This window comes from Bacillus sp. ATD, assembly GCF_050585765.1.
GTDB lineage: Bacteria > Bacillota > Bacilli > Bacillales > Bacillaceae > Bacillus > Bacillus stercoris.
In genome coordinates this window covers 57,672-115,017 of record NZ_JBOBQH010000011.1, presented here as the reverse complement: position 1 = coordinate 115,017, position 57,346 = coordinate 57,672, and the positions used below count along the sequence as shown (strand labels likewise).

The following is a 57,346-nucleotide window of genomic DNA, read 5'->3' as shown; positions in this document are numbered from 1 at the left end:
ATGGATCACAGGTTAAGTTCACCGCATCCTGCGGCGACACCTGTGTGACCTGCGTCATGCAGGCCCTAGTTTGACTGACTACGCACATCGCTGTGCGATTTATAAAAATGAATTAACAGGTACGTTTTGTCTTGTTTAGTTTTCAAAGATCATTTTCACTTCTTGTCGAAGCGACTTTATTAATATAACATTTTGACTTTCTTTTGTCAAATGTTTTTTGATTTATTTCCCCGCCGCTGTGAGCTTATTTTTCAGAAGCGCATCAGCGACGTTTAATAATATAACACGGTCAAGAAATAGAGTCAACACCTTTTTTAAAAGAATATCCTCGGTGATAGACAGCCTGTCCTTTCGTTTCTATTTGGCTGACGTTGATAAGTCCCTTTTCTGTCAAGTAATCAAGCATAACGCCAAGATCCTGTGTAAAGTGCTTTAGGTCATGATGTTGAAGAAGCTCACCGAATTGCCAAATGTCTTTTTCTTTCATTACTTCGAAAAGATGCGCCGAACCGATCTCTGCTTTAGAATGGATTAGAAAATCATTTGCTAAGAATAATAATTCTAGTCTTTTTTCCAAGCTCTCGTGACTTTCAATCAGCTCGGAATATAATTTGTACACTTGGGGCTCCATCTGGCGCACTTGGCTCCACACCGTGGTTTCGGGATGAAATCCTCTGTCGATTACTTCAATACGTGCTAAATGATGCAACGCATGAACAACGGCGTTGTAGGCATCTAAAAATTGATTGGCTTCAAAAAAAGCTTTTCCTTCAACATACCTTCTGATTAATTTGCCGTATTCGAGTCCGATCTTCAGTTTACGTTCGGCAAACGGAAATGTATTCAGCCTGTCAATCAGTTCAGCAACGTATTCATTACGGTCAAACAAGATTCTGCCATTTACAATCCAATCTATGATTCTTCTATTTGTTCCAAGCAAAATCCATTCTTGAATCTGAGAATCTGTTACCACATGCAAAGAAGCTGTTTGATGATCGAATTCATAGTGCTTTATAAAAACTGGCTCATCAGCATCCTTTACAATCACCAGCAAAGCTGCGTCAAAGTTGTCTGTTAAGGAAGATGTTTTGTTTCTTCTCTCAATCATAATGACAGCTAATGTATTGGGGTGACTTGCTCTTTCTTGGTAAATTGGGCGGAGAAGATTTTCCATCACTATTCCTCCAATGCAATTGTTCAAATTTTTTTATTCTCTATTTGATTCAATTCTATGGTTAAAACGAAATTCCTTTTTTCTAAACACATTGAACTATTATAAACAATTTCACAGCAAGTCTCCATAAGTAAATTCCAGTTCAACCGAAAACATGAAGAAAATCCCATCGGGTTTGTGCTATAGTTAAATCAGAGGGGGATGGACATGGCGAAATACTCCAGCAAAATTAATAAAATCAGAACATTCGCGTTAAGTTTGGTTTTCGTTGGGTTTATCATTATGTACATCGGGATTTTTTTCAAAGAGTCAGTTTTGCTTTCTAGTTTGTTTATGATACTTGGGCTCTTATCGATCGGTCTCAGCACGGTTGTTTACTTTTGGATTGGAATGCTTTCGACTAAAGCGGTTCGCGTCATTTGTCCAGGCTGTAATAAAGAGACAAAGGTTTTAGGAAGAGTCGATATGTGCATGCATTGCCGAGAGCCGCTGACTTTAGATAAGGGATTAGAAGGAAAAGAATTTGATGAGTCTTATAATAAAAAGAAAATGTCGAAATAAAATAAGCTGACCGTTTCGTGCGGTCAGCTTATTTTTAATGATTTTCTTTTTTCGAACACTCTTGGCAGACGCCGTAAATTTCTAAACGGTGGTGGCTTACCTTGAAACCAGTGACGTGGGCAGCAAGCTGCTCAACTTCGTCAAGGCCCGGGTAATGGAAGTCCACAATTTTCCCGCAGTTTTCACAAATCGCGTGATAGTGATCGGATGTGACAAAATCGAATCTGCTGGAAGCATCACCGTATGTGAGCTCTTTTACCAAACCCGATTCTCGGAACACACGCAAATTGTTATATACCGTCGCTACGCTCATGTTAGGAAATTTCCCTTCCAGAGCTTTATATATATCGTCCGCTGTTGGATGAGCCATAGAGTTAACGAGATATTCCAGAATCGCATGACGTTGAGGAGTAATGCGAACTCCGGTTTCCTTCAACGTTTCTAAGGCTTCTTTTAGTTCATGTGCAGCCATCCGTCATGCACCTCTCTTCTAAAAAAAATTCTTACATTGTAATGTTTATAATTAGTGTAACTCTTTCTACGATAATTTGTCAATTGATATCAGGGTAAAAGTAAGCATATCATTTGAGGCTGAAAGACGAATTTACTTTTCCGACATATCCTTGAGGGTTTGAAGCGCTTCGGCTACATGGTCTTTCACTTTTACCTTTCTCCATTCTTTAACGAGACGGCCTTCTTTATCAATTAAAAAAGTGGAGCGCTCGATTCCCATATATTCTTTTCCGAAGTTTTTCTTCAGCTTCCACACATCAAACGCTTCCGCCAGCTTATGCTCATCATCAACAAGAAGCAGAAATGGAAGGTCATGCTTCTCTTTAAATTTTCCGTGTTTTTCCTGACTGTCCGGGCTGACACCGATAATGACGGCATCCAGTTCACTGAAGCTTTCGTGATTGTCCCGAAAATCGCAGGCTTCCGTTGTACACCCCGGTGTCATGTCCTTTGGATAAAAATAAAGCACAATATACTTTCCTTTATAATCCGATAATTTTACTGTTTCCCCATGATCGCCTTTTAACTCAAGATCAGGCGCTTTTTGTCCGATTTCTATAGTCATTACGTTACCTCCGGATGTTTTTTTATTAAGCGTATCCAATTCTTGTCCAGATTACAACCATCTCAGCTGCATCTGAAGCCCAAAGCCATTGTTCTTGTTCGGAAGCATGCTACAATAGAAAGGACGCATGGAGATATAGGAGGTTTTTATTCTTGCATACAAAATCAATTGAACTTCACAATGAGGCATTAGAGCACATTGTCGGCGGTGTAAACAGCCCGTCTAGATCATATAAAGCAGTCGGCGGCGGTTCTCCCGTTGCAATGGAGAAAGCAAGCGGCGCTTATTTTTGGGATGTGGACGGCAACAAATACATCGATTATTTAGCAGCGTATGGTCCGATTATTACAGGACATGCCCACCCGCATATTACAGAAGCGATTAAAAAAGCGGCAGAGAACGGTGTATTGTATGGAACACCGACGAAACATGAGGTTACATTTGCAAAGATGCTCAAAGAAGCTATTCCCGCTATGGACAAAGTAAGATTCGTCAATTCGGGAACAGAAGCCGTTATGACGACCATCCGCGTGGCCCGCGCATATACAGGCCGGACAAAAATCATTAAATTTGCAGGCTGCTATCACGGGCATTCGGACCTTGTGCTTGTCGCTGCAGGCTCCGGCCCGTCCACTCTCGGCACTCCGGACTCAGCCGGTGTACCAAAAAGCATTGCAAACGAAGTGATCACTGTTCCATTTAATGATATCGAAAGCTATAAAGAGGCTCTTGATAAATGGGGCAGTGAAATCGCGGCAGTTCTCGTTGAACCGATTGTCGGCAACTTCGGTATCGTTGAGCCAAAAGAAGGTTTCTTAGAAAAAGTAAATGAATTGACGCACAATGCAGGCGCTCTCGTTATTTACGATGAAGTCATTACGGCTTTTCGCTTTATGTATGGCGGCGCGCAGGATCTCTTACAGGTGAAACCGGATTTAACAGCGCTCGGAAAAATTATCGGCGGCGGACTTCCGATTGGCGCCTATGGCGGCAAAAAAGAAATCATGGAGCAGGTAGCTCCGCTAGGGCCTGCTTATCAGGCTGGAACAATGGCAGGGAACCCCGCTTCCATCCTATCAGGCATCGCTTGTCTGGAAGTGCTCAAAGAGGAAGGCGTGTATGAAAAGCTTGATCACCTTGGCGCAATGCTGGAAGAAGGCATTTTGCAGCACGCAAAAACACACGGCATCACAATTTCAGTCAACCGGTTAAAAGGCGCACTCACGGTTTATTTCTCTGATGAGAAAGTCGAAAATTATGAGCAGGCTGAACGGAGTGACGGTGAAACATTCGCTAAGTTTTTCAAACTGATGCTGGAACGCGGAGTTAATTTAGCACCTTCTAAGTATGAAGCCTGGTTTATCACGACAGCACATACAGAGCAGGATATTAAAGACACGCTTGAGGCGGTCGAGGATGCTTTTAAACATCTTAAAAACTAGAATTTGACACCTTGGACAGGAGCATTGAGCTCCTGTTTTTTTATGGATTCAAATAACGTGTAAGATTTTGGTCTTTTTCTAGAAAAATAGCTTGAATATTTGTATCGATCCCTGTATATTACTTAATTGTTTAGCAAATAAACTAACCGGGAATTTTAAGGATTAGCCCATTTGCTATGTCACACAATTTACTATAGAAAGGAATGCACGCACAAACCAATGAAACTTGGTGCCCGCATTTTCAAAACCGGGATTGCGATTACACTTGCCCTTTATTTGGCTTCGTGGATCGGGCTTCCCGCGCCGATTTTCGCTGGAATTGCAGCGATATTTGCGATTCAGCCGTCGATTTACCGCTCTTTTCTCATTATTATTGACCAGGTTCAGGCAAATATCATCGGAGCTGTGATTGCCACAGTGTTCGGCCTTATTTTCGGACCCAGCCCGATTATGATCGGGTTAACAGCAGTTATTGTCATTACAATCATGCTGAAACTTAAAATTGAACATACAATTTCAATTGCTCTTGTAACAGTCATTGCGATATTAGAATCTGCCGGTGACGACTTTTTAATGTTCGCGCTGATCAGAACAAGCACAGTCATCTTAGGGGTGCTTTCTTCCTTTATCGTCAACCTTGTGTTTTTGCCTCCTAAGTACGAAACAAAGCTGATTCATAATACCGTCGAAAACACCGAAGAAATTATGAAGTGGATCAGATTGTCCATGCGGCAGTCGACAGAGCATTCGATTTTGAAAGAGGATATTGAAAAACTGAAAGAAAAAATGATCAAGCTTGATCAGACATATCTTCTATATAAAGAAGAAAGAAGTTACTTTAAGAAAACGACTTATGTGAAATCAAGAAAGCTTGTCCTGTTCAGACAGGCAATTATTACTGCAAACCGGGCGCTTGATACATTGAAGAAGCTGCATCGTCTGGAAAACGAGATCTATCATATGCCGGAAGAGTTTCAGGAAACACTGACTGAAGAGCTTGATTACCTGCTTTACTGGCATGAACGGATTTTAATGAGGTTTGTCGGCAAAATCAAGCCGCATGATGACGCGGATGAAGAAGGCATTCGATATAAGCAGCTTTTAACAAAGTCCTTTTTAAAAAATCAGCAAAATACGGATGAGGAGCTTATTGATTACAACATGCTCAATATTATGGCAAGCGCCGTAGAGTACCGCGAGCAGCTCGAACATTTAGAAACACTCATCACAAGTTTTCAAACGTATCATCCGAAAGACTGCGAAATAGAAACGGAAGAGTAACCCGGTTAAACAGCCGGGTTTTTTTATACAAAAAAATCTTATATCCTTCGTTAAAAGGATATAAGATTGATGTTTTAGTTCAAATTTTGAATGGTAAATAAGTGCTTGTACTGGCTGTCATTGTCCATGAGTTCATCATGGGTTCCGGTTTCAATGATTGTGCCGTTTTCCATGACGACAATCTTATCCGCATGTGTGATCGTCGATAAACGGTGGGCGACAACAAAAGTTGTTCTGTCCTTCGCCAGTTTGTCCATCGCTTCTTGAATATAATGCTCACTTTCCAGATCAAGAGCGGATGTCGCTTCATCTAAAATGAGGAGCGGCGGATTTTTCAGGAATACCCGCGCAATTGAGATCCGCTGCTTTTGTCCGCCTGAAAGCTTAACGCCTCGTTCTCCCACCCGGGTCTCATATCCTTCTGGAAAACCCATGATAAATTCATGGGCATTTGCAGCTTTGGCGGCTTCAATAATTTCTTCAAGAGTGGCATCAGGTTTGCCGATTGCGATATTCTCCCGAATCGTTTCACTGAATAAAAAGGTATCCTGCAGCACCATGCCAACCTGGTTGCGAAGGCTTCGCGCTTCATAATCGCGTATATCCTTCCCGTCAATCAGCAGTCTGCCGCTTGAAACATCATAAAATCTCGGGATCAGGCTGACGAGCGTTGATTTTCCTCCTCCGCTCATGCCGACGAGAGCTACAGTTTCCCCTCTATTTACTTTTAAAGAGACATCATGGAGAATGTTTTCTTTTTCCTTTTCATATTGAAATGAAACGTTTTGAAACTCCACTCCTCCGCGAATCTGATCTGCCTTAATCGCATTTGGTTTGTCAGTGAGTTCATAGGGCTCGTCGATAAATTCAAACACCCTGTCCATTGATGCGATTGACTGTGTCAAGGTTGTAGAGGAATTGATCAGCCTTCTCACAGGGTTGTACATTCTGTCAATATATCCGACAAACGCGACCATTGTTCCGACTGTCAGCGGTCCATTAATGACAAAATAGCCGGCGCACGCAATGACGATGAGCGGCGCCAAATCTGTAATGGTATTAACGACCGCAAAGGTTTTGGCATTCCAATTCGTGTGGCTGATGGCCTTATCTAAGAAATGACCATTTTTCTCATTAAATTGAGCCTGTTCATGGTCTTCTATTGCAAAGCTCCTGATGACCGGCATGCCTTGAATGCGCTCGTGCAAATGCCCCTGTACTTGAGCAAGCGCCTGTGAGCGCTCCCTTGTCAGCTTTCGTAAACGGCCGTAAAAATACTTCACTGATATACCGTATAATGGGAATAAAACGATAGAGATCAGTGTTAATTTTATGTCCAGCGTCAGCATGATAGAGATCACGATCAAAATCGTCAGCATATCTAGCCATATATTCATCAGGCCTGTGATGACGAAATCCTTTGTTTGTTCTACATCATTAATCACTCGGGAAATGACTTCCCCTGTTCTTGTATTCGCATAAAAACGAAGGCTGAGCTTCTGTATATGGTCAAACAGCTTAGCTCTTATGTCATAAAGCACCTTGCTGGCCGTCCACTGGGCAAAATATTGCCGATAATATTCAACAGGCGGGCGCAAAATTAAAAATAAGGCGAACATGATCGCCATAATCGTGAACAATGACGTTGTTTTGTCACTAGCCGTGCCGCCTCCTTGAATAATGTCGTCAACTACGTACTTCAGAAGCAATGGGAGAGCAAGCGGAATGGAGAATTTTACGATCCCGATTAACACTGTAACGAAAATTTGCTTCTTATAAGGTTTGACGAATTGCATGTAGCGTTTCATAACCCCCACGTTGATTCCCCCTCTCTCTTGATCATGATGTGTGTGAGCCCATGTGAAAAACCTGTTGTACCCCGCAACAGGTTTTTACGTAACCATTATTTTGTATAGCGCAAATACCGTTCATACCACATATCAACAAACTCGGGCGCAAACGGTCCCTGACGCTGGTGAATCCAATGGAGCAGCGTGTTTAAGTAGTCTCTTAATATACTGTCGATTTCTTTTGGATAATTCATGGCTTTCCGGTGATCATCATATTCGTCTTCATCAAGAATATTGTAGGTCATGTCAGGGAAAACCTTAACATCTAAGTCATAATCGATATATTTAATTGCTTCGCCATCATAGGCAAACGGAGAACTGATGTTGCAATAATAATGAACCCCGTCTTCCCTCAGCATCCCGATGACATTAAACCATTGTCTTGCGTGAAAATAACAGATTGCGGGCTCTCTGGTTATCCATGTCCGGCCGTCTGATTCGGTTACCATCGTCCGGTCATTGGCCCCGATGACACACATTTCTGTACTTTTTAAGATTGTTGTCTCATTCCAAATTCTATGAATCAGCCCGTTGTGCTTATAGCTGTGAATTTGAATGGTTTCTCCTTCCTTGGGATAGCCCATATTTCTCCCCTACTTTCTATAAAGCCCTACAGTTAGTATGTCCAAATTTGCTTACCGACAACGTCTTTTACCTATTATAACGTTACAATTTGAAAAATGAAAATAAAAGAGCCATTCCGGCCGGGGAATGGCACATTCCTGCACTACACAAAGGAAGACGGCTTTTCTGAGCTGCGATAAGAACGAATGACCTGCTCTGTCTGTTTTTGAAACATATCTTGTATATCGGCAAGGTGTTTCCGTTTCACCGCAATTTCAGCCTGAATCCCCCGCAGCCTTGCATCCCTATCCAAATGCCTGAGTTCCGCTTCAATTTGTTTGCAGCGGTCGAGCTCTGATTGGAGATCGAGAAGCTTATCCATCGTTTTCATCTGTTCACTTACCAGCTTTTCAAATTCCGTCATCGGTTCCTCCTTCAGCCTGGTGAAAGTATAAACGTTTCCTCCTTTAATCATTTCGATCTCCATAAAGCAAACCCTTTGACTCATTCTGTAGACCTTCCACAAGTTTTGTCGTTTTTCAAACAGAAAAAAGCACTTCCACCCGAAGATGAAGTGCTTTTTTCTGTTTCAGTGATTAGCTGTTTTGTTGTTTGTTTTGTTCAGCAGATTGGTTTTGTTGTCTTACCTGCTGTGTGTCAGTTTCACTAGCGAATTCAGTGCCGAATTGACCTTGTTGGCCAGCTGATTGCTGGTTTTGTTTTCTAACTTGCTGAGCGTTTGTTTCGCTAGCAAATTCAGTGCCGAATTGACCTTGACCAGCAGCTGATTGTTGGTTTTGTTTTCTAACTTGTTGAGCGTTTGTTTTGCTGAAATTATTTGAGTTAGCCATTGTTATCACCTCCACGGTCATTAGAATGTGCAGGTGATCGTATAGCTATTCCTCTTTTTTAAAAATTTTTAAACGAGCAGTGAGCGTCCGCCGTCAACGATAATAGTCTGTCCGCGGATCATGTCAGCCTTGGAAGACACTAGAAACTCAACGGCATCAACCATGTCTTTAATTTCGACCATGCGGCCCGCCGGTGTGTTTTGGCGCGCATCCTCAAGCAAATCTTCTCTATTCGGGAAGTGTTTCAGCGCATCTGTGTCGATCGCTCCGCCTGAAACAGCATTGACAATAATTTGTTTTGGTGAAAGCTCAACCGCAAGATAACGTGTTAGAGCCTCTAACGCTGCTTTTGATACACCAACCGTAGTGTAGTTTTCAAGATAGCGGATAGAGCCTAATGAACTGATGCTGACAATATGCCCGCCTCCGTTCTTCTCCATTAGCTTGGCAGCTTCCTGAGCGCAGAAAAGCAATGCTTTCGCATTAATGTTCATCGTCCAGTCCCAGTGTGTTTCTTCTAGTTCCATGACAGGTCTCAGAACGCCTGAAGCGGCATTATTGACAAAAACATCAAGTCTGCCGAACGTTTCATCAATTTGCTGAAACATTTCTTTGATTTTTGCAGGCTGTCCTACGTTTGCTTTTACGACAAGCACTTTAACACCAAGCTTTTCGATTTCTTCTGCTGTTTCTAGTGCTGCTTTTTTGCTGCGGGCATAGTTAATGACGATGTTATAGCCGTTCTCAGCAAGTCTGATCGCGGCCGCTTTTCCGACACCGCGGCTGCTTCCTGTTACGAGTGCACATTTATTTTGTTCCATTTTTCCTCATCTCCTTGTAGCGTATAGTTCTTTTATTTCCACAAACAATAATGGCAAGAACTTTAAAGGGGGTCTTCTGTTATGTATGTCGGACGTGATATGAGCGAATTGAACATGCTTTCCAAAAAAGATTGGAAGAACAGTGAACTCGCTTATTTTCATCATGCCTTTCAGCAAATTATGCCTTACTTGAACGAAGAAGGCCAATCAAAATACCGGGAATTAACGCAAGAAATTGAAGCGCGCGGCGGAATGAAGCGCAATGAAGCTGACTACAGCCACGGCACGCGCGTTTCTTACGATTAAGAATGGTTTACGGAGCAGCCGAGTATGAGGCTGCTTCCACTGCCATCTTCCAGATTTTTTGATGTGACACCGGGAACGCAAATTGTTCGAGCTCTTCTTTCGTTACTTTTTTCAGCTCGGCAGTATCCGACACTTGTTTTACTTTACCGAAAAACACAGAAATATTCCATACCAGGTGGGTGAAAACGTGCTCGACTACACCTTGCAGATCACTGATATCAGCTTGTATCCCATATTCGTTTTCTAGAAATGCTATGAGCTGTTCACGCTCAGTTTTGATCCCTTTTTGGGTTTCAAGATTAGGGAATTCCCATAGGTTGGCGAGCAAACCTTTAGACGGCCGTTTGTGGATATACACTTGTCCGTCTTCATCGGTCAGTACGATTGCAGCCATTGTTTTGATCCCGGGCTTTTTCTTTTTGCTTTTGACCGGAAGCTCCCGTTCAGTGCCTTCTTCAAATGCTGAGCAATGCTGCTGAACCGGGCATAGCAGGCATGAAGGTGATTTTGGCGTACAGATCAAGGCTCCAAGCTCCATCAAGCCCTGATTAAATTCAGAAGGTTTTTCTTTGGAAATAAAAGCTCGTATAGCATCTTCAAAGATCGTTCTTGTTTTTGGTTTGGCGATATCATCCCAAATAGAAAGAATTCTGGACATGACACGCATCACATTTCCGTCAACCGCGGGAATGGGTTTATTGTAGGCTATACTGAGCACCGCTCCCTTTGTATAAGGGCCGACGCCTTTTAACCCGCCAAATTCTTTCTCGTTTGGAGGGACAATGCCGCCGTATTCCTGTTTTACTTCTTTTACTGCGCTTTGCAGGTTTCTGACTCGGGAATAATAGCCGAGTCCTTCCCATGCTTTCAGCACCTTTTCTTCATCTGCATCAGCGAGCGCTTCCACTGTCGGGAATTGTTCCACAAATCGCAGAAAGTAAGGAATCACTGTCTCTACTCTCGTTTGCTGCAGCATGACTTCAGATACCCACACTTTATACGGATCTTGGTCCTCTCTCCACGGAAGAACGCGCTGCTCCCGTTCAAACCATGAGATTAAATCATCGCGAAATTGCTGTATGTCTTTTTGTTTTAATTTGTCTTCAAGTACGTTCATATGTGTTTCTCCCCAGTCTTTCGCGCCCCGCTTTTCTTTAGACTGTTTTTTGTTGTACACTAAGGGCACAGTACGATAATATGTTACATTAAATAATAGTAAAGAAAAAGCGGAAACATATGAGAACGATTGAATCAGTTTAAAAATTGGGTATATGAAAATGGGGAGTTTCTTACAAAGTGAATGTGCAGGATCATCCTGCAAGGAGGTCACCTATGGATACGGGCACACATGTCGTTATGGGCATCGCACTGGGCGGTATTGCGACGCTTGATCCTGTTGTCGCATCAGATCCGGCAATGGCTCACGCTGTTATGATCGCAACGCTTGCGGGCTCTCAGGCTCCGGATATTGATACTGTGTTAAAGCTTAAAAACAATGCTGTTTATATAAGGAATCACAGAGGATTTACCCATTCAATTCCCGCCGTTTTGTTTTGGTCTGTCATCATCCCGGCGATTCTGTATTTATTTTATCCTCAGGCCAATTTTCTGCACCTGTGGCTGTGGACGCTGCTGGCCGTTGTTCTGCATGTCTTCGTCGATATATTCAACGCCTATGGGACACAAGCCATTCGTCCGTTTTCGAAAAAATGGGTTGCGCTTGGGCTGATTAATACGTTTGATCCGTTTATTTTTATCAGCCATCTGGCAGCTATTGCGATTTGGTATGCAGGCGGCAGTCCCGGCATCACGTTTCTCAGCTTATATATCATATTGGCAGGCTATTATTTGGTGCGCCTGATCATGCAGCTGAGAATTAAACGAAAGCTTCATGAGATGATTCATGATGAGATCGAAAGCATTATTATTTCTCCAACGATGAAATTCAGGCAATGGCGAATCGCAGTGACGACAGCACATGCTTTCTATGTAGGAAGAAGCATGGAAGGGCACGTCGTGATTCTGGATACATTTAATCGAGTGCCTGTTCCTGAAACCGATGTAATGCATGCGGCAAAGCAGGATGATAACATCGCGGCGTTTCTGTCCTTTTCTCCGGTTTACCGGTGGGAAGTGGATACGTTTAAAGATCATTATGAGGTGAGATTTATCGACCTGCGTTATCGGAGCAAAGGGCATTATCCTTTTGTGGCAATTGTTCATATCGGCCATGATCTTACGATTCGTTCGTCCTATACGGGATGGATATTCAGCGAAGAAAAACTTCAGAAAAAATTAAAGCTCGGCTCTATATAGAGCCGGGCTTTTTACGTCTTATATATAAAACAGCAAGCAGCAGACTGACGAGAGATATGATCGCCGATATGTTGAAGTATGGCGGATAGTAGGTCAGCTCAATGTGATTGTCTCCCTTTTGCGCCTTGAAGCCTATAAAAGAATAATCCGCTTTTTCAATCTTCTGTGTGTGTCCGTTGATTTTCAGCTCCCAGCCTTTTTCATATGGGATCGGAAGCATGATGTACTGGTCTTTTGACAGATGATATGCAAAGGTCAATTGATTTTTGTTCCAATTCAGTTTCTCTGCTTTCTCTGTTTTATGTTGCAATACAGCGTTTTTCAGCGTTTCATAATTCTCTTCATAGAGCGCTATATTTCTCAGCTCATAGGTTCCTTTCGGAAGATGGATTGAGATATGGCCTGATTTAGGCACTCTGACCGTAATATCATTTACACCGGTTTTATAGATCGATTTGTTCGATTTCCTTGTTGTGACATAATCATTTACCTTTAATGTAAATCCTTTGTCTTTTGCTTTGCTTTTCAAATAAAAGCTGACATAGTAGTCTCCCGGAGCGGATGATGGCTGTTTAGGAGTGATGGTCAGCTCTCCTCCGTTTTCTCCAGTTACGGTGAGCAGTCCGTTTTGATAATGGGCTTGTTTTGCGGTGATGTCCGACTTGGTGATCAAATTGGCCGGTTTTGGTGTCTGCTCGGTTTTTTCAGATGGATCTTTTAATATGATTCCTTTCAGCATCGCCTGTTCTTTCGCAAGAGCGGGCAATTGGTCCAGCTCACTTTCACTGTATATGGCATCCGCTGTTTTGACGAATGGAAGCATGTACTCATTCTCATAAACCGCATAATGCTCTGTTTCTAAATGCTTTTTGAAGCCGTACGGGACGCTGGCTGCGTTTGTTTTTTCCGTCATATAATATTTGCCATAAAGCAGGCTGTATAAATTCGTCCTGTCTCCCAATGACGCATAACGGCTGACGCTTTCCCTGCCCATATCGATGCTTAAATCATTCCAATAGAAGGCCAGCAGATCTTTATTTAAAATGCTGGAATAGGCGCTGAAGCCATTAAATCCGTAAATGATTGGCGTATTATTGCGGACACCGTTCATCCAGTCGATTCTCATGAGCGGGTCATTGTCTTCCTTTTGTAAACGTCTGATGAGCTCAGATGATTCTTGCCCTCTGTATTCCTCACTTGTAAGATATTCTCTTGTCACACTATCCAGATCGCCGCCTTCTGAGAGTGCGTATTTTTGATAGGAGTTGGCGACAAACAGCGAAGAAAGAATGATGATACCGTACACAGCCACTTTTGCCTGTTTTTTCGCAAAAGCTGCAGCAAACAAGGCTGCGATTGTCATGAGTAAGAGCAAGAGAATGCTTTCATTCGCAGGCTGCCATATATCGAGCTTATACCTTTGGATATGATACAAGTAAAGAAGCAGGACGATAGCTATGGCCGGGAGCAGTTCTTTCCGTTTCAGTTCAGACAGCTGTGACAAACCAGCCGCCGCTGCTCCCGCAATGGTAAAGGCCAGAACATATTCAAAGCGGTTTTGCGGGGCGGAAAAGCCGTTAAAAACGCTTGCCGCATACGGACTGAAATGAAAAAGAATAAACAGCAGGCTCAATCCGGCAAAAAGACGAAACACACGGTTTTTGTAAAAAGACATCATAAACAAAAACAGCAGAAAAGCGGCCGGCACAATGATGATCCGGCTCGAAAATAAGATATTATCATCGAAATTGAGCCACTCTATTTTCTGGCTGTATGGAGGGCGCAGGTTGTTTAAATAACCGTATACCACCGGCACAAACACCGCCGCACTGATGCCAAAAGAAATGAGGCCTGAAACCAGAAATAATCTGCATTGAACCCATCTTTTCACTTCATCTTGTTCCAGTCTGATCAGCCATCTGAACAGCACATAGATTCCGATGAATATAAGGTTTATGTATGCAAAGTAAAAATTGTTGATGAACGTCAGCGAACACGCAACAATAAACCACGCCGGACGCCGCTCTCTAATAATTTTTTCTGCGCCAAGCACAAGCAGCGGAAGCCAAACCATTGTATCGGTAAAAAATTCCCAATACGCTTCATGACGGAAATAAATAATCGAGACGCCGTATAACACGCCCCCCGTAAACGATGCCGCTCTATGCTTGAGAAGATAGTGAAAAACAGAAGCGGACGTAAAGATGATCAAGCTCAATTTGAAAATACTGATAAAAACAGCTGACTCTGCCCAAAAAAGCGTATCCGCTTCTCCGATAAACTGGAGGGCTTGAAGCAGCCAGACAACGGCGGACACAGCAAGAAATAGAAAAGAAGCAGAAAAATAATAGCCGAGCTGACTGAATGTGCCGCCGCCAAGTCCGAATGAATAATTGTAGAAAAAATTCCCGTGTGTATATTGGTCAAATAATAATTTTTTAAATACGATCATTTGCGCAAGTCCGTCACCCGGACCTGTCATATACCTGCCTTCCGCCCATTCTTTCACAAAAAAGGCGTGTGCCAGAACGGACACCAGCAGACTGGCCGCATAGATCATAACATGTTTTCTTTTCATATACATTCTCCAGTCTTGCTTTTAAGATGATAGACACGCAAAAAAAGCACTGCCAATGACGCTTGGTGATTTCAGTGCATTTTTGTCAGACGCCGCACGCTTTTTAATTCGTTCGTTTCAGGCAGGTCTTTGTTTGGGATGTTCGCTTCTTTGATCAAATAATGCGGGCGTTTTTTTGTTTCATAATAAATTCGGCCGATATATTCGCCTATGATCCCGAGGCTTAACAGCTGTACTCCGCCGAGAAATAATACTGCCGAGATAATAGTGAAATATCCGGGGACAGAAATACCGTTAGTCAGAATTTTAACGAATGTGGCAATGATATAAATGATGGAAAGCAGCAAGATGAAAATGCCGGTGTAAAAACATAATCTCAGCGGCTTATGATTAAATGAAACGACGCCGTCCATGCCGTAATTAAACAGACTGCTGAACGACCATTTGGATGTGCCGTTTTTCCGTTCGACATTTTCATAAAACACAATTTTCTGATCAAAGCCGATCCAGCAAAAAAGGCCTTTTGAGAAGCGGTTTCCTTCGCTCAGCTTCAAAAGAGCATTTACAGCTTGGCGGCTTAACAATCTAAAGTCACCCACACCATCACGCAAATCGACTTCCACCGCTTTATTAATGAACTTGTAATACATTGATGATAAGAGTGAGCGGACAAACCCGTCCCCTTTTCTGTTCCTTTGGGCAATGACCTGGTCGTACCCTTCTTCGTAGCCTTTGATAAATTCCTTCAGCAAATATGTCGGATGCTGCAGATCGGCATCCATTACAATTACCGCCTCGCCCTGAACATGCTCAAAGCCTGCCAAAATCGCGGCTTCTTTTCCAAAATTCCGAGAAAAAGATATATATTTCACCCGGCTGCACGTCACTGCCAAGTCTTTGATCTGCTGAAGCGTGTCATCAACGCTTCCGTCATTTATGAAGAATATTTCATAGTCATAATGAATGTTTTTAAATTCCTTTTTTAAAGATTCATGAATGAGTTTGACATTATACCCTTCATTGTAAGACGGGATAATAATCGAGATTAATCCTTGCTTCATTAAGGCACCTTCTTTTTATTATTCTTTTTAAGTATTGCCTTAGGGGAGTTTTACACAAATCTTCAGTAAGGCTATTCCTTTTTTTAAAGTCGTTTAAACCTGTTTTTTGTTACAATTTTATGGTGACATTCATGATTTTTAATGTTATTTTGTCATGTTTAAAACAGACTATGAAAAAATCGCACAGAAAAAGTCTGCCATTATGACAGACGGATGGAGAGAAAATTTTCTTATTGGTTCTTAAGATATTCCAAAATCAGCTGATTAACGATGGCTGGTTTTTCGTGGTTAATCCAATGGGATGCTTCATCTACAAAGATGAGATGTCCATTCGGGCATTGCTTTTCCGTCTCTTTCGCAAGCTTTCTGCTCAAAAAGCGGTCTTCCATTCCCCAGATCATCCGGTAAGGTGCTGTTTCGTAAGGCGGTTTCTCTGCAAGGCTTCCTTTTCTGAGGGCTCTGTACCAGTTCAGCATAGCTGTCAGTGCACCCGGCTGTTTCCACGCTTCTTTGTACCTGCTGACATCATCGGACGAAAAAATCTCCGGACGGGTCGATAATCCAATCGCTTTGTCTAATGTTTCATAATCATTTTCCCTTAGTGATGCCTCCGGTATGTCTGGCAGCTGAAAGAATGCGATATACGAGCTTTTCAGCCACTGCGGCGGATAAAGCGGCGTTACGGTTTTCATGACGTGCGGGTGCGGGATGTTGATCGCGATCAGTTTTTCAAGATATTCCGAGCGTGTGGAAGCCAAATGCCATGCGACAGCCCCTCCCCAGTCATGCCCGATGACAATTGCTTTTTCATCAGTGAATTGCGTAATAAGTCCGATGATATCATCTCTTAATGTATCAATTCGGTACGAATCAACTCCTTCCGGTTTGTCACTGAGATTGTAGCCCCGCTGATCAGGAGCAATGACCCGGTAACCCGCATCAGCAAGCGGTTTGATTTGATTTTTCCAGCCGTACCAAAACTCAGGAAATCCATGAAGCAGGACAAGTAACGGGCCGTCTTCCGGTCCTGCGCTTGCCACATGGAGCGTGATTCCGTTTGTATTGACAAACTGGCATTTAACTCCGTCCACTTCTATCTCCTCCTTGACTGTGCATCATGGTTTTCAGTCTTTTTTCCGTTAGCATAAATATGATGACACAAGCGGCAACCAGCAGGATTAGCTGAAGAATGATCAAGCTTGATCCCAGCAAAAATCCCATTCCCGCAATCACCAAGCCTGACAGGATCATTAATGATGCACTGTAACGGTTCGCTTCATTCCATAATCTTTGATCTGACATTGAGCGTCTTGTTCTGTATCCGTACACACTGTTGATGGATTTGGGAGGAAACTGTTTGATCAGTATGCCCGCAATGATCATAAGCCCTCCGCCGACTAAACCAGCCATATTATCATCTCCTTTATCATTGTTACGTGCAGAAAGAAGAAATGTTTCACACATAGACAAAAAGACAAGCCTCGGCCTGCCTTTTATCGCATTTGTAAATCCTTTGTGTGAATATAGCCTATAACACCGCCATAATCCACGAACGCCCAAGTGAAGTCAAATCCTCCGTTTTCACTAAATCCCCACCCGAGTATTGTCACCTTTGTTCCAGATGAGAGCTGCTTAGCTTTTCCGTTTTCGGGCGTCGGTGTATAGAAGGCTGTCTGTTTCGTTGTTTTCGCTTGGCTTGCGGTTTTCATTAAAAAGTGAGTTGAAATATATGCTTTTTTTCCTTTGAAATGAATTTGAGCCCAATCGGCATTTACGAACCCATCGACTGTTACCTTTTGTTCTGATGATACAGTGCCGAGAATATCACCTTTATGATTTGGCTCAGTCCGGACATTCAGTTTTCCTGCTTTTATGATGTAAGTATCGGATGATGGCATGCTGACAGATATGTCGTGAAGGGGCGCAGCTTTTGCTGCGGGAGCGGAGTAAAATGCTGTCAAGCCCATTCCTATGGCAGCTGTTAAAGCGAGCATTACTTGTTTCTTTTTCATTTAAAGCTCCTCCTCGCATTTGACAAGATATAAGTGGTATTCCCTGATTGACAGGCTGGCGAAACATGTTTCATGTGAAAAAAATGAAAAAACCTGCCGGTCGTTAATGGCAGGTTTTTAATGCAAAAGGCCTCTGCTTTGATGTAAGTAATCATTCACATCGTTACGGGAGCTTTGAAAAAGGTGGAGCTGGCCTCCATAGTTTTCGATCCATTGTGTGACGATTTTTTCAGTCATTTTTTCACCCTGATAGGCGTGTCCGGCTTTTGCATAGGTTGCTTCGAAATCGCTCCATAGCAATTCCACCCATGTTTTCGCCTGTATATAGCTGATCATATCGTTCTTTTCCAGAAGCAGATTCGTCAGTTTCTCAATGTACATATTCATGTGTGCAGTCTCCTTTCTTCAGGAAAAAAATAACGCTTTATTACGTGGTGTTCTCCATATACTAACCTTACGTCTTCATCTGGAAAGACGCAACTTTTTGATCTCGAACCTAGGGGGATATGACATGGTCCGGAATAAAGAAAAAGGATTTCCTTACGAAAACGAAAACAAATTTCAGGGTGAACCGAGAGCAAAGGACGACTATGCTTCAAAGCGTGCTGATGGATCGATTAATCAGCATCCTCAAGAAAGAATGAGAGCCTCTGGCAAACGGTAAAGAAGAACAGCTGCATACACTGCAGCTGTTTTTACCCTTTATTGACTTGATATTCGTAGACGCTCTTCTTTTCTGATAAGTGTGCGAAGGTAGAAAGCACAAGTCCGCATGCGGTCATAAGCGCGCCGCCTGCAAACAGCCAGGAATAAGAGCCAGTTCCGCTTAAAATCATTCCGCCGATCCATGCACCAAGGGCATTGGCAAGGTTAAATGCTGATACGCTGACAGCTGCGGCAATGGTTGTGCCGCCCTCAGATGATGAAATGACCTTTGTTTGCAGCAGAGGCGGCGTGCCGAATGCGCATGCCCCGAATAGGAACGTGGCCACAATGGCTGCAGCCGGGTAAATGGCGATGTACGGAAATACAGCCAGAACACCGATTAAACCGATCATTACGCCGATCATCGTCCGAGTCAGCAGAGGCAGCGGCACTTTTCCCGCAAAGAAATTCCCTGCAACGCCTCCCAAACCATACGCAAAGAGAGCGCCTGTAATGCCAACCGTGCTGAATCCGGCTGAATGTCTCAAGATCGGTTCTATAAAGGTGTAGGCGATAAAGACACCTGAATAGCCTAAAATGGTAATCGCGAAGGAAAACAGCACTTGTTTGTGCTTAAAAACCCCCCACTCATTCATAAGCATGGGGATCACTTTTGGTTTTCTGTTTGGCACGGCAGCCATAAGGCCTAAAAATCCGATGACTCCAAGTGCCGTAATGATGGAAAACACCGCTCTCCAATTCAGGACATCTCCGAGATAGGAACCGAATGGAACACCAAGCATTAGAGCTACTGTCAGTCCGCCGTTCATTGAAGCAGCGGCTGCAGCGCGCTTTTCCGGCGGAACCATTTCACTGGCGAAGACCATGGCAATCGCGAAGAATGCGCCGTGAATGGACGCAGATAAAATTCTTGAGACGGCCAGTACCGCAAAATTCGGTGCCAGTGCGCTCATCAGGTTTGAAAGGATAAAAATCGCCATCAGCCCAAGAAGCACAGGCTTTCTCGGGAGCTTGACAGAAATGATGGTGACGAGCGGTCCTGTCAAACAGACGCTAGCCGCGTAAGCCGTGACAAGAAGCCCTGCAGATGAAACCTGTATATGAAAGTCATTGGCAATCGACGTCAAAATACCCATCACCGCGTATTCTGTATAGCCGATTGAAAATGTACAAATCATAAGAACAAATATAATAAATTTTACAGATGGGTTTTTGATACTCAACGTCATCGCCTCCTTTGATATTAAAAAACAACGAGTTCCATACTAAAAGATTTTTAAAGTGAATTCAATGATTTTTTCTTTAAGACCTCGTGTAAATGTGCTGCACAAAAAAAAGAGGCTGATGATCAGCCTCCCTGTTACGCTTTATTCTTTTTCTTTCAAAACTGAGATTGGCAGCGCGTCCTCTTGCTGAGGAGAAGAGGTTCTGTATCCCCATGCGAAAACGCCATTTAAATAACTGATGGTAAACTCGTCCTCAGTGTCTTCAACACGGTACGTTTCTCCCGGTGAGTAATCTTCCGGGTTCAGCAAATATGCTTTTGCCATCGTAATTTTCCGTTCGAGCACTGCCAGTTCGTTTATAATTCCATGCTGTTCGGCTTTTCTTGCTTTTTCAGAAAGTAATGCGATTTCGGTATTGAGTTCGTGCGGTGTCATTTGACTGTATCGTTTCTCCATTTTTTCAGCTACTCCTCTTCGTGCAGAAATTGTTCGATTAAATCGAGTGAGAATCCTTTGCGGAATAAAAATTGTTTGACCTTCATGGCGCTTTCATAGGAGCCGTCATAGCGGTATTTTCTAAGCGCTTTTTCTGCTTGAATGCGCAGCGCTTCTTTCTCTGTGTCTTCATCATTTTCATATTCAATCTGCTCTAGCGCCGCATTGATGACATCAAATGAGAAGCCTTTGCGCTGAAGCTGCATCTGGGCGCGCTGTTTGAGTTCTTTTGTCGAAAGCTTTTTATCTTTTTTGAGAAGCTTTTCAACATGCTTGACCGCTTCTCTTGTCTGATCTTCAAAGGAAAAAGAACTTAGCGCCTCCTTAATTGTATCGTCATCAATTCCCTTCGCTCTCAGCTCTCTGAACAAAACATCAGGTCCTTTTCCGTTTGTTTTTTTGTGGGTGCTGACATAGGCTGCGGCAAATTCCTGGTCGTTTAAGTATTTGTAATCGTTGAGCTTATGGATGACCTCCGCAATGACGGGTGGCGAGGTTTCTTTTTTCTTCAAGTGGTCCTCGACCTCTTTCGTTGACCGCATTCGATAGGATAAAAATTCAAGCGCGCGGTTGAAGCCTTTCTTCACTTCATCGCCGTATTGAATCTCAATGATGTCAAGATCATCAAGTTCTTTTCCCTTCTTGAGCTCATATTTCACGAGCACATCCGCGTCCACGCTGAAGGCGTATTTATCATCCAGAAAAATATTGAAGCGTTCCGTATTCTTTTTTTGCGCTGATATTTTTGTAATAAACGGCATCTTAATCTCCCTTCTCAGGCCTGAAACGTGTTTCCTTTTATTAAAATGAGGTAAAGTATATTTATTAGAACGATGAGGAGAGATGTTGATGAATATCGCAATGACGGGCGGAACCGGTTTTCTCGGCCGGCATCTGACAGGCGTTCTTACCCGCCAGGGGCACCATGTTTATATTTTATCAAGAAACGCACGGGAAACTGAACAAAAAAATATGACATATGTCCAATGGCTGACGGAAGGAGCCGCCCCGGAGCAGGAACTTCCTCATATTGATGTCTGGATAAACCTTGCGGGAAAATCGATTTTTGGCCGCTGGACAGAAAAAACGAAGCAGGACATTCTCTCCAGCCGTATCAATGCGACGCGTGAAGTGCAGCGGCTTATTCGTAAACAGAAGGAGAAGCCGAAGACATTGATCCAAGCCAGTGCTGTGGGTATTTACGGCACAAGCCTTGAGAAAACCTTTACAGAGGATTCTGCAACGTCAGATGAGGATTTTCTCAGCCATACTGCGCACCTGTGGGAAAAGGAAGGACAGAATATTGAGGCGATGGGCATCAGGACGGTTTATGCGAGATTTGGCGTGATGCTTGGAGAAAAAGGCGCTCTACCGCTTATCGTTCTCCCCTATAAGTTTCTGGCCGGCGGAACGATCGGAACCGGCAGACAATGGCTGTCATGGATACATGTCGAAGACGCGGCCCAGATGATCCGATATGCGGTGGAAAACGCCGGCATCTCTGGCCCAATGAATGTCACCGCGCCCAATCCTGTGGAAATGAAACAATTCGGCAAAACGATTGCACGGGTGAAGCACCGCCCGCACTGGCTCCCCGTCCCGGAATTCTTTTTATCAAAAGCGTTGGGTGAGATGAGCCTTTTGATTGTGAAAGGTCAGCGCGCTCTTCCTAAAAAAGCGATCACCTCTGGATTTCGTTTTACATATTCGGATCTTGCCTTCGCACTCTTACAGCTGATAACGGACCGAAAGACTGTATAAAAACAGCAGGAAGCGTCAACCTTAAGAATAACATGGTTGAAGGAGGTCCTTTTTATGGAAAAAAAGAGGGAGAAGCACCAGCAAGGCGCCAACCTGAAGAAAATGCAGGAAGTTCTTTATTCAGGCGAATTTAAAAAAGCGGAAAAAGCTGCTAAGCGGAAGTAGGAATACATAGCCCCTTAAAACCAAATACTATCTTTGTTTGATATCACTTTTTAGGGGGAATTTGATATGGGCAGAAATCATATCCACAAAAACCGTGATAAAAACAAACAAAAGCTTCCACAAGTTCCCGATGCATTAAAAAGGGAAACTGACGGCGTTTACGAAGAATATTCAACAGAGCTTGCTGATGCAAATGACCGCGAAGCGCAAGAGCGTGCGAAAGCAGCCGACAACAGAGCGAAAAAGAAATCTCGTTAATAAAAAACCCTTGTCTCCGGGGACTGACCCCCGTTTGAGACAAGGGGTTTTTTACATTTCAGTGAACCGGTCGCGGATCGGTGTGCGTTTTTTCACTTCCGGCGACTCATCAGGATAACCCGTTTGTATGATGGCGGCGAATCGTTCATTATCCTGTAAACCAAAGGCCTGATGGACTTCTTTGTCGTATAGGATTTTTCCGCTTTTCCAAACCATGCCGATTCCTTTTTCCCAAGCAAGAAGCTGAAGGTTTTGAATCAATGAGCTTGTTGCCGCAAAATCGTCGTCTCGCGCTCTTTCGTTTTCATCTTCCTGAAATACGACGAGCAGAAAACCCGGAACGCGCCCAAGTGTATTTTTGAAATTTTGAAGCTTTTCCTCTGTCATATCCGGCTTGGATTTCTTAGAGAACGCTGCAAATGTATTGATGAGGTTCGCTTTACCTGTCTCACTGGAAACGTAAATAAATCTCCATGGCTCTGTTACTCTGTGATTTGGCGCATATTTTGCCGTTTCAAGCATGTCAAGAATGACTTCTGCAGGTACTGGCCCTTGTTTAAACTTTCGAATCGATCTTCTGCTGCGTATGATGTCCCGCAGTTCTGAGTGCTGATGTATTTGTTCGGTTTGAGGCATACCGTTTCACCTTCCTATCCAATTGAAAATGATTATCATTTCATAATGATAACGGAAAGTGCATCTTGTTGTAAACCATCATCCGTATTAGATGTTAAAAACACGCGTTTCTGAGTAAACGGCCGTTCCTGTCATCTTCACTTTCACATGGCCGTCCGCTTCGTTCATTTCGATTTCGACTTTTCCGTCCTTTCCGATTTCCTGCCCTTGTTCAATGATAAATTTATGCTGCTCGGCATTGCCATAATGTTTCATATAAGCCCCCATCACGCCTGACGCTGTGCCGGTCACTGGGTCTTCAATTGTTCCCGAATACGGGGATGAAAAGTGGCGTCCGTGCAGGTCGCTGTCAGGATGAACGGTTTCAAAGGTAAACGGATGAACTGAAGCTTTTGGCAGATCAACTAACACTTCCGGAAATTGTTTGTTATCTGGCACCATCTTTTTAGAAGCCTCTAATGATTTAAGCGGTACGATGGCTGTCCATATGCCAGTGCTGCCAAACACAATCGGAAGGTCTTCATGAAAATCCTCTTCGGTGATTCCCAGTGCGTTCGCAAGTTTTCCCCGATCGCCTGTAAATGATTTGAATTGCGGAGAGGCCTGTTCAAGCGTGATATGAATACGGCTATCTTTTTCAGAAATCTTCACAGGCAGGATACCCGCTTTCGTTTGGATGCTGTACGTTTTACCGCTCTCCAGCATTCCTTTCTCACATAATGCGTAAAGAGAAGCAACTGTAGCATGACCGCACAAATTCATTTCGTGTCCAGGGGTAAAGTAACGGAGTTCAAGATCGGCCGACTCGCTTTTTCGGATAAAGGAGGTTTCTGAATACCCGGCACGCTCGGCTATGATCTGCATCTCGTTTTCAGTAAAATCGTCTCCCTGCAATACGACGCCTGCGGGGTTTCCTTTTCCGGGACTGCTTGTAAATGCTTCATATTTTAATACCTCTGCTTCTTTCATTCATCTGCCGCCCTTTCTTTATCAATGTCTCTGTCAGTATAGCAAAAATAATTACGAATCTTCAGTTATTAATAAAAAAACCCATTTTCTTCTTCAAGAAAATGGGCGTAACGATCAAGAGTTTCTTGTTTTATAGAGCAAATAAATAAAATAAGGGGCGCCGATAGCCGCTGTAAAGACGCCGGCTGGCACTTCCACCGGAGCAAATAAGGTTCTGCCGACGATATCAGCTGTTAAGACGAGCAGAGCCCCAATAAGTGCCGACGCCGGGAGCAGCGCGCCATAAGATGAGCCGACAAGCCGTCTTGCAATATGGGGCGCCATCAGCCCGACAAAACCGATTGTGCCGGCAACTGAAACTGCACAACCAGTAAGAGCCGTACTCAAAAGGAGCAAGAAAAAACGATTTCGCTGCACAGCGCTTCCTGCACCCGCCGCAATATCTTCACCCAGCACCTGTATATTCATATTTTTTAGCGCGACAAAACAAATGAATAAGAGAATGACAGATAAGATAATAGCTATTTTTACATGCCCCCAGTTTGACCCATAAACTGACCCAGTGATATACACATTGGCTTGTGATGCTCGGTAAATCGGGCCTTTGATCATCAGCAGGGTAGTCATCGCCTGCGCCGACATTGAAAATCCGATTCCGATAAGCACCAGCCGAAATGTGGAGGCGCCATTTTTGTATGCCAGTAAATAGACGATGAGCCCGACAGCCGATGCGCCGATAAATGCGGCTGCTGGAAGCCATGACAGACTGATCGTAAGTGAACTGCTGCGGTCTGAGAAGAACATCATTAAAAGTACGACAGCTACTGCCGCTCCTCCCGTTATTCCGATAATATCCGGAGATGCGAGAGGGTTTCTGACGAGTCCCTGCAATATCGCGCCTGCCGCTGCCAAACAAACGCCGGCGCATAAAGCCGTCAAAATTCTTGGCATGCGGAACGACATGATCATCAGTTCATCCAGCTTGGAACCTGCGCCAAAGAATGTTTTTGCTACATTCCAGGGAGGAATAAACCTTTGTCCAAGACCGGCGCTTATGATGAGGACAGCAGCTGTTAATCCCAGTAAAACCAAAAAGACGATCCACGCTTTCTTTTCAGCCGCAGTAACGCCAAAACGAAGTTTCATAGCTTCGCCCCCCTTCTTGCGATGTACACAAACACAGGCATTCCGATGATGGCGGTCATGACCCCGACAGGAACTTCCTGAGGCATAATGATATATCGCGCACCAATGTCCGCGGAAACAAGCAGAATGGCACCCAAAACAGCGGAAAACGGCAGAACCCAGCGATAATCATTACCGACGACGAATCGGGCAAAGTGCGGAATAATGATCCCGATAAAGGAAATCGGCCCGGCAATGGCGACAGCAGATCCTGCTAGCAAGACAACACAAAGCGCCATCACGAATTTCAGCAGGCCCGTTTTTTGGCCGAGTCCTTTTGCCACATCTTCTCCCATCACAAGGAGATTTATTTTTTGGCCAAGAAAAAAACAGATTACCAGCGCTGCCGCTGCATATGGAAACATCGTCATCAGCAGATCCAGACTCCTGCCCTGCACAGAGCCAGTCAGCCAAAATAGCACCTGGGCAAGCTCAAGTTCGTTGACAGACAGCAAGCCTTGCGTCAGAGAAGAAAACATGGCTGCCATGGCAGCGCCCGCCAGCGTCAATTTGATTGGTGTCAGCCCTTCTCTCCCAAGCGAGCCTGCTGCGTAGACGATCGCAGCGGTAAATGCTGCCCCGAGAAACGAGCTCCATACTAGTGCCTGAGGTGATTGAATATGCAGAAAAAACGATCCGGCCACAATAAAAAAGCCGGCACCGGCGTTTATTCCGAAAATTCCCGGTGACGCAAGCGGATTTTTTGTGAGCGCCTGCATGAGTGCTCCCGCGGCTGCAAGCGAAGCGCCGACGACTGTGGCAACCAAAGCACGCGGAAGCCTGACGTCCTTGATGATGACATGCTCATTTGTACCGTTGAAGGAATGAAACGCTTGATAGACCTGTCCCCATGACGTACCTGTATAACCGTACACAACACTTGCGCAGACAGCTGCCAGTAAAATGAAAATCAGACATAATAACGTAATCCATTTTGAAGATGCCTTTTTGCAGATCATGATCTCATTCTCCCAGATTTACTATGTATTGTTTGTTTTTGAGAATAATCCTCAATTAGGGATTGACACTCTCACCACTGCTTATTATGATCTAAATGATAATGAATTTCAATATCGGGAGGAAAAAGATGAAAAAGCATATCAGCATGCTATTCGTATTTTTAATGACCCTTGTCGTACTTTCTGCCTGTAATAGTTCAGAAAGTTCAAGCAACAGCGAGGAGTCAAACAGCAAAACCAGAACGGTTAAACATGCAATGGGAACATCAGACAACATTCCCGCAAATCCAAAACGGATTGTTGTTTTAACAAACGAAGGCACAGAGGCGCTCTTAGCGCTTGGCATCAAGCCGGTTGGCGCCGTGAAGTCATGGAAGGGCGACCCGTGGTATGACTATCTGAAGGATGACATGAAAGGTGTTCAAAACGTCGGCCTTGAAACAGAACCGAATGTAGAAGCCATCGCAGAATTAAAGCCTGATTTGATTATTGGAAACAAAGTGCGCCAGGAAAAAATTTATGATCAGCTAAATGCGATTGCACCGACTGTTTTTGCTGAATCCTTGGCCGGGAATTGGAAGGATAACCTGACTTTATATGCCAACGCGGTGAACAAGGCGGACAAAGGCAAGAAAGCCATTGCCGATTTTGATAAACGCGCTGCCGATTTAAAAGAAAAGCTTGGCGACCAGACCAACAAAACAGTTTCTGTCGTACGCTTTTTATCCGGTGAATCAAGAATCTATTATACTGATTCATTCTCAGGAATTATTTTAGACCAGCTTGGCTTCAAACGCCCTGAAAAACAAGTAGAACTGTTCAAGAAGCAAAAGGACCAATTTACGTTCTCAACAGACAGTAAAGAGTCCATTCCTGATATGGATGCCGATGTGCTGTTTTATTTCACATATAAAGCCGATAATGCAAAGGAAAATGAAAAATGGGCCAATCAGTGGACAAGCAGTTCATTATGGAAAAACCTAAAGGCCGTGAAGTCTGGTAACGCACATGAAGTCGACGACGTCGTGTGGACAACCGCAGGCGGAATTAAAGCCGCAAACTACCTGCTTGATGATATTGAAACCTATTTCTTAAAAACGAAATAAAAAAAGACTCCGTCTTGTTAGACGGAGTCTTTTTTGCTTTTGCCAATCAGACGTGTAACGAGGAACATGGTGACAGAAAGAGATCTGTTTTTCCGATACGCCAGGTATTTCCCGCGCCACTCCGGTTTGTACTTTTCTTTAAAGGCCCTTAGGCCGCTGAAGCTGTACATGTATCTGACATTGTTAAAAATGACAGCAGCAAACCTTTCTGACCAGAAGGATGTAAAGGCAGTGCCGACATTGGACAAGGGTGCCATTCCCATATTAAATGACGTGCAGCCCTCTTCCTTTGCCCATAAAAACATGCGGATGAACAATGCGTCCATAATGCCATTTGGAGCGTCGCCGCGATAGCGCATCAGATCAACCGATATCTCTCCTTCCTGGTACATCGGCATGACATTTGCGAATACAACGATCTCTCCTTCTGCATTTTTCATATAGGCGATCGGCGCTTTCTGTAAATAGGCAGGATCAAAAAATCCGAGCGAGAATCCCTTCTCTTTTTTCGAACCTAGCCATTCGTCTGAGATTTGTTTCAGCTCCTCCAGAAACGCATCAGAAAATGGGGGATGATCCACATGGAAAGTATACTCCTCCCGCTCAAAGCGGTTATTGATTGCCCGAAGGCCGGCTTTTTTCTTCCCAGTCAAGGTAAATGTATGTAAATCTACATATGCTTCCTCGCCCAATTTAAAGAAGTTGTAGCCAAAATCGTGATACAGCGCCATGTCCTCTCGTTCAATTTGATAGAACAAAACACTGAATCCCTTCTGATGCGCTTCGTTCAGAAACTCTTCCAGCACGAGCGGGAATGAATCTCTTTGGCCAGACGGGTCGCCGAGCACGACCAGCCTTCTGGCGATTTTCCCAAACAGAAGCAGTGCATTCCCGTCACTTGAAAAATAAAACCGCTTATCTCCAAGAAAGCCGAGATGGCTCAGCGCGTTGCCGCCTTTTTCATTGAGAAACGCAGCAAGACGCTCAGGGTCAGCTTTCTCTCCGATCGGTCGCGTTCTCTTATGATAGACCACTGTAAATATAAAGAAGAACAGCGGCACAATGATGATCGCCATGATGGTTGCATGTGTAATATGCGAGGTGCTGTGGACGAAATATTCATGACGCAGCACCTTCTTCATCCTATCCCAAATAAAGCCCGCAATCAGATTGTAGTTAAAGAGTGCCACAGTAAACAGCGCTACAGCGAAAATCAATTGTCCCAGTGTATAAGATGCCTGTTCGCGGACAAATTGTTTTTTCAATAGCACAAGCAATACGATAATCATCGGCAGTATGAATATCGCACTGATGTTAAGTCCTTTTAAAAAGCTGAACACAAACCCGCCGACAAGTGCTGTAATGGCCATCGTATAGGAGCGTTTTGTCCGTTTATAAAGCTCGATCGGCAATATCAGCAGAATGAGCGCTGAGCTTAAGGACAGACCGTTAAACAGCAAAAGAGCCGGGCGCGGAATGTGCGGTATAACCGTCAGCCTGTCAATCGGCAAGGAAACTGAGGCCAGGATAATCAGGCCTGCTACGAACACAATAAGCGAAAGCGAGCCTTGCAAAATTCTCACTAATACCGCACGCTGAACAACAAGCAGAACGTTTGTCGTCTCAATTGCCGGTGCGATGCGCGGATTCGTTTCGAGCCGTTTCATTGTATTTTCCGTCAGGTCGCCTGCGGCAAAGAATAGTCCCAAAATGAATGGGATAAATGAATAGGCGAGCCTGTACAACACAATAGAAGTAACGATGGCCTCCTGATGATAGCCAAGCTGCTCCATGCCCAGCAAAAACAAAAGGTCAAACGAACCAAAGCCGCCCGGCACGAGGCTGATCATCCCGCCGATCGCCGCAATGACGAACACTCCGAACACATACGTGATATCAGCATGAACGCCCATAGCGAACAAAGCAAAATAGATGACGATCCCGGCCATGAGCCATTCAACAACGGAAGCTCCAATATATGCGAAAATCGGATTTTTCACTTTATCCGCATTTTCTTCGTCCCCAGCTTTGCGGTCATTTATTTTGGACACTGCCAAGGATAGCGGCAATATCAGCGCAAAACCGATAACGACCGCCCACAGCCAAGGCTTTTCATGAATGACTTCATCCACCGGCAGCACTCGTGCAACGACAAAAATGCTGAAAACAGATAATCCGAGCAGCATAGATGATGTGAGCCAGGCGATTCCTTTCACGAGAGCCTTATGGTCTTTCGTATGCTCCTTATAAAACATCATTCTTAACCCGACTCCGGCTAAACCGCCGAATCCCAGCACATTATTAAATGAATTGGCGATCCAGGAAACCCTGAATACTTTTCCGTTTGTGATCGATAGGCGCAGTGAGTATTTCAGGACGTAATCATACAGAGACATGGCCGCTACAGCCAGCAAGCCGACAAACACAAGTATGAATAAGTCTGTTCGTTCCAGCCCGTTGATGACCATGAGCGTACGTTTAAATGACAGATTTGTCAGTTCTTTTTTCGATTGATAAATAACAAATAGCAAAACAGCAATAGGAAAAACGATTTTTAATATTGATAAAGCATTCTTTTTAATCAGCAATGGTCTCTCCAATCATATTCTAGTTCGAATCTCTCCCCCAATAATCTCCAACTCATTATACACTACCGTTATTTCTCGGACAAAGTCCCGCTTGCAGTTTCTGCTCACTTTCTTTCAGGAGTAGAAATCGAGTAATATGATAAGAGGAGTGAATGATGAGGAAGTGATGAAATGGAATATAATTTACATGATACAACGGTACTAAACGAAAACATTCTTTCATCGGAGGAGCGGGAAATATGGGTGCTCTATATGAAAGTCTTAACTTCTGCCGGGCTCGGTGATGTGTCCGAATGGATGAAGCTGGATATGAGCATGCCGCAAATGAAAGTGCTGATGCTATTAAACAACCATGGAACACTGAAAGTGAGTGACATCGCTGAAAAAATGGGGGCTTCCCTGTCTAATACAACAGGGCTGCTTGACCGGCTTGAAAAATCAGGATTTGTCAAACGCTCACATTCTGAAGAGGACCGCCGCTCAGTGGTTGTTCAGTTGACAGAAAATGCGAAAAATATTTTCCGGGGTTTGTATGAAAAAGGCCACCTGAAATTGAAGCGTTCATTGGAGCTGCTGTCCCCTGAAGAAAAGCAGGCTGTTTCCGAAGGGCTGTCTATCCTTTCAAGAGCATTAGAGAAAGCGAAAAAAGAATAAATCTGCAAGTCTGTCATCCGCAAACTGCGGAAACAGGCTTTTTTTATTTGACATTTAGTTCATTTAAAATGAATAATATATTTCGAGTGAACTAAAGAGGAGTTGATGAATATGTCTGAAGCATTAACAAAGCAGAAAAGCCAAAAGTGGGCAATCAGCCTGTTTACGATTGGCGTGTTTATGGCTGCTTTAGATAACGGAATTATTTCTGCTGCTTTAACAACGATAAACGAGTCGTTTGCCGTTTCTCCTTCCTGGGGATCATGGGGCATCACCCTTTATACGCTCGGTCTTAGCGTCAGTGTGCCAATCGTCGGAAAGCTTTCCGACCGCTACGGCAGAAAAAAACTCTTTCTCATTGAGGTTTGCCTGTTCGGACTTGGTTCTTTGCTTGTGGCTTTGAGCCAAAGCTTCCCGCTCTTTCTAATTTCGCGGCTGATTCAGGCGCTTGGCGGCGGCGGGATTTTCATCATCGGAAGCTCGCACATTCTCGCTACGCTTCCAAAGGAAAAACAGGGGAAGGCGCTTGGGCTGCTTGGCGCAATGAACGGCATGGCCGCTGTGCTCGGGCCCAATATCGGAAGCTTTCTGCTTGATTGGACCGGGTCTTGGCATTGGCTGTTTTTGATTAATTTGCCGATTGCCGTGCTATTGGTTGTTTTCGGCGCATGTTTTATTGCGGAAACAAAAGCGCCTGAGGCTAAACGCCTCGATACGGCTGGCATCTTTCTTCTGTCCCTGTCGATTTTAGCCGTGATGTACGGCATGACGAACCTTGACGGGGCAAATCTCTTAAACAGCTTGGGACATCCGGAGGTTTATGGATGTATTATTTTTGGCATTCTTTGTTTTGCAGCGCTTATCACGTATGAAAAGAGAGTTGAAATGCGCGGGGGCGATCCGATTTTAGCGTATTCTCTGCTACGGAACAACATGTTTCAGCGCACGCTTATCATCGGTTTGTTATCCGGGGGACTCTTGGCGGCAGTCATTTTTATCCCGTCATATGTCGAGCAGTATTTAGGAGTCCCTGCCGCAAAAGCAGGCTATTGGATGACACCTCTTGCGTTGGCTTCCGGAATCGGCGCTTGGCTTGGCGGAGCGCTTACCGACAAAAAAGGTCCTGTAAAAACCGTTATTCTTTCGGGAATCATCTCATGTGCGGGGTTTGCTTTATTTCCGCTTTGGGTGACAGAAAAATGGGAGTTTATGATCGCAAGTGTGGTGGCTGGGATCGGTTTTGGCTTTCTCTTAGGGGCTCCGCTGAACGTCCTTTTATCAGAGGCGGCTAAAACAAATAAGGGCACAGCGCTTGGCACGCTTTCATTAGTAAGACAAATTGGACTGACCTTGGCGCCTACTCTTTACGCAGGTTTTATCACAGCCGGGTTCGACCAAATCGGTGATGAAATCAAGAGCCGCTTATCGGACAGCGGACATTCAGAAAAGGCGATGCAGATGATTCCGGAGATCGACAGTTCTGATGTTTCTACTTTACAAGATCAAATTGAACGCATTCCCGTTCCTGAAATCAAAGCCGCGATAAGCGACGCCATTCATGCTAGTGTCGCCAGCGGCTATGACCATTTATATGCAGCGGCTGCTGTGATCTCACTGCTGGTGATTGCCGCTATCAGTATTCCAGCTTTCCGCCGGCAAAAGCGTTAAGACCACCCCATCCGTTTGGAAAGCTCTGTAATATGAGCGATATGGTGATGTGAGTGCCAGACATACAGGCCGAGCGCGTTCTCCAGGGTAATAACCTCCTTTGTATCAGGGTGATAAAACCCGCGCTGAAATTGCTGATCCGTCAGAGTGCGGAGCAGAGCCGTCCATCTTCCGTGAAGCTCCTGCAAAAGGGCGAGTGAACCGCTCGGATCTGCCGTTTTCGAGTCTTTTAACTCCGACCATGCTTTTTCATCATACGGACGGATAGCCGGCGTCTCTTCCGTCAAGCTTAATTTAAAACGAATATAGCTGTTCATATGACTGTCAGCCAGATGATGAACAACTTGCCGAACGGTCCATCCACCGTCCCGGTACGGTGTGTCAAGCTGGCTGTCCGTCATGCCTTCTACGGCTTGCTTCAGTTGGGCAGGCACTTTTTCAAGGGCTTGTATCCATTCATCTTTTTGCTCCTTCGATATGGATTCCCTCGGCTTGTATTCTCCTATTGGGTAGCTTAGGTTGTCTGTTGTCATGCATGTTCCCCCTTCTTTTCACTCTTCTCCTTTATTTTACAAGAAAAAGATTGTGTCTTGCGTCTTTTTCCCATACAATAAAAACGACACTAGTGTCATTTTTATTATTTAGGAGGATGAATCATGGAAAAACCGTTGTTTCGCACTCAAAAAGGGCTGATGACACTGTTAGCCTCACAAACCATTTCTTCACTTGGAGACTGGCTTCACATTTTGGCCGTGCTAACGTTAGCCGCTTTTCAGCTGGATGCTTCACCATTAGATATGTCGTTTTTAATGATGTCATTTGCTTTGCCTGTCATTGTACTTGGACCTGTATCGGGCCTACTCGCCGACCGTTTTGACAGAAAAACGATTATGTTTCTGTCTGAAATCGGCCGTGCCCTCACCGTTATCAGCTGCGTTTATGTCAGTGAGCTTTGGCAGCTTTACGTATTGCTATGCGTTCAGAGCTGTTTTTCTTCACTTTTTTCACCTGCTAAAAACGGAAAGCTTAAGGAATTGGCGCCGGAAGCACACCTCCAGCAGGCTGTTTCCGTCAGCAGCATCATTGATAACAGTTCAAAAATCTTCGGCCCTGCCCTCGGCGGCACGCTGATCGCTGCTTTCTCGATACATTCTGTTTTTTATATAAACGCCGGCGCCTTCTTTCTTTCCGCTGTCATTTTGTTTTTCCTCCCCAGAGATGCTTTTTTACAAAAAGCCAATACACCTCAAGAAAAAACATCAGCACTTACCTCTATCAAGGAAGGCCTTCAGTTTTTGAAACGGATGCCGCTGCTTTTAACAGGCTTACTCACAGCTTGTGTCGTTCTCTTTGTTTTGCAGATTGGTGATTCCCAAGCGATTATTCTTATCCGCTCTTTTTCAGGAGCTCCGCCCGAGCTTGCAGGCTGGTGCATGGCCGTAAGCGGCGCCGGCATGCTCCTTACGGCGGTCATTGCCGGCAGACGGCAGATCACTTCTTATTTGCTTTATTTCTCAACTGGAACCCTTCTTCTTGGAATAGCGACTGGAGGTGTGCCATTTCTAACCGGTATGGGCATTGCCGGCATGGCTCTTTTTATATTTGCTTTTTTCATCATGGGGGCGGCTTTCGGCCTCGTCCATATTCCATTTCAAATTCTCGTGCAAACAACAGTGCCTGTCGATTACAGCGGCAGGGTGTTCGGCGCCATTCAAAGCGCGACAACCCTCGCCTCCATCCTCGGCATGGCGGGCGGGGGCGTACTGGCGGAATGGATAGGTGTTTCACTTGCTTTTCTTGTCTGTGGCTGCTTGCTGATCATGATTGGGTTGATTACACTTGTAGGTAAGAAAGTTTCAGAAAGCAGGCGATATCTTGTCACCGAAAGTAACAAAGGAGCACAAGGATAAACGGCAGGCAGAGATTTTAGAGGCTGCCAAAACGGTTTTTAAACGAAAAGGATTCGAATTAACGACAATGAAGGACGTTGTGGAAGAATCAGGTTTCAGCCGAGGCGGTGTCTATCTTTATTTTTCAAGCACTGAGGAGATGTTTCGCCGCATTATTGAAACAGGGCTGGATGAAGGACTCCGAAAGCTTGATAAATCAGCTGAACACCAAAGTGTTTGGGCCGCCATTTCAATCTATTTGGACGAACTGACTGAGGGTCTGCGAGATGTCGCAGATACGCTGGCGCCGGTGCAATTTGAATATTTAGTGACAGCTTGGCGGAATGAAGAGCGACGGCAGTACTTGGAGAAGCGGTATGATCTTTTTGTGGAAAGGTTTTCAAAGCTATTGCAAAAAGGGATCGATCAGGGAGAGTTTCAGCCGGTTCAGCCTCTTGCGACTATCGCCAAGTTTTTCCTCAATATGAATGACGGCATCATTCAAAACGCCCTGTATTTCGATGAAGAAAAGGCTGATGTATCTGGACTTGCTGAGTCTGCAAAACTATATTTAAAAACAGTTCTGCAAGCGGATGAGAAATAAAAACAAGCGGCAGGAGCCCCCTGCCGCTTGTTTTTTACCCTGCGTGATCACGCACTTCGACTGTTACCTTCTTCTATTTTGGCTGATAAACCTTCCCCACAAATAAATACCCGTATTTGAACTTATTCAGCGCCCACGAGGTCAGAATCGGCCCGGCTGTACACACGGCAAACAGCAGGAAAACAGCCGGTACGGCGGGAATTTCGGGCATATTCAAAAGCAACACGTAGCCTATCATCATAAAATAGGCATGGAGCAGATAAATCGAAAAGGAATAGTTACTGATAAACATCATGATTTTCGGCACATGCTTCATTTTAGAAAACAAGTGAAAGCACAGGAAAATCATGCTTGTTGAATACAGCATGATATCAGGCCGCTTCGAGCTGATCATGCCGATTTCGCCGACATAAGAAACAGTGACAACCAGCGCACCAGAAGCAATTGCGCAACCGTATACGACCCAGCGGTATTGGTTCAGCAGCGCTAAGAAACGCTTGTACTCTTTTCCGCAATAGTAGGCTAGACAAAAGTAGAAAAGCCAGCCTGCGAACGGAACCCAGAAGAACGGAAATGACCCGCCCTCTTCAGAAGCAGGAGCCGGGCTGACTGCCGAGAAAAAGCTTAAATAAGCGGCTGTCACCACAAATGAGATAGACAGCACCCATTTCGGAGATGCTTTTTTCAAATACTCATGAAACATCATATGCAGAATGTAAAACTGAAAGATGACGAGAATGAAGTACCCGATAAAGTTTCCTAGGAATACATTCGCCAGATACTTTTGCACAAACGCGAGAAAGGTTATCTCTCCCCCCATCGCACTGGTCATCAGCAGGGCATCAATGGCCGCGATAAATAAAAAAGGAACAAAAATCACTTTTCCCCGCTTCTTTAAAAAACCGTCCGGCACTCCGTCAGGATAAGAACGGGCCAGTAAAAATTCAGAGATGAAAATAAAAGCGGGCGTGCTGAACATCAGGAGAGTACGGAAAGAATCAACAGTGTGAGAAATATCTGCAAGAGCTTCTGCCTGAAGCATCAGGACCATTGAAATGATATGGAGCAGGACGACACTTAAGCACGAAATGCAGCGGATCATAAAAATTTCTTTAATTTGCATGACAGCGCTCCTTTTATTTCAATTTGACAGAAATCGATGGTTGTACCTTAACATGTCTGTTCTGTTTGAAAAAGTGCCTGATGTCATATAGTGACGTATGCATGATAGACTAAGGTCATAAGACCCTATGGCTTTCTCAGACGAAAAAATCCGCTGTAACGGTGACAGCAGGTTGTTTTATGGAGATATAGATATTGCGGCTCATATTATGAGAGGATTCCTCATTATACATAAAAAAACAATATCGTTTATATTTTTCTAAAATTAAATGTAAATCTCTTTTATATCATCGATGGAGATGAATCGGATACGTCTGACATACCTTTTATTTTCATTACCCAATTGGCCCGGTTGTGTTCCCTTCCTCCCTTTTCTATAATAAGAGGAATAGGCAGTTAGAATCACAGTCGAGCACCGGCTCATCTGTTTTGCGAAACAGCCATAGACACGGAGGATAGCATGAGAGTATTAAAATACGCCATATTAGGGCTTTTGCGAAAAGGCGAATTGAGTGGATACGACATTACGAGTTATTTTAAAGAGGAGCTTGGCCAATTTTGGAGCGCCAAGCATAGCCAGATTTATCCTGAGCTCAAAAAGCTGACGGATGAAGGATTTATCACGTTCCGGACAACGATTCAGGGCACAAAGCTGGAGAAAAAGATGTACACCCTGACAGACAGCGGAAAGCAGGAACTGCATGACTGGCTGATCCGCCATCAGCCGATACCGGAGACGGTGAAGGATGAATTTATGCTGAAGGCATACTTTATTTCTTCTCTATCACGGCAGGAGGCTTCAGAATTGTTTACAGACCAGCTTCTAAAACGCAAGGCCAAGCTGTCTGACCTGCAGGAAAGCTATGAAAAGCTTATGGCTTCAGCAGAGCCGATGTCGTTTTCTTCACCGGACTTCGGCCACTACCTCGTGCTGACGAAAGCGCTGGAGAGAGAGAAAAATTACGTTTCTTGGCTGGAATCGATTTTAGCTATGATCGATAAGGATTAACCGGGAGCGTCCTTTACGTAATGCATGGGTTTGCCCACATAAAAAAATCATCTGTCTCTCGGACAGATGATTTTTTTAAGCTCGGAGCGCTTTCAGCCCCGCTGCGAAAGTGATCGCCGCAAATGCAAGCAAAATGCCGCAGATCCCGAGAATATCTGTGACGCGGGCACCGTTAGCGATAATCTCAGTCAGCCCGCTCATTGCCCACTTTTGGGGAAGAAATTCAGCGATGGATTGCATAAATTTTGGTTCAATGTCGATCGGCCAATACATCCCGCTCACCATACACGTTGCAATGACGAACAAGTTGCCAAACGCGAGCTGCTGTTCTGGCGTTCTGACATTGGCCGCAATTATCAATCCAATGCCGACAACGGTCAGCAGAAAAAGCGAGACCAACACCATAACCGCAGCCGGATTCCCCCAGTTGATGCCAAACAGCCAATGGGTTGCAAGAAGCAAAATGCCAAATTGAATCCAGCCAATGACAAAGAAGGACAGCACATATCCAGCACCGATTTCCACTCGGCTGACAGAGGCTGTAAGCAATCTGGACCAGACGCCGTTTTTTCTTGCTTCTAAAATGGTTCCAGCCGCTCCCATCATGGTCAGCATGACAAACAGGATGGAAAAGCCTGCTGCTCTGGAAGCTGTGTCACTCGCTTCCGCACCCTCTTTTTTATCGCTGAGCGTCTGTCGTTTTGCAGCCGGAGCTGAATCTTCATGTTTTTTGGCGAAAACTGTTTTATACGCCGCCTTCCAGCTCTCTCCCGCTGTCTGAGCTGCCGTTTTCGCCGCGGTAACCTGAATATTGAGCGTTGCCAATGTGCTTTCTGCATATTGTTTGACCATCGGCGCTTCCGACAGCTCGGGGCCGTGACGGAAAATCAGCTCAGGATGTTTGCCTTTTTCCAGCTGTGTCTGGAACGTGTGGGAAATGACGATGATCCCGACAATTTTCTTTTGTTTCAGCTTATCTGACGCTTTGTTTTCAGACATGCTTTCGAATGTATACATATTATCATGCGCCTTCAGCTGCCGAGTATAATGCTGTGAGAGAATCGTGTCGTCCTGATCAACGATTGCAAGCCGCACTTTATCATCATTTCCGCTGAGCATGCTCCCAAATACAAAGGTAAGCAAAAGCGGGGCAGCAAACATGATTAAATAGTTCTGCGGCTTCTTAAAAATAAGAGAAAGCTCAATGCCGCAAATGGCTATGATTTTTTTCACCCTGGTGTACCTCCTTATCTTGTATGAAGCCGTCTGATACCAATTACAAGTGAGCAAAGCCCAATCCCCGCAAAAAGAAGCACAGGCTTTTGAAGGTCAGCCCAGCCTCCCCCTTCCATTAAAGAAAGAAAGCCGTCAAGCGCCCAGCGATTTGGCACAGCTTTAGATACAGTTTGCAAGACATCCGGAAATTGGTACAGCGGCAGCATGGACCCGCCGAGAACTGCAAGCAATTGAATACCGAAGCCGCCGATCGCATCCGCAGATTTCATATCGCTGAGGAAAGACGCAAGCAGCATTGAAATGCCGGATACAGCAGCGGCGTAAGAAAGCCCGAGAACACTCACAAACAGCAGATTGCCGCCCCAGTCCACACCAAAAACATTGATTGTGACGATCAGAAATATGAAAAATTGTATGATGGCAAACAGATATGTCCCAAGCCATTTTCCGAAGAGAATGACAGATTTTTGCGCGGGCGTCATCAGCATTCTGGCAAGCGTCTCAGTATCCTTTTCCTGTAAAAATGATTTCGCCCCGACAGTCATATGAAACAGCATAAACATGCAAAGCATTGCAGCCGAATAGTATTGAAAACTGGTAACTGCCTTGCTGCCAACAGATTTTTCCGCAATAGTAAGCTTGTCACCCGTTTCTCTTTCAAGCGTCTTTGTCAGCTTTTCCGCAAACTGTGCAGGATCAAGTTTTCCTTGTTTGACAGCTGCCGTTTTGCTGACGTAATCCATTGAAGCTGACGCGGCTTCTTTTACCGCTTTATATTGGTCTATAAAAGAGCTGGCAGCGGTTTCGATGATGGAACTTTTTAATGTTTGATCAGGAGCGGCATAAACAACAGCTGATGTTTTGCCGGATTCCCAATGTTTCGGAATGACAATACCTACATCGATTTTCTTTTCATCAAGCAGTTTCTTCATCTTGTCTTCGCTGTTTGCTTGTGTGGCCTTTATCGATTTCATTTTTTTGAGCACATCTTTTGTAAACATGTTCGCTGCATCTGACTGATCTGGTTGAACGTAGCCGACTTTGATCTCATCAATCCCGCTGCCTCCGTCAACAACTGATCCGAGCGCCGCTCCTAAAATACAGGTTAGGATCAGCGGCATTAGGATAAGCATCATAAACCCTTTTCTGTCCGTGATTCTGATTTTGACATCTTTCCATGCGATCCATATGCTTTTTTTCATAGCCGTCCCCCCCTAATCCCGCAACGTGCGGCCAGTCAGATTCAGAAACAGGCGTTCCAGATTCGGTTCCTGCACCTGGAGGGACAGCAGGTTTATATGATGGGCAGCGGCTTCAGCAAGCAGGCTTGTGACGACTTTCTCATGATGAGCCGCAGCAATCTCAATCTTGAGCTCTGAATCATGTACTGTTACATCATTCACATGAGCCAATGAACGGATTGCAAAAAGAAACGCTTCATCGATCCCGCTGACTGTGAGCTGAATGATGGTATCGCCTCCAAGACGGCTGCACAAATCAGTTTTTGTACCGATCGCAATCATTTCGCCCTGATCAATAATTCCGATCCGATCGCATAAAAACTCAACCTCTTCCATGTAATGACTCGTATAGATCACCGTCATGCCCGATTCGTTGAGCTGTTTCACCGTTTCTAAAATGTGATTTCTTGATTGAGGGTCGATTCCGACAGTCGGTTCATCCATAATCAGCAGCTCGGGGTTATGCATTAAAGCCGCACCGATATTGATTCTTCGCTTCATCCCTCCGGAGAATGTTTCAATTTTATCTTTGGCCCGCTCAGTCAGACCGACGTATTCGAGGACCTCTGCCGATCTTTTTTTGGCCTCACCGTGCGTAAGTCCGTACATTTTCCCCCAAAACATAAGATTCTCATGGGCCGTCAGCGTCGGATATAAAGCAATTTCCTGCGGGACAACACCGATTTTTTGTTTCGCTTTAGCTGTTTCTTTACCGATGACACAGCCGCCGACTGTGATGTTCCCGCTGTCATGCGGCACAAGGCCGGAAATCATCGAGATGGTTGTGGATTTTCCCGCACCATTTGGCCCGAGCAGCCCGAATGACTCCCCCTTTTGGAGGGAAAATGAAAGGTTTTTCACAATTGTTTTTTTTCCATATGCCTTTTTGATGTTTTCTGCTTGCAGCACGTTGTTTCACTCCTTTTTTACTCCCATTGCCATTGTAGAAAAAAGAAAGGCGTGCGGCATGTAGCGACGGATAGAATGTAAGGCATGAAAAAAAGGCCTGTAAAAGGCCTTTTTAGAGAAATGCATATGCAAAACGTCATATGTCAAAAGACAGATACACCATATCTGACCGAGTAAATGGCGGCTTGGGTTCTGTCCCTGACAGCCAGCTTGCTGATGATATTTGAAACATGATTTTTGACTGTGCCTTCTGTAATGTACAGCTTTTCAGCAATTTCTTTGTTATTCAGCCCGTACCCCAGCTCAGCCAGAACTTCGATTTCGCGCTCGGTCAAGTCGAGCAGCTCCTTAGGTTTTTCTATCTCGCTTATTCCTTTCAGCTGTTTTTCACGCTTCCATTCATTCAGCATTTGAGCAGTCAGTTCCGGAGGAAGCACCATTCCGCCAGAATGAACAGTCATGACCGCTTTTACAATCGTATCTGCCGACATGTCCTTCAGCAGGTATCCGCTCGCTCCTTCTTCAAGCGCTTCAGCAATCAGCTCTGAGTCCTTGAAGGTTGTCAGCATCAAAACCTTTACGCCAGGCAAAGAGCTTGTAATCAATTTTGTTCCTTCGACACCATTGGAGACCGGCATGCGGATGTCCATTAACACGATATCCGGCTCCAGCTCTTTCGCCTTTTCGAAGGCTTCCTGTCCGTTTCGCGCCGTTGCGATCACCTCGAGCTCTTCTCGGAGCTGAAGCAGGGATGCCAGCCCTTCTCTGACGATATCCTGATCGTCGGTAATGATGATCTTAATCATGATAAATTCTCCTTTTGCTGCGCGGGCCCGAAGCTCCATTTTTTATTAGCCAGTGAAAATTCGGCGATTACAGTAAACCCTTGATCCCGTTCGCTCTCAAAGCGGATCGTTCCGCCATGCTCCGCTGCCCGCTTTTTCATATTCAAGAGGCCAAAGCCAAGTGCCGCTTCGGGATTTCCTTTGCCGTCATCCTTAATGACAAGGCTTATGCTGTCCGTTGTGCAGGCAAGCTGTATCGAACAGGCTGTGGCGCCGCCGTGCCGTTTGGCATTGGTCAGTGCTTCCTGCACCGTTCTGATCAGGGTCGGATGGAGAGACAGCGGGATGATTGCAGGATCGCCGCTGACCGCAAATTCAGTTGTGACTCCTGCATTTTTGTAAAAGTCTTCTGTCAGCTGTTTCAGCGATTCGATTAGCGAAGGATCGTTTTCCGTTTGCAGGGTGCGTACTGATAAGCGGACATCATCAAGCGCTTCACGAGCGAGCGTTTCACAGACACCGACTGTCTCATCCGCTTTTTGGCTGTCTCTTTTTTGCCATTCACGCAAAAGCTGAAGCTGAACGAGGAGCGCCGTCATTTTGTGTCCGACTGTATCATGAATTTCCCTTGCCATTCTGTTCCGCTCATAAATGGCGGTCAGCTCTTCAACCTGCTTCGCATATAAATGCAGCTCCTCGTGGGCAGCAGACAGCGCCAAGTGGGATTCTGTCAGTTCCCGGTACTGCTGTTTTGCCGTTTCCTGCGCATCCATCAGCTTGCGGATTAATTTGCCCACAACACCGCAGAAGACAACGAATGTCATGCTGGTCAAATGATCAATGACAAATTCATTGCCGAACATCGCATATGTACGGATGAGGACGATCAAAAACAAAATAGAGCAAAGACATGAGACAGACCAAGCTGTTCTTTTAGGAAACCCCCGCAGAAAAAAGGCGACCGCAACCGGACAAAGCATAATAATGAACAAACCTGTGCCGGGAAAGATAAATCCGAACGAAAAGCCGACCGCAATATCAATCAGACAAAACCAGAAGGCATTTGTCTCTTTTGTCAGCAAAACATGATTGGCTGCATACATGACAGCACCTGCTGCGATAAATACATATCCAAACCAGTTATCCTCTTTGACAATGGACAAATACATTAAACAACTCACCATCAAGGTGAACATTCTCGTAAAAAAAAGAGCCTTCACGCTCATCACTCCCGATACCCAATTCCCTTCTTATCATACCTGCCTCAGGGCATTTTTGACAGGAGTTTCTGGAAAATAAAAAAACCCCCTGCCGTTTTTTCGGCAAGGGGATTGCAGTCAAATCACAAATAGAATATGGGCCCCGGAAACAGGATCTTTCACACGGAAGCAGTTTTCCATTTCTTCGATCGAATATCCGGCGCGTTTGACTCGGTCAGCCACTTGATCCAGTTCCTCTTGATGAGGCAGAACAACCGTGTAATAGTCTAGTCCGCTGGCATTTGTCGGTTTGGGCGGTGCGTTTCTTCCCGCCCAAATGTTTAAGCCGATATGATGGTGGTAGCCTCCGGCTGAAACGAAGAGAGCGGACATGCCCGCATAGTTTCCGACAATGTCAAAGCCCAGCACATCTGTATAAAACGCTTTTGCTTCATTCAAATCACTGACATGCAGATGAATGTGTCCGATGATTGTATCGTTGGGAAGCGCAGTTTTCCGCTCATCTCCTGCCTCTTCCAGAAGGCCTTCAATGTCAACAGCGGTTGTCGTCATGACGTAGTTCCCTTCCCAGTCACGCTGCCACGTGCTGCGGGGGCGGTCAGCGTACATTTCAATGCCGTTGCCATCAGGATCAGACAGGTAGAGCGCTTCGCTGACAGCATGGTCTCCATGCCCGATGGCAATGCCGTGTTCAATCAGGCGGGCGAGCACGATCCCAAGTTTCTTCCTGTCCGGAAGAAGAATCGCAAAGTGATAAAGGCCTGTTACAGACCGTTCAGGCAAGACGACGGCGCTTGGATTTTCTTCAAGAATAAGCAGAACGCGCTTCCCGTCAGCCGTTAATTCAGCTCGATGATCCGTCTTTTTTAAAACTTGAAAACCGATGACGTTACAGTAGAACTGAAGGGAACGCTCCAAACTGCGGATTGTGAGTTTGGCATAGCCAATGTGTGTATCCTCATGAATGCTGGTCATGCTGTATGCCTCTTTTCTTATGCTGATACGTTTGTGTTCTTTTTTCCTTTAAACACTAATGGGTCCAGTGCCAGGAATCGGCTTCCCGTAAGCGCCAGGTGGATGGATGTCAAAAGCAGAAGGTAATCAAATTCTGCATTGCCCATGAATGGCGCTTTCAGCTTAACTGTGATGATGGCGCCGATCAGTGTAAGTGCGAACAGTACACCGACAATACGTGTAGCCAATCCGAAGAAGACAAGCACTCCGCCAATGAGTTCAATCGCTGCGATGACATACGCCATAAAGCTTGGAAGGCCTATGCTGCCGAAAAATTGGATGGTGCCCTCCATTCCCTGAAACTTAGACAAACCGTGGACAAAAAAGATAATACCTGTAATAACTCTTAAAAGTAATGTGCCAATTTCAAATGATTTATTCATTTGTTCCTCCTTGATAAATGTTATCACTTACTTAATGTAAGCTAGTATATATACATAACTTATTTACGTCAAGTAATTTTGTTACATTTTACGAAAATGACATAAAAGTACTATAAAACTGTAACAAAAAAGACCTCTGTGCAGGACAAAGGTCTATTTCTCAAATTGGCTTTCATATAAGTTGCTGTAAAATCCTTTTTGCCGGATCAACTCATCATGGCTGCCCTTTTCAATCATTTCGCCGTCTTTCAGCACCACAATCTGATCCGCTCTTTGAATGGTATTCAGCCTGTGGGCAATGATGACGCTTGTTCTTCCTTCCATTAAACGGGCAAGCGCTTCTTGAATGTTGACTTCCGTTACGGTATCAATGTTGCTTGTTGCTTCATCCAAAATGAGAAGAACCGGATTGGCAAGCACCGCCCGCGCTATAGAAATTAACTGTTTCTGTCCTTGACTGATGCCCGAGCCGTTTTGCGTCAGCACGGTGTCGTACCCTTTTGGCAGCCTTTCAATAAAACTATGGGCATTTGCTGTTTTTGCAGCTGCTTCTACTTCCTGATCAGAAGCATCAAGCCTGCCGTAGCGAATATTTTCTCTGATCGTTCCTTGAAATAAAAACGAATCCTGAAGAACAAATCCCATGTTTTTTCTCAGGCTTGCTCTAGTAAGGGTTTTAATATCTGTACCGTCGATTAAAATTTTTCCTTCGTCAGGCTCGTAAAAACGGGCGAGTAGGTTGGTGACGGTCGTTTTTCCCGCTCCCGTCGGCCCGACAAACGCGATGGACTGCCCGGCAGGCACGGTAAACTGTAAATGCTTCAGTGTATGTCGCCCTTTATCGTAACCGAAGGACACATCCCGAAATTCAATGCTTCCTGTTTGGATAGGCTGATGCACGGCGTTCTTTTCATCCTCGCGCTCTTCTTTTTCATCAAGCACGTCAAATACCCGTTCAGCGCCGGCAATTGCGGACAGCATCGTATTAAACTGGTTGGCCAGATCGTTTAAAGGACGTGTAAATTGTCTTGAATACTCGGCAAAGACGACGATTGAGCCGATCGAGATCCAGCCTTTCAGCGCGAACAGACCGCCGATTGCCGCAATCATTGTAAAGCTTAAGTTATTCAAAGAGTTCATGACTTTCGGGATAAACCCTGAAATCGTCTGCGCCCAAAAGCCCGACGTCTTGAGAGCAGCGTTTTTTTCGAGAAATTCAGCAGTAATCTGCTTCTCACGCGAATAGGCTTTAATGACCTTTGCGCCGGAAACAGATTCCTCAATATACCCATTCAGATCACCAAGATTTTTCTGCTGTTCTTTAAACAGCTTTCCCGTTCGGTTGGTGATCCATTTCAGGCTCGCTGCCATCACCGGAATAATGGTCAGCGTAATCAATGTAAGGAGCGGGCTCATGTACAGCATCACCGCAACGGTCCCGACAAAGGTGATCACGCTTGACAAAATTTGAATGACTGACGTATTTAAGGTAGAACTGACATTTTCGATGTCATTCGTCACCCGGCTCATCAGCTCGCCGTGCCGCTGTTTATCAAAAAACGGAATCGGCAGCTCATGCAGATGGGTGAACAATTCGCTTCTCATTCTGAAAACCGTGCCCTGCGAGATCGTAATCATCCAATAGTTTTGAAACCAGAGCGACAGGGACTGAATGATATAGATAGCGAGCAGAAGAAGCAAAACAGGAATCAAGCCATTGACCGTTTTCCCAACGATAAAATGGTCAATGGCCTTTCCGATCACAAAGGGGCCAAGGAGCCCGAATATCGCGCTGATGACAACCATCAGCATGACAAGTACGAGAAGTCCTTTTCGTTCAGCCAAGTAAGACCAGATTCGTCTCAGTGTACCCTTTGTATCCTTTGCTTTCGCCCGCTTTTTCGCGCTTTCTTTTTTGTCAATTGGCAGTTTGGGATATTGGAAAGGCTTGCGGATGTCTTTTAGCATGACTCGCTCCCCTCCCTTCCGAATTGTGACTCGTAAATGCGCTTGTATAACTGAGATTCAGTAAGCAGCTCACTGTGAGTGCCTTTTTCAATCAGTTCGCCGTCCTCAAGCAGCAAAATCTGATCAGCTTTCATTGCTGTGGTCATTTTTTGCGTAATGATCAATGTTGTGCACTCGTATGTGCTGATTGCCTCAAGCAGCTTCGCCTCCGTTTGCAGGTCAAGCGCGCTTGTGCTGTCATCCAAAAGAAGGATGGCCGGCTTTCGGATCAGCGCCCTAGCAATGGAAATCCGCTGTTTCTGGCCGCCGGACAGGTTGACGCCTCTTTGCCCCAAAACTGTGTCATATCCATTTGGGAGCTTCAAAATCGTTTCATGAATTTGCGCGTGTTTGGCCGCATCCATTATTTCATCTAGTGAAGCATTTTCTTTGCCCCACGCGATATTTTCTTTGATTGTGCCGGAAAACAAGAGAACCTCCTGCGGTACATATCCAATTTGCCTGCGCAGCCCTTCAGCCGGAAAATCTTGAACCGGCTTTTCATCTATGTAAATGCGGCCTGCATCCGGCTGATAAAGCCGCGGAATGAGCTGAAAAAGCGTGGACTTGCCCGAGCCCGTCGCACCGAGAATCGCGATTGTTTCTCTTGGTTTTGCGGAAAATGAGACATTTCTGAGCGCTTCCCTGTCCATTTCAGGATAGCGGAAGGATACATGCTGAAACTCAATCCGTCCCGCCAAACGATCAGATATGATGCCCTCCTCCCGCTCGTCGCCTTCTGTTTCAAGCACCTCGCCGATTCTATCTCCTGAAGCCTTCGCCCTTGTGAAAATCATAATCAAAAACGGAAACATCGAAAGCGCGCCCGTAATTCGTGTGGCATAGTTAATAATCGCAACAACATCTCCGACCTGAGTGCTTCCGCTCGTGATACTGTAGGCCCCCGCCCACAAAATCAACAGGATGCAGAGATTCATCAAAAGCATCAATACAGGCATCGTGAATTCCACAAGCTGAAAGGCAGAAACCGTTTTTTCCATCAGCCTTGTGTTGGCTTTGATAAATTTTTTGACCTCGTGGCTGCCGCGAAGCAGCGCTTTGATCAGCTTGATTGCGGTTAAGTTTTCCTGCATGATGGTGTTCACTTGATCCAGCCGTTTCTGCACTGAACGGAACAGCGCCCCGCCTTTCTTTAATACCCATAGCAAAAACAAGATCAGGATCGGAATGGCCACAAGCAGAAAAAAGCCGAGCTTCGCATTAACGGCAAGCGACAGCACAATACCGCCTGCAATCATTAAAGGAGCCCGCAGCATAAACCGCAAACTCATAAAAATCATATTTTGAACCTGTGTGACGTCGTTTGTCAGCCTTGTAATATAAGAAGAGGATGAAAACTGTCCAAATGTGGAATAGGAGAAGGACTGGATTTTTTGAAAAAGCCCTTTTCTCGTATCATAGGAAAAGCTTTGGCTGACATGGGCGGCATAAAAGGAATTCAGCATCCCCGCCGCAAAGGATAACACGGTCAGTCCGATCATGACCGCGCCCCATGTCCATACATGCCGCAGATCTTGCTTCAATATCCCATCGTCGATGATTTTCGCAATCAATAAAGGCTGCATCAGTTCAACTACAAGCTCCGTCAGCATAAGAATCAGCGCAATTCCCGCCAGCAATGAATATGGTTTTAAAAACGACAAAGCCTTTTGCATGTAAAAGCCTCCAAACCCCTTTTAGCAATATGTACTTTTTATTTTAATTGTTTATAGAACTTGATGAAAGAATTTTACTGTAATGATGTGTTATAAAAACATGAACAAAATCACCTTATCTTTTATTCGAGAGCTATTTACTGACTGATCTAAGTTCATTAAACACATATCGCGATAAGTTTATCTCTAGTAAAGTTGAGGTGCTGGATGGACTTAGATAGATTAGGGAAGTTGCTGAAACCATAGGAATAATGAAAAGTATAAATATTAAAACGAAGATCTTTTTGCGAGGAATTAATCTGATAAAAATGTAGTGGAAAATTTCTTAAACCTAACTAAGACTCTAAATAGAGTGCATGATTAAGCACTCTATTTAGAATCTGTACATTTTAATTTACCGAATAAATACTAAAGCCACTCCATATCCCTTACTCTTGTCGAACTCTTTAATGACTCTCATGACCTGCCACCCTTGTTTAGGAGATTCAGCCTTTGTTGCCATTCCGTCATTATGCGCTTGAATAAAGTCTCCAGCTTCTACTGTGCTGTCGCATCTGACATAAACCTGGCCTACAAGGCCCACAACATTCCATTCATCTCTCTCTTCCCTAGAGGCATAGTTCTTATCTGGCTTATAATCAGGATTTTCCATAGGCGCCATGACGATTTGGCCATTGGCATCTTTCTGTTTTTCATAAATATATCCGCCAAAATCATTTTTCATGTATCTTCCAGACCAATGGAAGCTTGACTCACCAAGTATTACACCAGCTGTTTCAGAAATAACTCCAAGCATGAAGTCACCTTTTTTTGCGGGTCTAATTTTATCTCCCTCCAAAGTAACTAGGGTTCCTGTCGGAATTTTTTCACCGCTTAGACTCTCAAAATATTCAGCGTAATCCGAGAACGTTTGGGAACTTTTTATGCTTCCTGAAGCCTTAATTGTTCCATCTTTTGCATGAAATTCAATCTTTCTGTTTGATGAGGATGGTGTGCTCCCGCTTGCCCATCCTAGAGCAACTGAGTCTGAGTTCGGATTGATCGTATTATATGAGGCTATTACAGAAGATTGGGCTGCTCCAGTTGCTCTGCTTCGAACAGATCCAGCTACAAAATTATTATTTCCAGTAGCATGGGAATCACGAGAGCCAATAACCCCGCTTCCTTTATGTTTAAACAAAAAGTACGGCGTCACGACGCCTCCAATCTTAAAATCTGTTTCGTAGCCTGAAAAGTCACAATTAGAAACATTAAGATCAGGGTCAACAGAAAAAATCCCAACTGTACCACTGTTATTTTTAGGCGATCTTTGCCCCCATACATTACTAACTACAGACTCGTACATACCGCTCCCAAAAACAACACCCTTTTCGGCTGAATCGATCAATGTCACACCATCAATCATTACCTTGCCGACAGAATTGTCGCCACCTACAATATAAAGATCATTATCAGCAGTTTTAAATCCTCTAATCGTTATATTCTTTAAATTGATTAGACGCCCTTTATAATACACGCTTACGACTGAATTTCCCTTATAGTTAATGGAGGAATCATCGCATATAGCATGAAAATTCACCACATTGACGCCATCGTAACCTGAAATTTGCAGTGCATTTGGCCCTGCCCCTTTGTACAGATCACTCGGCTTAGGGTTATATGCGATACAGTTAGCCAGCTGAACGTCATGAGCTGATGCTGATTGAGGATCACTTGCTATGTGGTGTCCTATATGCCGAATGCAAAAACTAATTGCATTTTCATAGGCACGGCAGTTCACAAGTTGAACTCTTTTTGCAGCCGGAGCATAATCATGAGCTTTAATTTCAAATCCTCGAACTCCTCCAATTGCGATGCAGCTATCAACCATTACATCCTGAGAGCCATCATCGATTTCAAAACAGTTTGTATTTGAAGACCCATCATTTAACCCCATCGGATGGTAAGAAAGACAATGACTGAAAGTCGTATGCTTTCCAAAGTGACATGTGAAATTATCATCGCCAGAGCCTGTTGCTTCGCAATATGAGAAGGTTACAAAGTTGCAGCCACCAGGCTGATAAAAGGTAGGATCATCATGTTCTCCGTGTCTGTTATAATTAGGGCTTGTAGCATCAAACCCGTGAAGGCCGGCATTTTTTGCAAAAACATGCTCTACAAAAGAGTAATCCACATTTGCAAAAAGCAAGCAGCTTGAAGTGGGCCCCTTAGGGATCTTCCATCCAGCAGGACGCGTATCTTTATTCCAGTCCAGTGTCAAATGTCCAATGTAGATATTTTCATTACCATTTGTATGATCACTATTGGTGAGTACAGAGTGACCAACTGGCGTATCGTCTAATAACTTGATGATGGTCCTTTTTTTACCCGCTCCAACCAGCATTGTATTCGAAGGAACGAGCAAGCCAGATACCCTAAATACGCCTGCAGGGACTTTTATGAGATAACCGCCTTCGGCCATCGCATCATGAAATGCTTGCGTATCATCTGTGACTCCGTCTCCTTTAGCTCCATAATCCATTACGTTTCGTTCATCAAGGTACTCAAATCTGTTCTCATACATTTTGAGTCTTTCATTTAAGTTTTCAAAAGTTGTTATTCCATCACTTAAAGCAATCCCAATTTTACTATCAATCGTTTCGAAATTCTCGGCAAGCTTGGAATCAATTTCAATACTTTCAGTGCTTTCAGGTTTGTAAAGACCTAAAAACGTTGTATAATTTTCCATTTTTACTCCCCCTATTGGTTTCAGTTTTTAAGAAACATAACATCCCTTGCACTTATAAGTGGCAAACGTATGACAAACAAAAAAGCGCTGTCTTTAAACAGCGCACTGATCAAATAATTTCACCTATTCATTTAGTATTTTTTCCACACGCTCCCGCATCTGCGGCACGCTCAATCCGATAATCACCTGAAACGCCTTCCCGTTCCTGACGATGCCATGTGCGCCAAGCGCGCGGAATACGCTGTCGGGCTCAACCTTTGTTTCGTCCTTGACACTGACTCTGAGGCGGGTTGCGCAGTTTGTGACTTCAGTGACGTTGTCTTTTCCGCCCAGCGCTTCAATATACAGAAAAGCCGTGTCATCCGCCGTTTCTGCAGCGGAGACCGCCGTTTCATCCTTGTTTTTTCGTTCTCTGTATTCCTTTTTCGAATACAGCTTTGTTTCCTGCTGTTCATCCTTTTCCCGTCCTGGTGTAGCAATATTGAATTTGAGGATTAAAAATCTGAAGACGAAAAAATAAATAGCTGTAAACGAGAGCCCGATCAAAATTTGGTACACATATGTCATACCGTGGCTGCCAAAGAGCGGAATCCAGTTCAAGGTCACCGCTTCGATCAGTCCGCCTCCCATGTTTCCGACGACGCCGGCCATATACATAACTGTCGACATTGTGGCGGCAAGCACGGCGTGAACCGCAAATAAGAATGGTGAAATGAATAAGAAAGTAAACTCAATCGGCTCTGTAATCCCTGCGACAATCGCTGTCAGTGTGACAGGAATCAGCAGCCCTGCAACGAGTTTTTTCTTTTCCTTTTTGGCTGTCACATAAAAAGCCAGGGCGATACCCGGAATACCGAAGATTTTCGAGTTCCCGTGAAGCGCGAATCCGCCTTGCGGGAAGAGTTCCTTCAGCGGTTTGGCGCTTTGCGAATATTCGCCGAGATGCTGTGCCCAATACGTGACGATCCCGCCTTCCGCTACAGCCGGGCCATAAATAAACGGCGTGTAAATAAAGTGATGAAGGCCAGTCGGTATTAAAATCCGTTCCAAAAACGTGTATATCCAAACGCCCACCGCCCCGGAAGCAACCAGGAAGCTTTGAAGCGAGCCAATTCCAGATTGAACCATCGGCCATATATAAGACACTGCCAGGGCAATCGGGATCATAATAAAGAAGGAAATCATCACGATATACGTTGAACCCTGAAAGATGCCGAGAAAATCGGGCAGTTTTTTATCAAAATAGCGGTTATGCAAAAAGACGACAATCGAAGAAATAAAGATGGCTCCGATAATGTTGGTATCGAGCGTTTTTATGCCCGCAATCATCGTTAATCCGCTCGTTCCGCCGACCTCTTGGTTCATGTCGACGCCAAATGCTCCTCCCCATACCGTCAATATCGAGCTGACAAAATAATTGAAGGTCAGGTAAACAGTAAGCGCTTCCAAACAAGCGCGTGCCTGAGCTTTCTTCGCCAAAGCAACCGGGATGCCGATGGCGAATAAGAGCGGCATTTGGTTAAAGACAGTCCAGCCGCCCTGCTCAATGATATACCAGCACTGATACCAAAAACCGTCAGGATCGGCGAGCGATCCCATGAGGGTTTTATTTTTAAAGAGCGTGCTGATACCGACGATAATGCCGGCGAACGCGAATAATAAAACAGGCACAAACATCGCGCTTCCAAAGCGCTGAATTTTTTGCATCATACCAAAACCCCCTGCTACTCATTGTCATTTTTTTCTGCCTCTTTGTAATCAACATATGCGCGGAACAATGCTTCGCCAACGAGAAAAAACGGTGCAAAAGCGACAATTTCCGTTTTATCGCTTAATGTCACAGGTTTGCTTGTCGCATAAAGATTATGCGGAGTCAGCTGGGCGAGGACATTGTTTTTTAAATTCGTAATGGAAATAAAGGGAATACCCTTTGCAGAAAGCATTCTTGCCTGAGGAATCAGCTCCGGTGTTTCTCCGGAAAGAGAAATGATGATAAACAGATCGTTCACTTTAAAATCCCCGCGCATCAGATTAAATTCATTCGTGTCTTCAATCAAAATAAGATAGCGATGGCGCGGAATAAACATTCTTTGCAGGTCGCGGGCGCATATCTTTTGCGCATTTCCAGAACCATAGACGAAAATGCGGTCCGCTTCATCAATCAGCTGGCACATGTCCGTCATGTCCTTTGTCCGTAAGAACTTCAAATTTGCTTCAATATCATCAAGCAGCTTTTCAAAACTCATACTCTCGCCTTCTTCCGGCTGATCTTCCCACTTTAAAAAGACGCGAAATTCACTGTAGCCGCTGAAACCGAGCTTTTGGGCAAGTCGCAAAATTGAGGAACGCGATACACTGCAAGCTTTGGCCAGCGCGTCGATTCCAAGGTGATAGCATGTGTGCTTATGATTCAATATATATTTTAAAATATGAAAATCGTTGTCATTCAATTTGCTGTAGTGCTGATTGATCAGTTCTTCGAGCTGCATATCAGATCCCCCCATTTTCTTTCTATTATATACAATTACAGATTCGAAAATGGGGGAATTTCATTTATGATATGCGGGTTGGGCTTTGATCAAGCTCAGGCCAGAAGTCTTTGTTGGCCTCCACTAAATCCTCAAGAATGAGTCTTGCCACACGCGCGTTCGGCACTGTTTTTGACAGGATCAGCGCCTGCCACAGCTTTTGGAACGATTTCTCCGCCCACGCTTCAACAGTCAGCTTCTCAACGGATACCTGCTGCTCCATGAGCCCTTTCTGGAATTGCGGAATGGTGCCGACGGTAATCGGTTCAGGTCCATTTGAGCCGACGATGCATGGCACCTCAACCATCGCAGTCGGGTCAAAGTTCGCAATTGCACCGTTATTTTCAACAATCAACAGCATTCTTTCACCTGTGTTGTAGGCAATCGCCCGGGCAAGATCAACGATATACGATGCGTGGTCATCGATTTTAATTTCGCTGTTTTCCGAGGACTGTTCACGTGTGATCATGTCACATTGGCTGAAAATAAAAGCTTCGCGCCCTTCCATGACTTCATTCGCCCGCGTATGATTCGGATTTGATTTTTTCACCATATCATCTGGGAACAAATAATATTGCAAATACGTATTCGGCAGTGTGTCAGGATCTGCAGCCTGCACGTCACGCGCTTTGGCGAACGTGTCATTCCAGCTTGCCTCCACAGCTTCAGCCTCTGTTTTCGGAATATAACCGTATTGGGATACATGCTCCTTCAGCTTCGGCATTAAATCGTTGCCCTCTTGATCCTGAATCGATGTCCACCAGCCGAAATGATTCAATCCGTAATAGCGGACCTTCATCTCTTTTCTTGAGGACAAGCCAAGAATTTGCGCCATCCGGTCTTCGATTCCAACAGGCATATCACAGATATTGAGAATTTTAGAATTCGGTCTAAGGCGTCTCGTAGCTTCAGCTACAATCGCCGCCGGGTTGGAATAATTGAGCATCCACGCTTCAGGCGAGTATTTTTCCATGTAATCTAATATTTCAAGCACACCGCCGATCGAACGCATCCCGTACGCGATCCCGCCCGGCCCGCATGTCTCCTGGCCGACAACTCCGTACTTCAACGGAATTTGTTCATCCAGCGCGCGCATCGCGTATTTCCCCACCCGGATGTGCGCCATAACAAAATCGACATCTGTAAAAGCTTCTTCCGGGTCAGTCGTCGCTGCAAATTCAATATCCGGCGCTTTTTCTCTGATAAAAACGTCACAGGCGCCTGCAATGCGATCCTGTCTCTCCTTATCATTATCATACAGCTTCAGCTTTCTGATCGGAAACTCCTCCAAATGGTCCAAGAGCATGAGTACGATCCCTGGAGTGAAAGTGCTTCCTCCGCCCGCTATTACAATTGAGAATGATTTTTTCTTCATATGACGACCTCCTTGATAACGTTTACAATTTCATTTATACCATGGGAGAGCCCGTCCCGTAACACGTTTGGCGCACTTAGGTCATTTGATCAATTTTAGTGTTTTTTCCCATAGAGCGGGAAATTTCTCATTTACCTTCCGTCCGTAAGATTTGGTTTTTTTTCCTTTTTTGTAATCTTAAAGTCTCATCAACTGTGAATTTTAAGTGAATATACGCCCTTCCAGTTCTTATGAAAAGGTTCTTTTGTACGATTCGGATACATGCCGAATTATTTATAATCATTTATATAAAACATCCAATTGTGCGTGAATTTAGAAAAGGCAGGGGACAAAAGTTGGACTCATATAAAGTCATTGAGCTGGCAAACAAGTACAGTGCGGCCGCAGAAGAGGTCAGAAGCTCCAAAATGCTGCTTGAATCCCGGTTATCTGCAATGGGAGATGCTTGGCAGGGAAAAGCAAGAGATTCGTTTGACCTGGATTTCGAGGAAACGAAAGCCGCCTACGACCAATTTGAACAGGAGCTGCTTGAAACTAGCCAGGAGCTGAAGGCAGCCGCTGTCAAAATAGAAGAACGAAAAGCTGAAATTGCCAGAATGGAAGAACTGGAACGTAAAGCAAGAGAGGAAAGACATAAACTCGGGAGGTGAACGGTGTGTCAGGAAATATTGCAGTTGATCCGGACAAGCTCGAACAGCTTGCAAATGATGTAGTCACTGAATTGACTGATATGGAAAACAAATATAAGGATCTGCATGTAGAGCTGGGGCAGATGATTTTGCAATGCGATCCCCGCTACAGCAGCTGTTTTTCCGGAGTGGGCGATGCGTGGAGCTCAGGAAAAGCGCTCGTCACCAAGCTGAGTGACAATGAGATTTTCATCAGAAAAACGGGCGATAAATTTGTGGAGCAAGATGATATTTTGCGAAAGCTCTACAATGCCTACGACAAATACGGCACGATGACAAGCTTAACCGCCCTTATGCTGACACAGGGAAAATATTACGGATTAGGGCTTACGAAATTTGTGAAACAGCCAAGCGGCTTGCATACCGCCCAGCACTCAAAACTTCTATTGGATATTTCCAGGGCCGTTGACAGCTCCCGTTATCAAAAAGCGGCAAGAGTGCTTTTGAACCCTAAATATTTGTTAAAAAAGACAAACCGGCCATTTTCAGATTTGGTACATAAAAAGTTTACAAAATACTTCCCTCAGGACACGGTCGATTTTTCAAACAGCGTCAGAAGCTACACAAAAGGATTTCTTAATGAGGCCGGCGTACGCTCAACTTTGAAGGATGTCGGAAAAACAGGATTGAAATTCGCGAAAGGAAATGCCATTACCGCCACACTGATTACCGGTGCGACCGAAACGTTCGGAGCGGGCTTGAAAATAGCTGAAAATTACGCGAAATACCAGGACAAACCGGAAGTTCTCAAGCGTGAAAACGCCAAGGCCGTCGGGAATGCTGTGAATAACACTATTTTTATTGCGGGCGGTGCGACAGCTGGTGCTGTTGTAGGCGGTGCCGTAGGAAGTGTGTTAGGTCCTGTCGGCACCGTAGTCGGAGGCACAATCGGTTCGGCGGTAGGCGGATTTGTTGGGGAAAAAATCGCAAAATTCACATCAGTCTATGCTGAAAAAGCAGCGATAAAGCTGAAAGAGCCGATCCATGCTGTCGTTGATACAGCCAAAAAAGGGCTGGAATCAGCCGGCAAAGTCGTCAAATCAGTGAATGATGGCATAGATGCGGCGAATAAATCGATACATAAAGGGATAGACAGCGCGAAAAAAGGAATAGAAAAAGCAAAGAAAACAGCGGATTCGCTTATACACGGCGCAACCCATTTCCTTAAAGGGAAATTTTCATTTGGATAGGAGAATAAACAATGAAGCAGTTTACAATTAGCATAGAAGAACTCTTGTTTTGTTTTTACAGCGAAGGGTTTTTTGAACAGGGAATGGCCTTAAAACAAGCTTATTTTCCCGAAATAGAAGATGAACAGCTCGGCTCCTTATTTGAAGCTGCGTGCCGCTCACTCTTAGCCAAGGAGGCGGCGGAATATCGGAATCATCAATATCGGTTAAAGGACGAATACTGTCCGTTTATCCATGTGTTAAACGATGCGGACTATACAGTGAAGCTATCCAAATTTGATGAACAAGCCAAAGAACAGAATATATCCTGCCATGTTTCGAAGTTTGGCACTTACTCTCATGAATTGCTGTTTGATGAACAGGTACATAGAATCAAAAAAATGGATTCAACTAATGGAGTACTCTCTAAAACATACGAGTTTTTAAATGTAATAGATGCAGAAGATCATAAAGAATCAATGATCACCCTGACGTCAACTGAATTCGAATGGCTTCTGGAGGGCGCTTCAGACACTCCCGCATATCTGAAGGAATTTCTAGATAAGCATGATCACCAAGAGGACGTGACCCGTTTTGTAAATGATCTGGCTTTGCGAAAAGGAAAAATGGATACGCTGATGCGGCTGGTTTATGACAAAGACAACTCGCCGGGAGTGGCTGATATGGCTTTCGTCCTGCCTGGCAGCCGTCATACTTGGCTGGTAACAGGCATTACTCAAAATGAATTTTCTATCGTAACAGCAAATAAAGATGTGATAAAAGGAATACTTTTTTGCTAAAGAGCGATAAAGGAGAATAGCAATTGAAAAACAATGAAGTAATTAAGGTCAAAAGCAGACTGTTTTTTAGAATATGGCTGTTCCTCGCTACAGGAGGCGCTTTTATTGTAGGAGTATGGCTGGTGTCTGAAGCTCTTACATTTGAATCTAAGTATGCCCTGCTTTATTTGGGCGGCGGATTAATGGCGATCGTTTATGGATTGATCACATTTTTTATGGCTTTTCCAGCGTTCACAAGCCGGGGAAATGTCATTTTCAGCGTAAAAACAGGGCCTGATGGCGAGATTTTCTCTAGAAAGCGCAGCGTGATGTTTTCTGAGGTAAAACGGATTTATATGGGACGGCATCATTACAGCTTGAAAGGGATCTTTTTTGAAGATATTATCATCGAGAAAACAGACGGAAAAGTCGTTCGCATCCCTACTTGGAACATTATCGCGAATCCATTGTTTTTTGAAGCGGTGGAACGCTATATCCTCCCTCATCTGAATGAAGAGGCGAAAAGCAACTGGATCAGCCAATTTACGGAGATTCAGCGCAGTGCGTATTTAAAGGAATTTGAAAATCATCCAAAGCTTTAACAGCTCTCCTCCTTTATAATGAAAGAGAAAAGCAACTTGAGGAGTGCACGTGATGCCGATTACCATTCTTTTATTTCTCACGGCGGGGCTTGCCGAAATAGGCGGCGGATATCTGATTTGGCTATGGCTGAGAGAGGCAAAGCCAGTCGG

58 protein-coding genes (1 of these 58 running past the window's edge) are annotated in these 57,346 nt (G+C 44.6%); 20 read left to right on the top strand and 38 right to left on the bottom strand.

Going from position 1 to position 57,346, the window contains the following annotated elements; genetic code table 11:
- Positions 1-289: 289 nt before the first annotated feature.
- Complete coding sequence (locus tag ACQXR1_RS19895) at positions 290-1,174, bottom strand: nucleotidyltransferase-like protein (RefSeq protein ID WP_430772748.1); 885 nt, start codon at positions 1,172-1,174, stop codon at positions 290-292.
- Between the two features lie 207 nt (positions 1,175-1,381).
- Here ACQXR1_RS19895 and ACQXR1_RS19890 point away from each other — a divergent pair, with 207 nt between their 5' ends.
- Positions 1,382-1,735 (top strand): YgzB family protein, encoded by a 354-nt coding sequence (locus ACQXR1_RS19890; RefSeq protein WP_306289970.1) that lies wholly within the window; start codon positions 1,382-1,384, stop codon positions 1,733-1,735.
- 34 nt (positions 1,736-1,769) lie between these two features.
- Here the strand turns inward: ACQXR1_RS19890 and perR are convergent, their stop codons facing one another.
- Together perR and bcp are read right to left on the bottom strand one after the other, a co-directional pair.
- Positions 1,770-2,207: a peroxide-responsive transcriptional repressor PerR gene (gene perR, locus ACQXR1_RS19885; protein ID WP_003223285.1), complete on the bottom strand. Its 438-nt coding sequence runs from the start codon at positions 2,205-2,207 to the stop codon at positions 1,770-1,772.
- 132 nt (positions 2,208-2,339) lie between these two features.
- Entirely contained in the window at positions 2,340-2,813 is a 474-nt protein-coding gene (bcp, locus tag ACQXR1_RS19880; protein WP_014663282.1) for a thioredoxin-dependent thiol peroxidase, read from the bottom strand.
- 152 nt (positions 2,814-2,965) lie between these two features.
- On the opposite strand from bcp, the gene ACQXR1_RS19875 reads away from it, so the two are divergent.
- On the top strand, positions 2,966-4,255 hold the full coding sequence (locus ACQXR1_RS19875; RefSeq protein WP_041521271.1) for a glutamate-1-semialdehyde 2,1-aminomutase: 1,290 nt from the start codon (positions 2,966-2,968) through the stop codon (positions 4,253-4,255).
- Positions 4,256-4,474: 219 nt separating this feature from the next.
- A complete protein-coding gene (locus ACQXR1_RS19870) occupies positions 4,475-5,536 on the top strand; it encodes an aromatic acid exporter family protein (protein WP_430772747.1) in 1,062 nt (353 codons plus the stop codon).
- Between the two features lie 74 nt (positions 5,537-5,610).
- On the opposite strand, the gene ACQXR1_RS19865 is transcribed toward ACQXR1_RS19870, so the two are convergent.
- From ACQXR1_RS19865 to fabL, 5 genes are all read right to left on the bottom strand, one after another.
- Positions 5,611-7,353, bottom strand: a complete 1,743-nt coding sequence (locus ACQXR1_RS19865; RefSeq protein ID WP_430772746.1) for an ABC transporter ATP-binding protein — start codon at positions 7,351-7,353, stop codon at positions 5,611-5,613.
- 86 nt (positions 7,354-7,439) lie between these two features.
- The gene (ntdP, locus tag ACQXR1_RS19860; RefSeq protein ID WP_003223272.1) at positions 7,440-7,970 is read right to left on the bottom strand and encodes a nucleoside tri-diphosphate phosphatase; all 531 of its coding nucleotides are present in this window, start codon (positions 7,968-7,970) and stop codon (positions 7,440-7,442) included.
- A gap of 143 nt (positions 7,971-8,113) precedes the next feature.
- Positions 8,114-8,374: a YgaB family protein gene (locus tag ACQXR1_RS19855; RefSeq protein WP_430772745.1), complete on the bottom strand. Its 261-nt coding sequence runs from the start codon at positions 8,372-8,374 to the stop codon at positions 8,114-8,116.
- Between the two features lie 172 nt (positions 8,375-8,546).
- Positions 8,547-8,801, bottom strand: a complete 255-nt coding sequence (sspE, locus tag ACQXR1_RS19850; protein WP_014663277.1) for a gamma type acid-soluble spore protein SspE — start codon at positions 8,799-8,801, stop codon at positions 8,547-8,549.
- A 68-nt stretch (positions 8,802-8,869) separates the two neighbouring features.
- On the bottom strand, positions 8,870-9,622 hold the full coding sequence (gene fabL, locus ACQXR1_RS19845) for an enoyl-[acyl-carrier-protein] reductase FabL (RefSeq protein ID WP_430772744.1): 753 nt from the start codon (positions 9,620-9,622) through the stop codon (positions 8,870-8,872).
- A gap of 81 nt (positions 9,623-9,703) precedes the next feature.
- On the opposite strand from fabL, the gene ACQXR1_RS19840 reads away from it, so the two are divergent.
- On the top strand, positions 9,704-9,928 hold the full coding sequence (locus ACQXR1_RS19840) for a hypothetical protein (protein WP_430772743.1): 225 nt from the start codon (positions 9,704-9,706) through the stop codon (positions 9,926-9,928).
- 7 nt (positions 9,929-9,935) lie between these two features.
- On the opposite strand, the gene mutY is transcribed toward ACQXR1_RS19840, so the two are convergent.
- Positions 9,936-11,045 carry an A/G-specific adenine glycosylase gene (mutY, locus tag ACQXR1_RS19835; RefSeq protein WP_306289972.1) on the bottom strand — a complete coding sequence of 370 codons (1,110 nt, stop codon included), beginning with the start codon at positions 11,043-11,045 and terminating at the stop codon, positions 9,936-9,938.
- A 215-nt stretch (positions 11,046-11,260) separates the two neighbouring features.
- Here mutY and ACQXR1_RS19830 point away from each other — a divergent pair, with 215 nt between their 5' ends.
- Positions 11,261-12,244, top strand: a complete 984-nt coding sequence (locus ACQXR1_RS19830; protein ID WP_014663274.1) for a metal-dependent hydrolase — start codon at positions 11,261-11,263, stop codon at positions 12,242-12,244.
- Here ACQXR1_RS19830 and ACQXR1_RS19825 read toward each other — a convergent pair.
- The 6 genes from ACQXR1_RS19825 to ACQXR1_RS19800 all read right to left on the bottom strand — a co-directional run bounded on the left by ACQXR1_RS19825 (position 12,237) and on the right by ACQXR1_RS19800 (position 18,282).
- Positions 12,237-14,822 (bottom strand): YfhO family protein, encoded by a 2,586-nt coding sequence (locus ACQXR1_RS19825; protein WP_430772742.1) that lies wholly within the window; start codon positions 14,820-14,822, stop codon positions 12,237-12,239. The two genes, ACQXR1_RS19830 and ACQXR1_RS19825, sit on opposite strands and share 8 nt — an antisense overlap.
- 71 nt (positions 14,823-14,893) lie before the next feature.
- Entirely contained in the window at positions 14,894-15,883 is a 990-nt protein-coding gene (locus ACQXR1_RS19820; protein ID WP_014663272.1) for a glycosyltransferase family 2 protein, read from the bottom strand.
- A gap of 230 nt (positions 15,884-16,113) precedes the next feature.
- Complete coding sequence (ephM, locus tag ACQXR1_RS19815; RefSeq protein ID WP_430772741.1) at positions 16,114-16,974, bottom strand: epoxide hydrolase EphM; 861 nt, start codon at positions 16,972-16,974, stop codon at positions 16,114-16,116.
- Positions 16,961-17,293, bottom strand: a complete 333-nt coding sequence (locus ACQXR1_RS19810; protein ID WP_326246658.1) for an SdpI family protein — start codon at positions 17,291-17,293, stop codon at positions 16,961-16,963. The genes ephM and ACQXR1_RS19810 overlap by 14 nt, the downstream gene beginning before the upstream one ends.
- Positions 17,294-17,376: 83 nt before the next feature.
- Complete coding sequence (locus ACQXR1_RS19805) at positions 17,377-17,895, bottom strand: SH3 domain-containing protein (protein WP_430772740.1); 519 nt, start codon at positions 17,893-17,895, stop codon at positions 17,377-17,379.
- Positions 17,896-18,012: 117 nt separating this feature from the next.
- Entirely contained in the window at positions 18,013-18,282 is a 270-nt protein-coding gene (locus tag ACQXR1_RS19800) for a YfhJ family protein (protein WP_014663267.1), read from the bottom strand.
- Between the two features lie 124 nt (positions 18,283-18,406).
- On the opposite strand from ACQXR1_RS19800, the gene ACQXR1_RS19795 reads away from it, so the two are divergent.
- On the top strand, positions 18,407-18,559 hold the full coding sequence (locus ACQXR1_RS19795; protein ID WP_003223241.1) for a small, acid-soluble spore protein K: 153 nt from the start codon (positions 18,407-18,409) through the stop codon (positions 18,557-18,559).
- A 31-nt stretch (positions 18,560-18,590) separates the two neighbouring features.
- On the opposite strand, the gene ACQXR1_RS19790 is transcribed toward ACQXR1_RS19795, so the two are convergent.
- From ACQXR1_RS19790 to recX, 3 genes are all read right to left on the bottom strand, one after another.
- On the bottom strand, positions 18,591-19,784 hold the full coding sequence (locus tag ACQXR1_RS19790) for an MFS transporter (protein WP_083428088.1): 1,194 nt from the start codon (positions 19,782-19,784) through the stop codon (positions 18,591-18,593).
- A gap of 144 nt (positions 19,785-19,928) precedes the next feature.
- Positions 19,929-20,243, bottom strand: a complete 315-nt coding sequence (locus ACQXR1_RS19785; protein WP_430772739.1) for a YfhH family protein — start codon at positions 20,241-20,243, stop codon at positions 19,929-19,931.
- An 8-nt stretch (positions 20,244-20,251) separates the two neighbouring features.
- Positions 20,252-21,043: a recombination regulator RecX gene (recX, locus tag ACQXR1_RS19780; RefSeq protein ID WP_069149210.1), complete on the bottom strand. Its 792-nt coding sequence runs from the start codon at positions 21,041-21,043 to the stop codon at positions 20,252-20,254.
- An 88-nt stretch (positions 21,044-21,131) separates the two neighbouring features.
- Between recX and ACQXR1_RS19775 the strand changes: the two genes are divergently transcribed.
- The 3 genes from ACQXR1_RS19775 to ACQXR1_RS19765 all read left to right on the top strand — a co-directional run bounded on the left by ACQXR1_RS19775 (position 21,132) and on the right by ACQXR1_RS19765 (position 22,466).
- Positions 21,132-22,043, top strand: a complete 912-nt coding sequence (locus ACQXR1_RS19775) for a TIGR01777 family oxidoreductase (protein WP_069839945.1) — start codon at positions 21,132-21,134, stop codon at positions 22,041-22,043.
- A 54-nt stretch (positions 22,044-22,097) separates the two neighbouring features.
- Positions 22,098-22,208 carry a YfhE family protein gene (locus ACQXR1_RS19770; RefSeq protein WP_003223230.1) on the top strand — a complete coding sequence of 37 codons (111 nt, stop codon included), beginning with the start codon at positions 22,098-22,100 and terminating at the stop codon, positions 22,206-22,208.
- A gap of 66 nt (positions 22,209-22,274) precedes the next feature.
- Positions 22,275-22,466: a YfhD family protein gene (locus ACQXR1_RS19765; RefSeq protein ID WP_071579203.1), complete on the top strand. Its 192-nt coding sequence runs from the start codon at positions 22,275-22,277 to the stop codon at positions 22,464-22,466.
- A 51-nt stretch (positions 22,467-22,517) separates the two neighbouring features.
- Here the strand turns inward: ACQXR1_RS19765 and ACQXR1_RS19760 are convergent, their stop codons facing one another.
- The 4 genes from ACQXR1_RS19760 to ACQXR1_RS19745 all read right to left on the bottom strand — a co-directional run bounded on the left by ACQXR1_RS19760 (position 22,518) and on the right by ACQXR1_RS19745 (position 26,215).
- Entirely contained in the window at positions 22,518-23,102 is a 585-nt protein-coding gene (locus ACQXR1_RS19760; RefSeq protein ID WP_014663261.1) for a nitroreductase family protein, read from the bottom strand.
- Positions 23,103-23,189: 87 nt separating this feature from the next.
- Positions 23,190-24,071, bottom strand: a complete 882-nt coding sequence (locus tag ACQXR1_RS19755) for a PhzF family phenazine biosynthesis isomerase (protein ID WP_430772738.1) — start codon at positions 24,069-24,071, stop codon at positions 23,190-23,192.
- Positions 24,072-24,185: 114 nt separating this feature from the next.
- Complete coding sequence (locus ACQXR1_RS19750; protein WP_430772737.1) at positions 24,186-25,217, bottom strand: FecCD family ABC transporter permease; 1,032 nt, start codon at positions 25,215-25,217, stop codon at positions 24,186-24,188.
- Positions 25,214-26,215 (bottom strand): FecCD family ABC transporter permease, encoded by a 1,002-nt coding sequence (locus tag ACQXR1_RS19745; protein WP_430772736.1) that lies wholly within the window; start codon positions 26,213-26,215, stop codon positions 25,214-25,216. Before ACQXR1_RS19745 ends, ACQXR1_RS19750 begins: the two co-directional genes overlap by 4 nt.
- A 128-nt stretch (positions 26,216-26,343) precedes the next feature.
- Here ACQXR1_RS19745 and ACQXR1_RS19740 point away from each other — a divergent pair, with 128 nt between their 5' ends.
- A complete protein-coding gene (locus ACQXR1_RS19740) occupies positions 26,344-27,321 on the top strand; it encodes an ABC transporter substrate-binding protein (RefSeq protein WP_014663257.1) in 978 nt (325 codons plus the stop codon).
- Positions 27,322-27,338: 17 nt separating this feature from the next.
- Here ACQXR1_RS19740 and mprF read toward each other — a convergent pair whose 3' ends face one another.
- Positions 27,339-29,909 (bottom strand): bifunctional lysylphosphatidylglycerol flippase/synthetase MprF, encoded by a 2,571-nt coding sequence (mprF, locus tag ACQXR1_RS19735; protein WP_430772735.1) that lies wholly within the window; start codon positions 29,907-29,909, stop codon positions 27,339-27,341.
- Between the two features lie 171 nt (positions 29,910-30,080).
- Here mprF and ACQXR1_RS19730 point away from each other — a divergent pair, with 171 nt between their 5' ends.
- Positions 30,081-30,563 carry a MarR family transcriptional regulator gene (locus ACQXR1_RS19730; RefSeq protein WP_014663255.1) on the top strand — a complete coding sequence of 161 codons (483 nt, stop codon included), beginning with the start codon at positions 30,081-30,083 and terminating at the stop codon, positions 30,561-30,563.
- Between the two features lie 111 nt (positions 30,564-30,674).
- Positions 30,675-32,231 (top strand): MFS transporter, encoded by a 1,557-nt coding sequence (locus tag ACQXR1_RS19725; RefSeq protein WP_306647477.1) that lies wholly within the window; start codon positions 30,675-30,677, stop codon positions 32,229-32,231.
- Here the strand turns inward: ACQXR1_RS19725 and bstA are convergent.
- Positions 32,228-32,764: a bacillithiol transferase BstA gene (gene bstA / locus ACQXR1_RS19720; protein WP_014663253.1), complete on the bottom strand. Its 537-nt coding sequence runs from the start codon at positions 32,762-32,764 to the stop codon at positions 32,228-32,230. The two genes, ACQXR1_RS19725 and bstA, sit on opposite strands and share 4 nt — an antisense overlap.
- Positions 32,765-32,887: 123 nt before the next feature.
- Between bstA and ACQXR1_RS19715 the strand changes: the two genes are divergently transcribed.
- Positions 32,888-34,141, top strand: a complete 1,254-nt coding sequence (locus ACQXR1_RS19715) for an MFS transporter (protein ID WP_430772734.1) — start codon at positions 32,888-32,890, stop codon at positions 34,139-34,141.
- On the top strand, positions 34,107-34,724 hold the full coding sequence (locus tag ACQXR1_RS19710) for a TetR/AcrR family transcriptional regulator (protein WP_040083693.1): 618 nt from the start codon (positions 34,107-34,109) through the stop codon (positions 34,722-34,724). Before ACQXR1_RS19715 ends, ACQXR1_RS19710 begins: the two co-directional genes overlap by 35 nt.
- Before the next feature lie 73 nt (positions 34,725-34,797).
- On the opposite strand, the gene ACQXR1_RS19705 is transcribed toward ACQXR1_RS19710, so the two are convergent.
- The gene (locus tag ACQXR1_RS19705) at positions 34,798-35,847 is read right to left on the bottom strand and encodes an acyltransferase family protein (RefSeq protein WP_430772733.1); all 1,050 of its coding nucleotides are present in this window, start codon (positions 35,845-35,847) and stop codon (positions 34,798-34,800) included.
- 459 nt (positions 35,848-36,306) lie between these two features.
- On the opposite strand from ACQXR1_RS19705, the gene padR reads away from it, so the two are divergent.
- Positions 36,307-36,855: a transcriptional regulator PadR gene (gene padR, locus ACQXR1_RS19700; protein WP_069149200.1), complete on the top strand. Its 549-nt coding sequence runs from the start codon at positions 36,307-36,309 to the stop codon at positions 36,853-36,855.
- A 75-nt stretch (positions 36,856-36,930) separates the two neighbouring features.
- On the opposite strand, the gene lnrN is transcribed toward padR, so the two are convergent.
- The 13 genes from lnrN to glvA all read right to left on the bottom strand — a co-directional run bounded on the left by lnrN (position 36,931) and on the right by glvA (position 53,957).
- Positions 36,931-38,088: a linearmycin resistance permease LnrN gene (gene lnrN, locus ACQXR1_RS19695; protein ID WP_430772732.1), complete on the bottom strand. Its 1,158-nt coding sequence runs from the start codon at positions 38,086-38,088 to the stop codon at positions 36,931-36,933.
- Positions 38,089-38,102: 14 nt separating this feature from the next.
- Entirely contained in the window at positions 38,103-39,293 is a 1,191-nt protein-coding gene (locus tag ACQXR1_RS19690; protein WP_430772731.1) for an ABC transporter permease, read from the bottom strand.
- A 12-nt stretch (positions 39,294-39,305) separates the two neighbouring features.
- Positions 39,306-40,241 (bottom strand): linearmycin resistance ATP-binding protein LnrL, encoded by a 936-nt coding sequence (gene lnrL / locus ACQXR1_RS19685; protein ID WP_430772730.1) that lies wholly within the window; start codon positions 40,239-40,241, stop codon positions 39,306-39,308.
- Between the two features lie 143 nt (positions 40,242-40,384).
- A complete protein-coding gene (lnrK, locus tag ACQXR1_RS19680; protein WP_251199327.1) occupies positions 40,385-41,047 on the bottom strand; it encodes a two-component system response regulator LnrK in 663 nt (220 codons plus the stop codon).
- Positions 41,044-42,246 (bottom strand): two-component system sensor histidine kinase LnrJ, encoded by a 1,203-nt coding sequence (lnrJ, locus tag ACQXR1_RS19675; RefSeq protein WP_430772729.1) that lies wholly within the window; start codon positions 42,244-42,246, stop codon positions 41,044-41,046. Before lnrJ ends, lnrK begins: the two co-directional genes overlap by 4 nt.
- A 117-nt stretch (positions 42,247-42,363) precedes the next feature.
- Positions 42,364-43,221, bottom strand: coding sequence for a catechol 2,3-dioxygenase (gene catE / locus ACQXR1_RS19670; protein ID WP_430772728.1), 858 nt, complete (start codon positions 43,219-43,221; stop codon positions 42,364-42,366).
- Positions 43,222-43,238: 17 nt separating this feature from the next.
- Positions 43,239-43,643: a DoxX family oxidoreductase CatD gene (gene catD / locus ACQXR1_RS19665; RefSeq protein WP_014663239.1), complete on the bottom strand. Its 405-nt coding sequence runs from the start codon at positions 43,641-43,643 to the stop codon at positions 43,239-43,241.
- A gap of 153 nt (positions 43,644-43,796) precedes the next feature.
- Positions 43,797-45,611, bottom strand: a complete 1,815-nt coding sequence (locus tag ACQXR1_RS19660; protein WP_430772727.1) for an ABC transporter ATP-binding protein — start codon at positions 45,609-45,611, stop codon at positions 43,797-43,799.
- Positions 45,605-47,326, bottom strand: coding sequence for an ABC transporter ATP-binding protein (locus ACQXR1_RS19655; RefSeq protein ID WP_430772726.1), 1,722 nt, complete (start codon positions 47,324-47,326; stop codon positions 45,605-45,607). Before ACQXR1_RS19655 ends, ACQXR1_RS19660 begins: the two co-directional genes overlap by 7 nt.
- A gap of 394 nt (positions 47,327-47,720) precedes the next feature.
- Complete coding sequence (locus tag ACQXR1_RS19650; RefSeq protein ID WP_430772725.1) at positions 47,721-50,054, bottom strand: peptidase G2 autoproteolytic cleavage domain-containing protein; 2,334 nt, start codon at positions 50,052-50,054, stop codon at positions 47,721-47,723.
- A gap of 123 nt (positions 50,055-50,177) precedes the next feature.
- A complete protein-coding gene (gene malP, locus ACQXR1_RS19645) occupies positions 50,178-51,764 on the bottom strand; it encodes a PTS maltose transporter subunit IIBC (RefSeq protein WP_430772724.1) in 1,587 nt (528 codons plus the stop codon).
- A gap of 14 nt (positions 51,765-51,778) precedes the next feature.
- On the bottom strand, positions 51,779-52,543 hold the full coding sequence (gene glvR, locus ACQXR1_RS19640; protein WP_014476181.1) for a MurR/RpiR family transcriptional regulator GlvR: 765 nt from the start codon (positions 52,541-52,543) through the stop codon (positions 51,779-51,781).
- Positions 52,544-52,607: 64 nt separating this feature from the next.
- Positions 52,608-53,957 carry a maltose-6'-phosphate glucosidase gene (gene glvA / locus ACQXR1_RS19635; RefSeq protein WP_147773060.1) on the bottom strand — a complete coding sequence of 450 codons (1,350 nt, stop codon included), beginning with the start codon at positions 53,955-53,957 and terminating at the stop codon, positions 52,608-52,610.
- Positions 53,958-54,292: 335 nt separating this feature from the next.
- Here glvA and ACQXR1_RS19630 point away from each other — a divergent pair, with 335 nt between their 5' ends.
- The 5 genes in view from ACQXR1_RS19630 to ACQXR1_RS19610 are tightly spaced (at most 49 nt apart) and all read left to right on the top strand, a layout consistent with a single transcriptional unit that may run on beyond the window.
- Positions 54,293-54,607: a WXG100 family type VII secretion target gene (locus ACQXR1_RS19630; protein WP_430772723.1), complete on the top strand. Its 315-nt coding sequence runs from the start codon at positions 54,293-54,295 to the stop codon at positions 54,605-54,607.
- Between the two features lie 5 nt (positions 54,608-54,612).
- Positions 54,613-55,836 carry a hypothetical protein gene (locus ACQXR1_RS19625; RefSeq protein WP_147773058.1) on the top strand — a complete coding sequence of 408 codons (1,224 nt, stop codon included), beginning with the start codon at positions 54,613-54,615 and terminating at the stop codon, positions 55,834-55,836.
- An 11-nt stretch (positions 55,837-55,847) separates the two neighbouring features.
- On the top strand, positions 55,848-56,615 hold the full coding sequence (locus ACQXR1_RS19620; RefSeq protein ID WP_095432308.1) for a hypothetical protein: 768 nt from the start codon (positions 55,848-55,850) through the stop codon (positions 56,613-56,615).
- A gap of 23 nt (positions 56,616-56,638) precedes the next feature.
- A complete protein-coding gene (locus ACQXR1_RS19615) occupies positions 56,639-57,196 on the top strand; it encodes a YfjD family protein (protein WP_176465954.1) in 558 nt (185 codons plus the stop codon).
- 49 nt (positions 57,197-57,245) lie between these two features.
- Positions 57,246-57,346, top strand: partial view of a YnfA family protein gene (locus tag ACQXR1_RS19610; protein ID WP_083252904.1) — the 5' portion only. The gene runs 229 nt beyond the window's last position; 101 of the gene's 330 nt are visible here — the first part of the coding sequence; the start codon lies at positions 57,246-57,248; the stop codon falls past the right edge of the window.

What these genes read in the sequence shown, in the direction of transcription:
- ACQXR1_RS19895 (WP_430772748.1), bottom strand. Translation starts at nt 1,174, where the DNA reads ATGGAAAATCTTCTCCGCCCAATTTACCAAGAAAGAGCAAGTCACCCC.
- ACQXR1_RS19890 (WP_306289970.1), top strand. Translation starts at nt 1,382, where the DNA reads ATGGCGAAATACTCCAGCAAAATTAATAAAATCAGAACATTCGCGTTA.
- perR (WP_003223285.1), bottom strand. Translation starts at nt 2,207, where the DNA reads ATGGCTGCACATGAACTAAAAGAAGCCTTAGAAACGTTGAAGGAAACC.
- bcp (WP_014663282.1), bottom strand. Translation starts at nt 2,813, where the DNA reads ATGACTATAGAAATCGGACAAAAAGCGCCTGATCTTGAGTTAAAAGGC.
- ACQXR1_RS19870 (WP_430772747.1), top strand. Translation starts at nt 4,475, where the DNA reads ATGAAACTTGGTGCCCGCATTTTCAAAACCGGGATTGCGATTACACTT.
- ntdP (WP_003223272.1), bottom strand. Translation starts at nt 7,970, where the DNA reads ATGGGCTATCCCAAGGAAGGAGAAACCATTCAAATTCACAGCTATAAG.
- ACQXR1_RS19855 (WP_430772745.1), bottom strand. Translation starts at nt 8,374, where the DNA reads ATGACGGAATTTGAAAAGCTGGTAAGTGAACAGATGAAAACGATGGAT.
- sspE (WP_014663277.1), bottom strand. Translation starts at nt 8,801, where the DNA reads ATGGCTAACTCAAATAATTTCAGCAAAACAAACGCTCAACAAGTTAGA.
- fabL (WP_430772744.1), bottom strand. Translation starts at nt 9,622, where the DNA reads ATGGAACAAAATAAATGTGCACTCGTAACAGGAAGCAGCCGCGGTGTC.
- ACQXR1_RS19840 (WP_430772743.1), top strand. Translation starts at nt 9,704, where the DNA reads ATGTATGTCGGACGTGATATGAGCGAATTGAACATGCTTTCCAAAAAA.
- mutY (WP_306289972.1), bottom strand. Translation starts at nt 11,045, where the DNA reads ATGAACGTACTTGAAGACAAATTAAAACAAAAAGACATACAGCAATTT.
- ACQXR1_RS19830 (WP_014663274.1), top strand. Translation starts at nt 11,261, where the DNA reads ATGGATACGGGCACACATGTCGTTATGGGCATCGCACTGGGCGGTATT.
- ACQXR1_RS19825 (WP_430772742.1), bottom strand. Translation starts at nt 14,822, where the DNA reads ATGAAAAGAAAACATGTTATGATCTATGCGGCCAGTCTGCTGGTGTCC.
- ACQXR1_RS19820 (WP_014663272.1), bottom strand. Translation starts at nt 15,883, where the DNA reads ATGAAGCAAGGATTAATCTCGATTATTATCCCGTCTTACAATGAAGGG.
- ACQXR1_RS19810 (WP_326246658.1), bottom strand. Translation starts at nt 17,293, where the DNA reads ATGGCTGGTTTAGTCGGCGGAGGGCTTATGATCATTGCGGGCATACTG.
- ACQXR1_RS19805 (WP_430772740.1), bottom strand. Translation starts at nt 17,895, where the DNA reads ATGAAAAAGAAACAAGTAATGCTCGCTTTAACAGCTGCCATAGGAATG.
- ACQXR1_RS19800 (WP_014663267.1), bottom strand. Translation starts at nt 18,282, where the DNA reads ATGAATATGTACATTGAGAAACTGACGAATCTGCTTCTGGAAAAGAAC.
- ACQXR1_RS19795 (WP_003223241.1), top strand. Translation starts at nt 18,407, where the DNA reads ATGGTCCGGAATAAAGAAAAAGGATTTCCTTACGAAAACGAAAACAAA.
- ACQXR1_RS19785 (WP_430772739.1), bottom strand. Translation starts at nt 20,243, where the DNA reads ATGGAGAAACGATACAGTCAAATGACACCGCACGAACTCAATACCGAA.
- recX (WP_069149210.1), bottom strand. Translation starts at nt 21,043, where the DNA reads ATGCCGTTTATTACAAAAATATCAGCGCAAAAAAAGAATACGGAACGC.
- ACQXR1_RS19775 (WP_069839945.1), top strand. Translation starts at nt 21,132, where the DNA reads ATGAATATCGCAATGACGGGCGGAACCGGTTTTCTCGGCCGGCATCTG.
- ACQXR1_RS19770 (WP_003223230.1), top strand. Translation starts at nt 22,098, where the DNA reads ATGGAAAAAAAGAGGGAGAAGCACCAGCAAGGCGCCAACCTGAAGAAA.
- ACQXR1_RS19765 (WP_071579203.1), top strand. Translation starts at nt 22,275, where the DNA reads ATGGGCAGAAATCATATCCACAAAAACCGTGATAAAAACAAACAAAAG.
- ACQXR1_RS19760 (WP_014663261.1), bottom strand. Translation starts at nt 23,102, where the DNA reads ATGCCTCAAACCGAACAAATACATCAGCACTCAGAACTGCGGGACATC.
- ACQXR1_RS19755 (WP_430772738.1), bottom strand. Translation starts at nt 24,071, where the DNA reads ATGAAAGAAGCAGAGGTATTAAAATATGAAGCATTTACAAGCAGTCCC.
- ACQXR1_RS19750 (WP_430772737.1), bottom strand. Translation starts at nt 25,217, where the DNA reads ATGAAACTTCGTTTTGGCGTTACTGCGGCTGAAAAGAAAGCGTGGATC.
- ACQXR1_RS19745 (WP_430772736.1), bottom strand. Translation starts at nt 26,215, where the DNA reads ATGATCTGCAAAAAGGCATCTTCAAAATGGATTACGTTATTATGTCTG.
- ACQXR1_RS19740 (WP_014663257.1), top strand. Translation starts at nt 26,344, where the DNA reads ATGAAAAAGCATATCAGCATGCTATTCGTATTTTTAATGACCCTTGTC.
- ACQXR1_RS19730 (WP_014663255.1), top strand. Translation starts at nt 30,081, where the DNA reads ATGGAATATAATTTACATGATACAACGGTACTAAACGAAAACATTCTT.
- ACQXR1_RS19725 (WP_306647477.1), top strand. Translation starts at nt 30,675, where the DNA reads ATGTCTGAAGCATTAACAAAGCAGAAAAGCCAAAAGTGGGCAATCAGC.
- bstA (WP_014663253.1), bottom strand. Translation starts at nt 32,764, where the DNA reads ATGACAACAGACAACCTAAGCTACCCAATAGGAGAATACAAGCCGAGG.
- ACQXR1_RS19715 (WP_430772734.1), top strand. Translation starts at nt 32,888, where the DNA reads ATGGAAAAACCGTTGTTTCGCACTCAAAAAGGGCTGATGACACTGTTA.
- ACQXR1_RS19705 (WP_430772733.1), bottom strand. Translation starts at nt 35,847, where the DNA reads ATGCAAATTAAAGAAATTTTTATGATCCGCTGCATTTCGTGCTTAAGT.
- padR (WP_069149200.1), top strand. Translation starts at nt 36,307, where the DNA reads ATGAGAGTATTAAAATACGCCATATTAGGGCTTTTGCGAAAAGGCGAA.
- ACQXR1_RS19690 (WP_430772731.1), bottom strand. Translation starts at nt 39,293, where the DNA reads ATGAAAAAAAGCATATGGATCGCATGGAAAGATGTCAAAATCAGAATC.
- lnrK (WP_251199327.1), bottom strand. Translation starts at nt 41,047, where the DNA reads ATGATTAAGATCATCATTACCGACGATCAGGATATCGTCAGAGAAGGG.
- catE (WP_430772728.1), bottom strand. Translation starts at nt 43,221, where the DNA reads ATGACCAGCATTCATGAGGATACACACATTGGCTATGCCAAACTCACA.
- catD (WP_014663239.1), bottom strand. Translation starts at nt 43,643, where the DNA reads ATGAATAAATCATTTGAAATTGGCACATTACTTTTAAGAGTTATTACA.
- ACQXR1_RS19660 (WP_430772727.1), bottom strand. Translation starts at nt 45,611, where the DNA reads ATGCTAAAAGACATCCGCAAGCCTTTCCAATATCCCAAACTGCCAATT.
- ACQXR1_RS19655 (WP_430772726.1), bottom strand. Translation starts at nt 47,326, where the DNA reads ATGCAAAAGGCTTTGTCGTTTTTAAAACCATATTCATTGCTGGCGGGA.
- ACQXR1_RS19650 (WP_430772725.1), bottom strand. Translation starts at nt 50,054, where the DNA reads ATGGAAAATTATACAACGTTTTTAGGTCTTTACAAACCTGAAAGCACT.
- malP (WP_430772724.1), bottom strand. Translation starts at nt 51,764, where the DNA reads ATGATGCAAAAAATTCAGCGCTTTGGAAGCGCGATGTTTGTGCCTGTT.
- glvR (WP_014476181.1), bottom strand. Translation starts at nt 52,543, where the DNA reads ATGCAGCTCGAAGAACTGATCAATCAGCACTACAGCAAATTGAATGAC.
- glvA (WP_147773060.1), bottom strand. Translation starts at nt 53,957, where the DNA reads ATGAAGAAAAAATCATTCTCAATTGTAATAGCGGGCGGAGGAAGCACT.
- ACQXR1_RS19620 (WP_095432308.1), top strand. Translation starts at nt 55,848, where the DNA reads ATGAAGCAGTTTACAATTAGCATAGAAGAACTCTTGTTTTGTTTTTAC.